Origin of the sequence: Brevibacillus sp. BC25 (genome assembly GCF_000282075.1) — a bacterium.
In the GTDB taxonomy this organism is placed as follows: domain Bacteria; phylum Bacillota; class Bacilli; order Brevibacillales; family Brevibacillaceae; genus Brevibacillus.
On sequence record NZ_AKIX01000124.1, the window covers coordinates 1 to 57,671 of the forward strand.

General features: G+C 45.4%; 32 protein-coding genes and 1 other RNA gene (1 of these 33 running past the window's edge). 21 read left to right on the top strand and 12 right to left on the bottom strand.

What is annotated here, in order from left to right; all coding sequences use genetic code 11:
- Positions 1–443: 443 nt before the first annotated feature.
- Positions 444–1,481: an iron ABC transporter permease gene (locus PMI05_RS26920; protein ID WP_007728779.1), complete on the bottom strand. Its 1,038-nt coding sequence runs from the start codon at positions 1,479–1,481 to the stop codon at positions 444–446.
- The gene (locus PMI05_RS26925) at positions 1,481–2,488 is read right to left on the bottom strand and encodes an iron ABC transporter permease (RefSeq protein ID WP_007728781.1); all 1,008 of its coding nucleotides are present in this window, start codon (positions 2,486–2,488) and stop codon (positions 1,481–1,483) included. The genes PMI05_RS26920 and PMI05_RS26925 overlap by 1 nt, the downstream gene beginning before the upstream one ends.
- A gap of 184 nt (positions 2,489–2,672) precedes the next feature.
- Between PMI05_RS26925 and PMI05_RS26930 the strand changes: the two genes are divergently transcribed.
- On the top strand, positions 2,673–3,683 hold the full coding sequence (locus PMI05_RS26930; RefSeq protein WP_007728783.1) for an ABC transporter substrate-binding protein: 1,011 nt from the start codon (positions 2,673–2,675) through the stop codon (positions 3,681–3,683).
- A 39-nt stretch (positions 3,684–3,722) separates the two neighbouring features.
- Here PMI05_RS26930 and PMI05_RS26935 read toward each other — a convergent pair whose 3' ends face one another.
- From PMI05_RS26935 to PMI05_RS26955, 5 genes are all read right to left on the bottom strand, one after another.
- Positions 3,723–4,961, bottom strand: a complete 1,239-nt coding sequence (locus PMI05_RS26935; RefSeq protein WP_007728784.1) for a YjgB family protein — start codon at positions 4,959–4,961, stop codon at positions 3,723–3,725.
- Entirely contained in the window at positions 4,951–5,475 is a 525-nt protein-coding gene (locus PMI05_RS26940) for an RNA polymerase sigma factor (RefSeq protein WP_007728785.1), read from the bottom strand. The genes PMI05_RS26935 and PMI05_RS26940 overlap by 11 nt, the downstream gene beginning before the upstream one ends.
- 106 nt (positions 5,476–5,581) lie before the next feature.
- Positions 5,582–6,346, bottom strand: a complete 765-nt coding sequence (gene fetB, locus PMI05_RS26945) for an iron export ABC transporter permease subunit FetB (protein WP_007728786.1) — start codon at positions 6,344–6,346, stop codon at positions 5,582–5,584.
- On the bottom strand, positions 6,343–7,095 hold the full coding sequence (locus tag PMI05_RS26950; protein WP_007728787.1) for an ATP-binding cassette domain-containing protein: 753 nt from the start codon (positions 7,093–7,095) through the stop codon (positions 6,343–6,345). The genes fetB and PMI05_RS26950 overlap by 4 nt, the downstream gene beginning before the upstream one ends.
- A gap of 82 nt (positions 7,096–7,177) precedes the next feature.
- Entirely contained in the window at positions 7,178–7,573 is a 396-nt protein-coding gene (locus PMI05_RS26955; protein WP_007728788.1) for a YqzM family protein, read from the bottom strand.
- 281 nt (positions 7,574–7,854) lie between these two features.
- On the opposite strand from PMI05_RS26955, the gene secG reads away from it, so the two are divergent.
- The 6 genes from secG to PMI05_RS26980 all read left to right on the top strand — a co-directional run bounded on the left by secG (position 7,855) and on the right by PMI05_RS26980 (position 12,960).
- Positions 7,855–8,097: a preprotein translocase subunit SecG gene (gene secG / locus PMI05_RS26960; protein ID WP_007728789.1), complete on the top strand. Its 243-nt coding sequence runs from the start codon at positions 7,855–7,857 to the stop codon at positions 8,095–8,097.
- A gap of 142 nt (positions 8,098–8,239) precedes the next feature.
- A complete protein-coding gene (gene rnr / locus PMI05_RS26965) occupies positions 8,240–10,762 on the top strand; it encodes a ribonuclease R (protein WP_007728790.1) in 2,523 nt (840 codons plus the stop codon).
- Between the two features lie 148 nt (positions 10,763–10,910).
- Positions 10,911–11,384 (top strand): SsrA-binding protein SmpB, encoded by a 474-nt coding sequence (gene smpB / locus PMI05_RS26970; protein ID WP_007728791.1) that lies wholly within the window; start codon positions 10,911–10,913, stop codon positions 11,382–11,384.
- Positions 11,385–11,538: 154 nt separating this feature from the next.
- Positions 11,539–11,894, top strand: a transfer-messenger RNA (tmRNA) gene (gene ssrA / locus PMI05_RS30425).
- Between the two features lie 318 nt (positions 11,895–12,212).
- Positions 12,213–12,773, top strand: coding sequence for an RNA polymerase sigma factor (locus PMI05_RS26975; RefSeq protein ID WP_007728792.1), 561 nt, complete (start codon positions 12,213–12,215; stop codon positions 12,771–12,773).
- A complete protein-coding gene (locus PMI05_RS26980; protein ID WP_007728793.1) occupies positions 12,730–12,960 on the top strand; it encodes a helix-turn-helix domain-containing protein in 231 nt (76 codons plus the stop codon). The genes PMI05_RS26975 and PMI05_RS26980 overlap by 44 nt, the downstream gene beginning before the upstream one ends.
- 52 nt (positions 12,961–13,012) lie before the next feature.
- On the opposite strand, the gene PMI05_RS26985 is transcribed toward PMI05_RS26980, so the two are convergent.
- Entirely contained in the window at positions 13,013–13,726 is a 714-nt protein-coding gene (locus PMI05_RS26985; protein ID WP_007728794.1) for a hypothetical protein, read from the bottom strand.
- Positions 13,727–13,803: 77 nt separating this feature from the next.
- Between PMI05_RS26985 and PMI05_RS26990 the strand changes: the two genes are divergently transcribed.
- A complete protein-coding gene (locus PMI05_RS26990) occupies positions 13,804–14,532 on the top strand; it encodes a hypothetical protein (protein WP_007728795.1) in 729 nt (242 codons plus the stop codon).
- Positions 14,533–14,797: 265 nt separating this feature from the next.
- Here PMI05_RS26990 and PMI05_RS26995 read toward each other — a convergent pair whose 3' ends face one another.
- From PMI05_RS26995 to PMI05_RS27005, 3 genes are all read right to left on the bottom strand, one after another.
- Positions 14,798–15,421, bottom strand: a complete 624-nt coding sequence (locus tag PMI05_RS26995; protein ID WP_007728797.1) for a DUF2306 domain-containing protein — start codon at positions 15,419–15,421, stop codon at positions 14,798–14,800.
- Positions 15,376–15,675 (bottom strand): DUF6220 domain-containing protein, encoded by a 300-nt coding sequence (locus PMI05_RS30910; RefSeq protein WP_238543365.1) that lies wholly within the window; start codon positions 15,673–15,675, stop codon positions 15,376–15,378. The genes PMI05_RS26995 and PMI05_RS30910 overlap by 46 nt, the downstream gene beginning before the upstream one ends.
- Positions 15,676–15,869: 194 nt before the next feature.
- Positions 15,870–17,348: a hypothetical protein gene (locus PMI05_RS27005; RefSeq protein ID WP_238543363.1), complete on the bottom strand. Its 1,479-nt coding sequence runs from the start codon at positions 17,346–17,348 to the stop codon at positions 15,870–15,872.
- An 814-nt stretch (positions 17,349–18,162) separates the two neighbouring features.
- Here PMI05_RS27005 and brnQ point away from each other — a divergent pair.
- The 4 genes from brnQ (at position 18,163) to PMI05_RS27025 (ending at position 24,610) form a co-directional block, all read left to right on the top strand.
- Positions 18,163–19,509: a branched-chain amino acid transport system II carrier protein gene (gene brnQ, locus PMI05_RS27010; RefSeq protein ID WP_007728803.1), complete on the top strand. Its 1,347-nt coding sequence runs from the start codon at positions 18,163–18,165 to the stop codon at positions 19,507–19,509.
- Between the two features lie 210 nt (positions 19,510–19,719).
- The gene (locus PMI05_RS27015; RefSeq protein WP_039961479.1) at positions 19,720–20,367 is read left to right on the top strand and encodes a 2OG-Fe(II) oxygenase; all 648 of its coding nucleotides are present in this window, start codon (positions 19,720–19,722) and stop codon (positions 20,365–20,367) included.
- A gap of 170 nt (positions 20,368–20,537) precedes the next feature.
- On the top strand, positions 20,538–22,127 hold the full coding sequence (locus PMI05_RS27020) for a sensor domain-containing diguanylate cyclase (protein ID WP_007728806.1): 1,590 nt from the start codon (positions 20,538–20,540) through the stop codon (positions 22,125–22,127).
- A 161-nt stretch (positions 22,128–22,288) separates the two neighbouring features.
- On the top strand, positions 22,289–24,610 hold the full coding sequence (locus PMI05_RS27025) for a DPP IV N-terminal domain-containing protein (RefSeq protein ID WP_007728808.1): 2,322 nt from the start codon (positions 22,289–22,291) through the stop codon (positions 24,608–24,610).
- A gap of 94 nt (positions 24,611–24,704) precedes the next feature.
- Here the strand turns inward: PMI05_RS27025 and PMI05_RS27030 are convergent, their stop codons facing one another.
- Positions 24,705–25,778, bottom strand: a complete 1,074-nt coding sequence (locus PMI05_RS27030) for an RDD family protein (protein WP_007728812.1) — start codon at positions 25,776–25,778, stop codon at positions 24,705–24,707.
- 136 nt (positions 25,779–25,914) lie between these two features.
- Between PMI05_RS27030 and PMI05_RS27035 the strand changes: the two genes are divergently transcribed.
- From PMI05_RS27035 to PMI05_RS27080, 9 genes are all read left to right on the top strand, one after another.
- Positions 25,915–27,033 (top strand): hypothetical protein, encoded by a 1,119-nt coding sequence (locus PMI05_RS27035; protein WP_007728814.1) that lies wholly within the window; start codon positions 25,915–25,917, stop codon positions 27,031–27,033.
- A 240-nt stretch (positions 27,034–27,273) separates the two neighbouring features.
- Positions 27,274–29,841, top strand: coding sequence for a LuxR C-terminal-related transcriptional regulator (locus PMI05_RS27040; RefSeq protein ID WP_007728816.1), 2,568 nt, complete (start codon positions 27,274–27,276; stop codon positions 29,839–29,841).
- A gap of 221 nt (positions 29,842–30,062) precedes the next feature.
- Entirely contained in the window at positions 30,063–30,743 is a 681-nt protein-coding gene (locus PMI05_RS27045; protein WP_007728818.1) for a response regulator transcription factor, read from the top strand.
- The gene (locus tag PMI05_RS27050) at positions 30,740–32,524 is read left to right on the top strand and encodes a HAMP domain-containing sensor histidine kinase (RefSeq protein ID WP_007728819.1); all 1,785 of its coding nucleotides are present in this window, start codon (positions 30,740–30,742) and stop codon (positions 32,522–32,524) included. Before PMI05_RS27045 ends, PMI05_RS27050 begins: the two co-directional genes overlap by 4 nt.
- Positions 32,505–33,029: a hypothetical protein gene (locus PMI05_RS27055; protein WP_007728821.1), complete on the top strand. Its 525-nt coding sequence runs from the start codon at positions 32,505–32,507 to the stop codon at positions 33,027–33,029. Before PMI05_RS27050 ends, PMI05_RS27055 begins: the two co-directional genes overlap by 20 nt.
- A 284-nt stretch (positions 33,030–33,313) precedes the next feature.
- Positions 33,314–38,272, top strand: coding sequence for an Ig-like domain-containing protein (locus PMI05_RS27060; RefSeq protein WP_007728822.1), 4,959 nt, complete (start codon positions 33,314–33,316; stop codon positions 38,270–38,272).
- A 935-nt stretch (positions 38,273–39,207) separates the two neighbouring features.
- Positions 39,208–46,323 carry an amino acid adenylation domain-containing protein gene (locus tag PMI05_RS27070; RefSeq protein WP_007728836.1) on the top strand — a complete coding sequence of 2,372 codons (7,116 nt, stop codon included), beginning with the start codon at positions 39,208–39,210 and terminating at the stop codon, positions 46,321–46,323.
- A 10-nt stretch (positions 46,324–46,333) separates the two neighbouring features.
- Positions 46,334–55,900 carry a non-ribosomal peptide synthetase gene (locus PMI05_RS27075; RefSeq protein WP_007728840.1) on the top strand — a complete coding sequence of 3,189 codons (9,567 nt, stop codon included), beginning with the start codon at positions 46,334–46,336 and terminating at the stop codon, positions 55,898–55,900.
- Between the two features lie 79 nt (positions 55,901–55,979).
- Positions 55,980–57,671 carry the 5' portion of a condensation domain-containing protein gene (locus tag PMI05_RS27080; protein ID WP_039961483.1) on the top strand. Its footprint extends 333 nt past the window's final position, so 1,692 of the gene's 2,025 nt are visible here — the first part of the coding sequence; the start codon lies at positions 55,980–55,982; its stop codon lies off the right edge, out of view.

Consider the following 57,671-nt stretch of genomic DNA (forward strand, 5'->3'; position numbering starts at 1 on the left):
TGTCCGCTCCGAAGGGATTCGCGGGGAAACGCAAAAGTGGTAGCCGCTACGTAGCTAGGGCACGGTTGCGTTTCTTTTGCCCGCGAATGCCTTCTCCGCTCGGTAGGACTCCACAAGTCGCTACGTCTGGAAATATTCTTCTCTGGCGTAACGGAATATGTTCCACATTCTTTTAAGGCTTTTAAAATCGGACTAACATGGAAAGCTCGTAGAGGAAACAGGAGAAAAAAGCGAAGATCTTTGGTACACCGACCGAGACGGAATGCAAAAAGCGAAACACGCTCTTAAGCGTCCACCTCTGAAAAACCTCCTGAAAGAACTACTTTGGACGCGGTTTCGCTTTTTGCATGGAGGCGGGCAGTGAATCCCTCAGCGGGTGGGACAAGAATCTGAGCGTTTTCTCCTGTTTCCTCCCCACCACTACAGCGGGACTAAGTTCTTTCCTAGCGATTTCGGTTTTTATACAGCAAGTAGATGAAAAACGGAGCGCCGATGGCAGAGGTGAATACTCCTACAGGCACTTCGATTGGTGAAAAAGCCATACGTGCAATTAAATCCGCAAGCAATACGATAATGGCACCCAAGAAAGCCGAGAGTGTCATGGCACCGCCAAAGGACGGACCAATTAGTTGCTTGGCAATGTGTGGGGCCAGCAAAGCCACAAAGCTGATATCTCCTCCAACAGAGACGGCTGTTCCCGTCAAAGCTGCGCAAATCATGAGCAGGAGGAAGCGATCCAATTGCAAGGAACTGCCGAGACTCGTCGCCAGATCATCGCCGAGCTGTTGAATGTTCACGCGTCTAGCAAGTAAGCAGGCTACGAGAATCAGTCCGACGACCCACGGCAAAATCATGAATACGTCGTTCCAGGCAACGCCGTAGATGCTTCCTGTCAGCCAGAGCAATGCCTTATTTTGCAGCAAAAACGGACTGAACATGATCAGCATGGTGACAATGGCACCCGCTGCGATCTTGATTCCAACACCGATCATGACGAGACGAAGCGGCGTGACGCCTTTTTTCCAAGAGAGGGCGTACAACAGGAATGTCGTCAATGTTGCTCCCAAAAAAGCGATGGGAGGAAGCCACTTGATACTAGCTGTTTCAAATAAGATCAAGAAGCCGACTGCAAAAACAGACGCTCCACCTGATACCCCAAGAATATCCGGGGATGCCAACGGATTGCGGACGAGGCCCTGCATGATGGCACCGGCGACGGCGAGTGCGGCACCTACCAGAATAGCAATGACGATGCGCGGCAGGCGAAATTGCTCCACAATCAAAGCATTCTCTTCTGAACCTATTCCCAATAGAACTTTTACCACATCGAGCGGGGCGATTTTCATTTCACCCATTCCGAGACTGACAACCGCCACTGAGATGACGATCAGCAAGGCGAGTAGCGAAAACCAGATTGTCTTTTTATGTAGCTGAAACGATGAAAAGCGCTTGCCGATGCGAAGAGACAGGTAGTCTTTCATTATTTATCCAGCCCCTTGCGTGCGACATAGATGAAGAACGGAATCCCGATCAGGGCTGTCATTACTCCAATAGGAACTTCAGCAGGCATTGCGATATAGCGAGCGCCGATGTCTGCTAACAGCAACAAAATGGAACCAAGCAGACCGCTGTACAAAAGCACCCAGCGAGTGTCGATTCCGACGAGATAGCCTGCCAGATGCGGAGTGACCAATCCGACAAAACCAATGGGTCCCGCAACCGCAACCGCGCAACCGGATAAGAGAACAATGACGATTCCAACACTGAATTTGACCAATAATGTGCGTTGTCCGAGACCTTTTGCTACGTCATCACCCATTAGTAACGTTTGAATCGGGCGTGCGAGGACAAAAGCAGCGATCCAGGCAATGATCATATAAGGAAAGACAGTGGCTAAATACTCTAGTTTTCTGCCTCCAACGGAACCCGCCAGCCAGAAAAGCACCTCATCAGTAGCCTTTTCATTCAGGACCATCATGCCGTGTCGGATCGAGGAAGCCAAAGCGGTGATAGCTGCACCCGCTAGAACCAGCTTCACAGGCGAAAGCCCATCTCTGCCGAATGAACCGAGCAAGTAGACGATCAAACCTGCTACAGCGGCTCCTAAAAAGGAAATCCACGTAAACTGGGTCAAGGAGCTGATCCCGACAAATGTAACGGCGAACACAACAAAAAGAGAAGCACCTGCATTAAGACCGAACAATTCAACGTCTGCAACAGGGTTTCTCGTCAAGGATTGGAGCAGAGTTCCTGCCAAGCCGAGGCAGAAACCGACTGTAAGTGCATTGAGCACACGCGGTACTCGCACTTCTTTAATGACGATGTGTTCATTGGAGCCGTTGAAATTCGTGTAGGCATCAATCGCAGTTTGCCAACTCGTGTCAATGACGCCAAAGATGAGGCTGGCATAACTGAGGTAAGTAAGTATGAGGAGGGCGAATACCACTCCCAGAATTTTACGAAAGTTGCTAGCTAAAAAAGAATTCATGATGGCTACATCCTTATTTCTTAGATGGTTTCATAGTTAAGTGTAGAGCTACATAAAGGAAGTGTCAATGACGTTGATAGTCATTATCATTTTATGATTGACTTTTGACAAGCAGGGGAGTAGGATAGACTCTGTCATTGATATGAATTCTCATCATAGAAAAGGGGAAAGGGGTCCTTTCATCATGTTTTCTCGTACATATCGGACCGCAGGCGGTAAAGCTTTCTTTGCTGTCTTAATGGCGCTCTTGCTGGTTGTTACAGGTTGTGGTACTCCGCAAGCTAGTGAACAAAAGCCGGCAGAACAAAAGCCTGCTGATCAAGCAACAGGCAATTCGGAGGGTTCCGGCCAAAGCTACACAGTGAAACACGCGATGGGCGAAACGACCATCAAAGGTACACCAGAACGCATCGTCATGTTGACCAACCAAGGTACTGAAACTCTGATGGCTCTTGGTGTGAAGCCAGTAGGGGCTGTAGGTTCTGCTCAAGATCCAACACAATTCTACGATTTCACCAAGTCTTTCCTTGAGGGTACAAAATCCGTTGGTACAGAAGGACAACCTAACCTGGAAGCAATCGCGGCTCTGAAACCTGACCTGATTCTAGGTATGAAATTCCGTCATGAAAAAATTTATCAACAATTAACTGCAATCGCTCCAACCGTATTCGTGGAAGAGCCACGCGGTGACTGGAAAGAAAACTTCTCCTTGTTCGCAGAAGCAGTAAACAAAAAGGCTGAGGGTGAAAAAGTCCTCGCTGATTGGAACAAGCGCGTAGAAGAGTTTAAAGCAAAAGCGGGCGACAAGCTGAACACAAAAGTTTCCGTTGTACGCTTCATGCCTGGTAAAGTTCGCATCTACTACAAAAACACCTTCACTGGCGCGATTTTCAAAGACCTTGGCCTGGCTCGTCCAGCTGCCCAAGACAAAGAAGAATTCGCAGCAGAAGTAACCAAAGAGCGCATTCCAGAAATGGACGGCGACATCATGTTCTACTTCACGTACGAAACAGGCAAAGGCGAGGCTTCCAAGCTGGAGCAAGAGTGGACGAACGATTCCCTTTGGAAAAACCTGAACGTCGTGAAAGCGGGCAAAGCATTCAAAGTGGATGACACCATCTGGAATACTTCCGGTGGCGTAATCGCAGCCAATAAAGTACTGGATGAGCTGGAAGGCTACATCATCGGTAAATAATGAGAAAAGACGGGACTGATGCTCCCGTCTTTTTTGTTGTTATCCGGCCATGTTATTGAATGTTCCTCGTGGGTAGTAAATGTTTACGTGATCGATGTAGATAGTCTTTGGATCATCGGTCATGATGCCTGAGAAAATGAATTTCAATTCGTAATCAGGGGTTACCTTGTAGGTGTAGATGGTTTGGCCGCCCGTTGTGGTTTTGTTTGTTGGCTCCCCAAGTGTTTCACGCACCTCGGCAAGTGTGATTGCTTGCAGACGTGGGTCATAGGAACGAATATCAACGATCTGCATTCCTTTGTTAAAGGCGAAGACTAGATTGAGATCCCGGTACGTATTGTACGTGATGCCATTAATGAAGGAGACGACATCCGGTTTGCCCAGCTGTTTTTCTGCGTCATCGAATACATCCTTTTCCAAACGATACTGACTGCCAAAGATTTGGCCTTTCCCGGCGAGATCACGTACGCTTTGCAACAACTCGGCATTGTCCCCATAAAGCATGAGATTTTTATTTCCTTGCGGGTAATACAGATGGTATTCAACAAGAATCAGGTCTTCCTTGCTCGTGCTTTTTGTTCCTTGGAAGATCAGCTTGACCTGATATTTGCTCGTCACATCATAGGTATAAATCGTATGATCGCCAAACTCGCTGATACGCCCTGGCTTTCCCCAGTTCTTTTCGACGGCAGACAGGCTAATTTGCTGCAAACGTGAATCTGTCCTGTGCATGTCTACGAGCTGCATGCCTTTGTTGTAACCAAACACGACTTCTTTTTTCGGGTAGGCGGAGTAGATCAGTCCATTTGCTGTGTAGGTTTTCTCAGGCTTTCCCCAGCCCTTTTCTACGTCATCTACCGTTTTTTCCAGAACGAAAGGAAGGGAGATGACTCTGCCTTCTTTAGCATTTGAGCGAATTTGTGCCAAGAGCTCCTCTGACTGCGGAATAGGCTGTGTTGTTACGCTGTTGTTTTGACCTGGTCCCGGAGAAGCGGTAGGAGAGCCAGGAGCAATAGGCGCACCAGTGTCTGGCATTGTACTCTGTTGTTGATTCGTAAGGAGTGAGGCTCCGAGCCAGACGGTCACAGCAAGTACGGAGCAGAGGGCCAATCCCTTGCCAAGTGCAGAGAAACCACGAATAGAAGCAGTCCCTCCAGATTTACTCACATTTGTTTGGCGAATAGCAGAAACGATCTCGTGATTTTTTTCTCCACTCATTTTCATATCCGGCATCCCTTTCAATTTAGCTAGTAAGTCATGGTCTGAATTAGATCGCATCGCCAATCATCTCCTTTTTCTCACGCTCAAGTATTTCCCTGACGGCTTTCATGGCGCGGTGCAGTGTCACGTTTACTTTGTTTTCGGACCACCCAAGTATTTCAGCCGTCTCCTTGGAGGACAGTCCCTTGACTCCACGCAAAATGAGCACCTCGCGAAAAGCGGGTTTTACTTCACGGATTGCATGGTAAAGTGCTTGTTGCTCCTCATGTACATGCAGAATTTCTTCCGGTGTTTTCTCTTCCGCCTCTACGTTCGCCAGCCATTTATCTGGCAGCCAATTACGAAGACGTTGCTTTCGTTTATGATCGATGGCGGTATTCCTCGCGATCGTCAACAGCCATGTTTTCGGTTGTGATCTGCCCTCGAATGCATCCAGAGACCGAAGCGCTTTTAAAAAGACATCCTGAACGAGGTCTTCTACATCGCGAGTTCCTGTGTAGTAAATAAGAAATTTGTAAATATCATCGCCATAGCGGAGGAACCATTGCTCCATTAAACCGTTTTTGTCCATAGCTGAACCACCTTTTGTACGTTCTACTTGTAATTTGACGACTCAGGGTGCATTTCATTACAAAAACAAAAAAACTGCCGGAAGCTGTATCCGACAGTGTGTGTATTTAAGAGTGGAGCATGGAGTCACGCGTAAACCAGAGCTGATAACTGAGCATGCTGATCAGAACCGCCGAAATGGCCGCAGAGGAGCTGAAGCTGAGCATAATGAGGATTTGATAGCGTACGGCCTCGATGGGACTGGCACCCGCGACGATCATTCCGGTCATCATCCCTGGCAATTGGACGAGTCCGATTGTTTTCATCGTGTCAAAGGTAGGAATCATGCTCGCTTTGACCGCGCGCTTCAACACTACATGCACGGCTTGGCGTGTAGTGGCTCCCAGACAAAGCAGTGTTTCGATTTCTCCACGAGAGGCTTCTACTTCTCTGTTCATATGCGTGAGAAAAAGGCTCGTGACGATCATGGAACTGCCAATAATCATGCCGCTCATCGGAATGAGGTACTGCGGCGTAGGAGAGACAAGCCCGAGTACAACCAACAGTCCCATGGTGATGATCTCTGTTATCGCAAGTGAAAGGGAGATCCGCCAAAAGATCCCCGATAAATGCTTCGCTCTGCTGGCAGCGTTCCACGAAGCGACCAAGATCATCATGAGAATGATCAATAAAATAAACCAGACACTATCGGCAGCAAAGACAAAATGTAGGACGTAGCCGATCGCGAGCAATTGAACGGTAGAGCGGATAGTGCCAATCAAAATGTCTTTTTCCAAACCGAGCTTCTGCCAAACGGAGAGCAGAAGGGCGATGAAAACAAAGGCATAGGCAAAGAGTAGCCACATGTATGAAAACGTAAACGTATGCGTCATCGCTGTACCTCACTTAGGGCAGCATAGACATTTCCATCTTGCAAAAATTCACGAGCTTCAACGGATTGGGGAGAGTGGAAAAACGCTTCACATTCAGCGTCTTCTGCGAGCTGGTGGTTAGCCATAAACCAAATGCGCTTGCAAGCGATTCGCGCTTCTTCTAAATCATGTGTGACCCAAAGTAAGGTCGTACCCGTTTGGCGGTGCAAATCGACGAGGAGCCGCTCAGCAGCCTTTTTGCTTTTCGTATCGAGTGAAGCGGTGACCTCATCCAGCAGCAGGACAGGTGGCTGAAGCATCAGGCTGCGAACGAGAGCGAGCCGTTGCTTTTCTCCGCCAGACAGTTGAGCGGCTGGTTTTGACCAATCGATCTCTTCCATATATAACTGCTCCATCAAGTCAGAAGCGAGCTTCTTATCAAAAGGACGCTGATGCAGGCTGCTCACTGTCCGTAGGTTGTCTTCCACGTTGCCGGGCAGCATAACGGCTTGCTGTGCCACATAACTGATTTTCATTCGCCAAGCTCTCGCGTCCCACAGTGACATTTCTTTATTCTCCAAGAAAACCGTACCGGCGTCAGGTTGTAGAAGACGGCCCAAAATACGAAGCAAGGTGCTTTTTCCCTGACCTGATTTTCCCAGAATTCCAATAATCGTAGGTTCATTAATACTAGCATTTACGTCACGGAACAACCATGTACTCGTGGGAGAGTGAATTTGTTTCCCTAAAGCTTCAATCTTGATGGTCATATGTAAAAGCCTCCCCATTAACGCGGAAAACACCGAAGAGGACGAGTCTTCGGTGTTTCTTTCTTACAGGCTATCTATGTACTTATTTTTTCTCCGACAGCCACTGTGAAACCGCTTGAATTTCTGGTTGTTTCTTCAGCATTCCAGGAGGCATGCCGCCCTTACCGTCTTTGATGATTTTAGCAATGTCGTCAGCGCTGAGCGTTGCTCCAATTTTCGTCAGGTTTGGACCTGCAATGCCTTCGAGATTTTGACCGTGACAGGAAGCGCAATTTTGTTTAAATACAGCAGCAGCGTCAATTTGTGCAGTTGGTGCGCCGCCACCATTTGCCTCTTCCCCATGTTTTGGTGGAAAAATAATTGATCCTACAAGTGCAATGAGAAAAACTAGAAACAAGATACCAAACGAAGTGAAAAAGGCCTTCGCGGAATCAATTACATCGTTTTGATTCATGTCTTTTTTGTTGGACCCAGCCATCTGACAAAGACCTCCCAAAGCAAATTATAAAGTTTCATGGTAATTTTACGGCAAAAGTTTGACAATATCAAGGCGACTACCAAACAAGACAAAGAAAGTACACAATTTGCCATTTTTTCGTAAAAACACGTTGCTCTTATTCTACCTTATAAGGGTCAATATTATTTGAAAGAATTTCTCTTATAATGGAAGGGATAGCGGGTTGCTGTTACCAGACAAGTGTGATAAAGTTGTTGTATTGGTTTTTTCCGCCTTGGAAATACGTTTTGAGGTGAATGAAAATGGCATTGGCTGCGAAAATTTTACTTGTGATCGCAAGTATTGGCTTAATTATCGTCGTGTTGCTGCAATCGGGAAAAAGTGCCGGCCTTTCCGGAGCGATTGGTGGCGGCGCAGAGCAACTGATGGGCAAACAAAAAGCCCGCGGGATTGACGCACTTTTAGGGAAACTGACCGTTGTATTTGCGGTTGGCTTCATGATTTTTGCGATTTTGCTCGGGTATTTCTTGAAATCAGGAGCGTAATAGACGAATGGCCGAAAGACAGCGAGTGCAACTTGCTGTCTTTTTCTCTATTCCGATTGCGATATGCAGGAACGGTGAATACTACATAATAGGATGGTCATGGAGAAACGCGGGAATGCCACGCGAAAAAGGAGGTTTGTAAATGGAAGACCAAGAAAAAATACTCGCGTTTATGCGAGAGCAAGCATACCACCCGATGACGGTGAGGGAACTGGAAGAAGCGTTTGAAATTAAGGATTCTGCCACGTTTAAGGAGCTTGTGAAAACCCTGAATGCACTGGAAGCGAGCGGAGAGGTAATCCGCACCAGAGCGAATCGGTATGGCGTGCCTGAGAAAATGAATCTGGTACGTGGACGCCTGCAAAGTCACCCGAAGGGCTTCGGATTTGTGATCCCGGAGACACCTGACACGGATGACGTATACGTACATGCGAATGATATGAATGGAGCCCTCCATGGCGATACGGTTTTTGTCCGCGTGGAAAAAGAAGCAGGCGGCAATCGTCTGGAAGGGCAGATCATTCGCATTGTCGAGCGTGGAATCAAGCAGGTCGTAGGGACATTCAAGGATGAGAGGCATTACGCGTTTGTCATCCCCGACGAAAAGCGAATCGGCAAAGATATTTTCATCCCGAAAGACTCCTTCAACGGAGCAGTAGATGGTCACAAGGTAGTCGTGAGCATCGTTCGCTATCCAGAGGGGCGTGTGAATCCAGAGGGTGAAGTCGTCGAGATTCTCGGACATAAGAACGATCCGGGCGTCGATATTCTGTCGATCATCCGCAAGTTTAACTTGCCTGAGGCTTTTCCTGAGGACGTATTAGCTGAGGCTGAGGCAGCACCAGATGAGATATCCGAGGAAGAGATCAAGGGTCGTCGTGACTTGCGTGATCGGATGATGGTCACCATTGATGGAGCAGATGCCAAAGACTTGGATGATGCTGTGTCTCTTGAAAAGCTGCCAAATGGAAACGTAAGACTCGGCGTGCATATCGCTGACGTGAGCTATTACGTTCGCGATAAATCCCAGCTGGATAATGAGGCGTATCGTCGCGGTACCAGTGTCTACTTGGTTGACCGCGTCATTCCGATGTTGCCACATCGCTTGTCCAACGGAATATGCAGTCTCAATCCGCAGGTGGATCGCTTGACGATTTCTTGTGATATGGAGATGGATGCAGGCGGGAACACCGTTAAGTACGATATATTTTTGAGTGTGATTCGTACAGATGAGCGCATGACGTATGCGGATGTACGAAGTATTTTGGACGAAAAGGACGAAGCGCTGATCGAGAAGTACAGCCAGCTCGTCCCGATGTTCGAGGAAATGAAAAACCTAGCCCTGACGCTACGTAAGAAACGGATGCAGCGTGGTGCCATTGACTTTGACTTCCGCGAAGCGAAAATTTATGTGGATGAAGAGGGAACCCCTACGGAAATCGGCTTCCGTACGAGATCGATTGCGGAGCAGATCATCGAGGAGTTCATGCTCGCAGCCAACGAGACGGTGGCAGAGCACTTCCACTGGATGAAGCAGCCGTTCATGTACCGGATTCACGAAGACCCGAACGCTGAAAAGCTCATGGCCTTTATGGAGTTCATCACGAATTTTGGCTACTCGATCCGCGGGAAGGGCAATTCTGTTCATCCTCGTGCGTTGCAGCAGTTGCTGGAAGAGGTAAAAGGAACGCCGGAAGAAATTATTATCAGCACCGTCATGCTGCGTTCGATGAAGCAAGCGCGCTACGACGCGGAAAGTCTGGGGCATTACGGCTTGTCTACGGAGTTTTATACCCATTTTACTTCGCCGATTCGCCGTTATCCCGACCTGATCGTACACCGCCGTATTCGCGAATGGATCGAGCTAGGGAATCAAATATCAGAAAAACGTCTAGGGTACTGGGCAGAGCAAATGCCAGTAATCGCAGAGCATGCGTCACAGCGCGAACGGTTGGCTGTCGATGCTGAGCGTGAAACAGACGATCTGAAAAAAGCGGAGTTCATGCTTGAGCGAGTGGGAGAAGAATTCGAAGGGGTCATCTCCAGCGTCACTTCGTTTGGGATTTTCGTCGAGCTCCCTAACACGATTGAAGGCTTGGTGCACGTCAGCTTTTTGACCGACGACTACTATCATTACCATGAGAAAATGTTTGCGCTGGTCGGTGAGCGTACAGGCAAGCAGTATCGGATCGGGGATGTCGTCGAGGTACGTGTAGCGAATGTCAACGTGGATGAACGCACCATCGACTTCGAAATCGTCGGGATGCCAAAGGCTGGCTTCCGTGGTAGCCGTGAGCGTACGCCTCGCGTAATAGATGGGCGCGGTGGGGATCGTAAGCCGACACGTGGCAAGCAACAAGATCGTTCACGTACAGGCCGTCCGGAGCGCCCAGAGCGTCCAGGCAGACCAGATCGTCAAAAGGATAAAAAGCATCCGGCGGAAGTCCGTCAGAAATACAAGGATCGCCGCAAAGCAGAGGGGAACAAACCTCCTCGTCGTGCTGGAGCGGGAAAAGCATCGAGCGGTGAAGAAGTGCTGCCAATTGGTACAGGAGAAGGGGATACCCCAACGAAACGCCAGAAGGGATTCTGGGAAGATCTCGTCAAGTCCAAGAAAAAGAATCGCAAAAATGTAGCCAGTCAGGTGAAACGGAAACGCCGTTAAACAGTTGTTTAAACCCCGAAAAGTACTCGGAACGATCCGGTTCCCTTTTCGGGGATCGCTATTTACCGGGTAAATGACTTGCCACAATGGGCAAAATTTGCTAGACTAACTGGTACGAAACGCAGTACGTACAAGTGAGGTGATCTCCATGTCAAAAGAGAAGGCCGGAACCAAGACAATCGCCCAAAACCGAAAAGCGCGCCACGATTACCACATCGAGCAAGTATACGAGGCAGGCATTGAGCTGACCGGTACGGAGATCAAGTCCGTGCGTGCGGCGCGTGTCCAGCTCAAGGACAGCTTCGCCCGTGTACACGATGGCGAATTGCTTCTGTACAATGTGCACATCAGTCCGTACGAGCAGGGAAATCGTTTTAACCATGAGCCAGAACGTACTCGCAAGCTGCTGATGCGCCGCTTGGAAATCCTCAAGCTCAATGGTCTGATTCGCGAAAGAGGGTACTCACTAGTCCCGCTCAGTATTTATTTGAAGGGCGGCTGGGCCAAGGTCGAGCTCGCACTTGTCAAAGGGAAAAAGAACTACGACAAGCGTGAAGACCTCAAGAAAAAAGAGTCTGCACGTGATATCGAGCGTGCTCTGCGCGAACGCCAGAAGGTTTGATTGGGTTGCACTGGCAGGCTTGGTAGCAATCAACGTTGAGTTTTGGTTGTCGCCTGTGCTATATTTAATAAGCAACAACAAGCCAATACACTGTTCAATATAGTCTAGGTGCGGATTTAATGGCTCTTCACCTAGACTTTTTCTCACCTACCTTGGGGGCGTTCTGGATTCGACGGGGATGGTAGAGCATGAGAAGCGAGCCGGGGGGCTGCGGACCTCGTCAACAACGCGGAACGCCATTAACTGGCAACAAACAACTTTCTCTCGCTGCTTAATAACCAGTGAGGCGCTACCATTCCATCGCCCATGTGGTATGACTAGCGCTCAACTTTAGTGGGATACGCCGGAGGCTTCCGCCTGGAGCCGAAGGAAGAAGATCAATCAGGCTAGGTAACGGGTCAGCGCGTCACTCCGCGAATCCGGTACCGAAATTTAAATGAGTGACTGCGCTCGGAGATGCTCATGTATCGCTGTTTTCGGACGGGGGTTCGAATCCCCCCGCCTCCACCAAATACATAAAGTGAAGCCACCTTGATGAAGGTGGCTTTTTTTATTTTCTTGGACAAAAGCAAAAACATAAAATTACAAAAGTTTACACTTTCGGAGTTTTAAGTAAACAAAGCGATATGTTAGTAAAATAAAAAATGACAAGAAAGAAGCTAATCAGTTGGATCCGCGTTAGCTGCATTCATTAGAATATATCACTAATGGCCTGTTCTAACTTAATATGGAACAAAAAGGGAATGTGTGTTCTTGTTTGTTTTATGGGAATAGATTAATACATCATGAAAAAGCCTCAATTTCCCTCTGAAAAGGAGGCTTTGAATTTTGGAAATAGACCTGTTAAGAGACGACGCTATTCGAAATAATAAAGTCATCAAGTCGTTTCTGGAAGTACCTGAAAACCAAAAATTGTATAAAGAGTTAATGGAATCAAAGCATAATAAGGATGTATTGAAAGAGCTCAATAAACAGTTTGTTAACTTTTTCTTGGAGATCAGACTTCTAAAATACATTTCGACTATCATTAATAATTCCATAATAGAGTTGGATTTACAAAGTAGAAAAAAAGAACAAGCACTTGTTCCGTATGATGAAGGCTTACACGAAAAACATTGTTCCCCTACAACCGTCGACATAAGTACAGTTTTCGATGAGGAAACAACTATTGAATGTCTCAAATCACTTACTGAGAAAGAAAAAAGCATCATCTATCTCATTTTTTATAAGGGGCTTAGAGAAGCAGAGATCGCACAACACTTAAATATCTCTCAACAAGCAGTTTCAAAGAGAAAACGTAGGGCACTACAAAAGATCAGGGATTCAATTGGAAGGGGGAATGGGGATGAAATTACTTCCTCTGGTAACTCGTGCACAAGGGAACGATGATAATGCGTTGATAGAAATTTTCAAGATGTTTGAGCCAAAAATTCAGAAGTCACTTAGAGTAATTAAAAGACATGATATGAAAGAGGATTATAAACAAGAAGTTTATTTGCGAATCATTAAAGCAGTCAGAAAGTACGATTTAGAAAATGTTCCAGATTTTATTCAATACATCACAAGTAAGAAATAGAAGAATAAAGAAAAAGGCTTAAGGCTTCCTAACTTAGGAAGCCTTTTTAAAGTCACCTAATACTTAATGTAACTTCTTTCGTTTTATTCTCTTTTTGCTGCCATTGCTTAAGTGTTTCAAACGAATAGTCGGTCAGATCTGGTATGGTTATCTTTAATGTTGTGTCATTCTCCCATTTGATCGAAAGTATTGGGATACTAAAATCTGTAGATGTTAACTTATTGACAATATCGCTAGCGTCATTAAGCTCGGCTAGCGTTAAGGATTCTGTGTTTATGACCATTACACTATTTCGGACAACATCTGTACCTTCATTTTTTCCAAGTAAGATAGCGAGATTCTTTTCATTTGGAGAAAAAGCATGGTCAGAGAAGATACTTCCAGAGTGCAAAGGGACAGATTTAATCTCATCGTTCTTAATCTGAACTAATGTATGGTTGCAAAGTTTTGTACCACAGCTGTATTGAAAATCACCGTATATAATCCCGGAATTTGAAGTGAAGGCTGTAGCCTGTATTCGTTTTATCTCAGTTTCTCGATCACTTTGATCGAATTGTTCAAGGTATTTATTAATGGAGTCAACCTTTTGAAGCGGGATTGAGTATTCTTTTGAATCTAATGAAAAAGTTAATCGTTCTGCTTCTTTCTGCGCGTTTTGTAGCTGAGTATCATTGGAGCTAGAAGAAGTTTTGAGTGACGAATCACCACAACCAACTGTAAGCACAGTCATGGATAACGCAAAAATTAAACCAAATATTTTTTTCATATTTTTCTCCTTTTAGGTTGTATTATTGATTGTTTTCTCCTCTTTTATATATGACAAATCAAAAGGAGGAATTAAACATGGCAATTTCAAAATCGCTTAAGAAAAAATTGTTAAAAAGCACAGGCTTCTTTGAAGGGAACGACGGGTTCTCTAACCTTGCAGGGAACTTTGATGGCATGGGTTTATCTTTTGGTATTATTCAGTACAACTTTGGTAAAGGGACTTTGCAGCCGGTCTTGAAAGACTATATCCGGGATAACGAATCAGAATTTAAAAGTATTTTTGGTACCAGTAAGGCAGCCACATTGAAGAAAGTTGTTTTTGACTACAGCAAGAATCAACAGGTAAGCTGGGGCGATAGCATTACTGAGTCTCGAAAATCTGGTAAGGTTAAAGCCGAATGGCGTGAACCATTTCAAGAAATGGGAACAAAATCCAATATGCAAGATATTCAAATCGAGCGTGCGCAAGATTACTTTGATCGGGCAGAATCGCTAGCAAACAAATTTGGAATCATAAGCACGCAAGGTCTCGCATTTCTTTTTGATCACGTAGTGCAATCTTGGAACTTTGAAGGCTCCCATTCTAAAATCGAGCGAGAGATTGATGATTTGGACCGTGAATATCAAAAGAACGAGAGCGGAGCAAGGTTGCCTGATGAAGACCGTCTAAGTGTACTTCTTGATTATGTAAGATCAGGTGATGAGACTGACCGCCGCCGTGCTATTAAAAACGGAAGAGGCAAAGTGCATGGTAAACAATATGACGTAGATGATTATGGCCTATCGTATAACGATGAGTTCTAGAAAAATCCAGGGTTAATCCCTGGATTTTTTGTCGTAATTGATTTACGTGACATTTTGTTCCTGCTCATCTGCTATTTTTTCTATGTCCTCTCAGACTGCGTATATCCATCCAGGTTTGAATTTGGCCCCCGAAGTCAGATAGGACCACTTGCAAATGTCTTCACCGACTTTATTTTTATGTTTTAAACCAAATTATACCAATTGTATTGCAAGATACAACAATGAAAGTAAGCAAAATAAAGTTTACAATTGCATGTTCCTAAGCCTATTTCCTCAATATAGCCCACTCCACAACAACAAAATTAAGAATAAGCCCAGCCCAAATGTTTACATTCAATACCTCTCCAATGACGGTTTCTATACCTTGCGGAAGCGAAAAACCGTGTAGAATAAAGTACAGAAGGAGTAACACTGACACCAATAGACGCGCGCTTACAGCAACTAATGTCATTCCAAAACTGCGAATCATCCATTTTCGATGTTCCTCATATTGCCTGTTGATTGCGGTACGATACCCTTTCCAGCAAGTGAACAGCCAAGCCAAAGATAAGATCAGGAAGCTTATTGCCTTCATGAAATTTTCTGCATAAAAGATACTCCCTAAAGAGAGAAGTCCGCAGATAAACACACTATACACATAAACTCTCCCAAGAAAACGATGTATCCTTGGTTTCTGTAGGCGAATTCGGTCGACAAACTGGAAAAAACCAGTGAGAAGAGCAATGAAAGCAGACACGATATGAGCAACTAATAAAGGATACTGAGCAGTGCCGGGAATAATCGTTATTCGACTGTTTGTAGGATCTAATGTTAAATAGGGATACATAAATGGAAGGATAACCACTAGAGATACAAGAAATAAACCCCACCAAATTTTAGGGAGTTCCATGCCTTCTTCCCCCCTAGATTATGAGCTTGTTTTACGGTGGAGAGAGATCCCCAGAAGAGAAATAAGGCAATGACCGGGTGAAGTGCAGAGAGGATGGTTCTATGCATTTCCCAATGTTCTCCGTTGACGAACAGCCCAAGACCTGCCAGTGATACTTGAACAATAATGAAAGCAAAAAACACCCATGCGAGGACAATAAACATGTACCTCAATATTTTCACACGAGGAGGGGGAAGTGAAATCTTCTTATTCATCTCAAGCACGCAAAAACCGCTCCCATCTGAATAATTTGTCTTACCCCCATCCTAAGCGCAATTTCAAAACAAAGCCTAAACGATTTCTAAAAAAAGGATAAAATCTGAATGTCATAGCGGCATATGTGTACGTTACATAAAAAAACAAAGACCAACATAGTAAATATCGCCGGTCTTTGACTCATAATCAGCTATTAATTGGGCTCTAACACAAAGTAATAGGGTTTGGAGAGAAGATTGTGCAAATGATCGCGTACTTCCACGTTAGGCAATCGGTTTAATGATTCGTTAATTTCTCGTTTCATGTCGGCGTGCTGGCTTTCATGCTGCTCTTCCGGGCCCACTTTTTGTTTCTCCTCATGAATTACTTTAGCTAAACGCTTTGCTATCTCAAATAGCTCTTGATTGGTCTCATCATAACCAGGTTCATTCGCGTTTGCCAAATATCCGCGCATTTCTGCCAACCGAGACAGGGTATCACGCCAGTTCCATACTTGAATATTTTTTTCTCTTATTTGAGAGCATACCTCAACAAACGGATTTTTCGATAACAAATCCTCTAATGTACTCCATGAATCTGGTCGCATAGATTCTTCGAGTTTTTGCAAACAGTACGCATCAGGAGAGAGTAACTCTACCACTTCACGAAACGCTGGAATCGAATTTCGTTGATAGCTTTTGATTCCCCACAAGCTATGTACTTGCAATGCCGTAGCAAATGACTTGCAGTATGTATCGAGCTCTTCTAATCGTTCTTCATCTAGCTTATGACTAGCAAGAATCCTCGCTTTTACCTCATTATCAGGGATGTTTTCATTCGCTTCGCCTAATTGCATGTTTCTTTTGATGTAAGTGCGAACCGTGTCTTTTGGTATCGATCTATCCTCTTGAGCACCAAGAATTCCAAATCGATAAGAGATAAAATCCTCGAATCCTTTACTACTTCCGAATCCATCATCGATGGCATGCAAGTCTGGTTGTACTTCCATCATTTCAGCTAGCACTTGCTCCTCAAGACCATAAATGCATGCTTCGATATGTGTCCAGTAGCTTCTGCATTCGTCTTCGCTCCCCAGTAAACGTTGATAGACGTCATGGAAGAAGAGGATATGAGCAATTTCGTGGAAGTAATTTTGAAAAGGGAACTTGATGTGATTTCCCTCCAAATACGATCCTGCATTTTGATAGATCCGACCATGCTCTGGTCGGAATAACGTGGGTAGCGTCGAGTGTAAATCTAAGTATAATCCAATCCCTTCATTGTAACTATGTGCCCAAACAGCTAAATAGGTTGGGCTTAACAACAAAGCGATGGAGTGATTGGTAATTTGAACAGGCAAGTTGAAATAGCCGCCGTTTATTTGAGGCTGTAAGCTTAACCAGGTCATCCCAACTGCTAGAGCCTGATATAAAGGAAATTCACCATCCGCAGATGCTTCCCTACAATAACGTTGAAATTGACGTATATCGCTTACAATTCCATGATTCTTAAAACCGTAGTTACCCTCGAATCTCTCAAGTCCCTCAATAAAATCCTCTGGTGATACCGTTAAAAATACGTTAATTCCATCCACCCAAAGATCGGAACCGATCTCTGATTCCAGCCATGCGTCTGCGTCCTCGGCAAGCTCTCTCAACTGATGATATTTTTCCAACAAATGTGCTTGATTCATAAACAGCACCATCCCGTCATGTTTGCTTACTGCCTGGAAAGCGAGAACTCTATGCAAAAAATTCAAGAGCACACGAGGTGCTCTTGAACGATCGATTACTTTTTACATGCAAGTGTCATAATTGGATGAAAAAGCAATTTCATTTCTTGAACGTTTTGATTGTTAGAAAGTTGTGCTTTCACTACCTTTTTCATGGGCAATCCCGTCCTTTCCAAGTTTTATATACGGAGATAACGCATGCTTTTTTGATTCTCTTACAAGCACACATCAACAACTACACGCCATTTCAGTGCTTTCATTTCTTGCACTTGTTTGTTCTTGTTTACTGCTACCTTTACGACTTTTTTCATGAGGTTGCACCTCCTTCCCAAAGAAATAGAATTACATGTGCCTTCTCTCAACAAAAGGCTTAATTGTAATTATAAGGAAAATTGACAATTGATTTCAAGTTAAGAAAAATAAATATTTTCTGAAATATATAAATTTGACTGATGGCGGGTTGAATCTCCCTCTTCCAAGAAATACATAAATGATAGGTGGTTTCCAGGGAAGGTACTTCCTGCTGCGACACTGGGGGTGCTTGTAGTAAACTGTATCAGGGATGTAAGCTTGATTTTCGGAAACTTGGAGTATCTGAGCTCATAGTGATTGGAGTGTCGAGCTCCTTCATATTTGGAAGAGAAAGAAGATTCATGTGTTTGAAAAGAATGTTTATTTGGAGTATAGTATCAGAATGTATAAATGAGGGTTGGGTAAGCAACCATCTGAATGAACATTTATGAATGAGAGATAGAGAACAATTAGGAGGATTGTTGTGTCACAGAAAGCGCCAGTTTCTTTTGTAGTTACGATAGGATTCATGTTATTTGCTTTGTTTTTTGGAGCGGGTAATTTAATTTTTCCGCCAATGCTTGGCCAATTAGCAGGAACAAATGTATGGATAGCCAATGCAGGCTTTTTGGTTACAGGGGTTGGGTTACCTTTGCTAGCGATCACAGCCTTTGTTTATTCGGGAAAAGACGACTTGCGCTCCTTAGCCAGTCGGGTGCATCCTGTATTCGGAATGTTATTCACGATTGTTCTTTATTTAGCAATCGGTCCGTTTTTTGCGATACCTAGATCCGGCAATGTATCGTTTGATATTGGGGTAAAGCCTTTCCTATCAGAACAAGCAGGTTCGGCACCGCTGATTCTATTTACCATCCTGTTTTTCGCAATTGCCTGCTTCTTATCGCTCAATCCTATGAAAATTATCCATGTAGTCGGAAAAATCTTAACTCCAATTAAATTAACGTTTATCGGAATTATTGTAGTAACGGCTATTATTTATCCAATTGGATCCCTTCAAGCCCCGCAAGCAGATTACACATCCCATGTATTTTTCAAGGGTTTTCAAGAAGGGTATTTAACATTGGATGCGCTTGTAGCTTTTGTTTTTGGAATGATCATCGTGAATGCGATTAAGGAAAAAGGAGTTACTGCCAAAAAACAAGTTTTGGCTGCGTGCGCAAAAGCAACAATGATAGCCGGTTTACTTCTCGCTCTTTTTTATACCGCACTTTCCTTTATGGGTGCATCTAGTGTAGAAAAGTTGGGCCACTTAGAAAATGGAGCGGAAGTTTTGGCGAAAGTTTCGAATTACTACTTTGGTTCTTATGGTGGCATTTTATTGGGATTAATGATTACAGTGGCATGTTTGACTACAAGTGTAGGGCTTATTACAGCCTGCTCTTCTTTTTTTCATTCATTGTTTCCGAAGATCTCTTACAAAAAATTCGCGGTTATTTTGTCTGTTTTCAGTACTCTCGTTGCTAATATTGGATTAACGCAACTCATTAAGGTTTCCGTTCCGATCTTAATGACCATGTACCCGATTGCCATCTCGCTACTCTTCTTGACGTTTCTGCACAAAGCATTCAATGGAAGGCCAGAAGTGTATCAAGGAAGTTTACTTTTCACTTTTCTGATTAGTCTGTTTGATGGCTTAAAGGCTGCTGGAGTCGAAAACAGTGTTGTCCAACATTATTTTACTCAGTACCTTCCGCTGTATGATGTAGGTTTGGGCTGGCTGCTGCCTTCTCTTATAGGGGGGATATGCGGATACATGATTAGTGTATTCCGGAAGAATACGTACCACGTTCAAAAACAAAAAGAGGCATGAAAATAACTTTTCACATAGACACATGTCACTTAGAAGATGCTTTACAAACCCGTCTCTTACCATATAGGAGACGGGTTTATTTCATAAGCCAATTAGCATCAAGTAACAGTTAAAAATATTTTTATTTTTCTAAAATTTATTGATTGAAATTACACATTTTATGGTATTCTATTTTTTGCGATGGAAGTCATATATATGGGGTGCATAATAATGATAGAGCACACGACAGAGAAAGAACGGACAATATTTGATCATACTGGGAATAGGATCAAGACAGCAGATCGAGAGATTCGAATTCTTGCTAAGTATGAGGAACCACTGGTTGTCGTGTTAGGAAATGTGCTTAGCGATAGTGAATGCGATGAGCTAATCGAACATTCCAGAGAAAGATTGCAACGCTCAAAAATAGGCGAAGATGGTTCAGTCAATTCTATTCGGACGAGCAGCGGGGTGTTCTGCGAGCAGACGGAGACGATTACAAGAATCGAGAAGCGAATCTCTCAAATCATGAACATTCCTATTGAGCACGGTGATGGCTTGCAAGTTCTACGATATACCCCTGGCCAAGAATATAAACCCCATTATGATTTCTTTGCAGAAACGAGTCGAGCAAGTACGAACAATCGTATTAGTACGCTCGTGATGTATTTGAATGATGTGGAGCAAGGCGGAGAAACGGTGTTCCCTTTGCTTCATTTATCTGTTTTCCCTACGAAAGGCATGGCTGTCTACTTTGAATATTTTTATAGCAATCAAGAATTAAACGATTTCACTTTGCATGCAGGGACACAAGTGATCCATGGGGAAAAGTGGGTTGCAACGATGTGGATGAGAAGACAAAGCTTTCGGGTCTCCTAGATAATGATGTACTACGCGAAACTACCACCTGACAAAGGTGGCTTTTTTATGTCCACAAGCCAAAAGTCGGCTACTTGAACTTCCTTATATACTTGAAATGAATATTATCAAGTGTTAGACTATTTTTTATTTATTGATTATCTCTCATGCTAAATACAAGGGGGCATTCGATGCCTGTCTTACAAAAAAAAGCAAACCACTCGAAAAAGATTAGCCTGGTGGCACTATTAACAGGACTAGTCTCTTTATCCGTTGTTCTGACTGTTACGATTCTTCTTATCTCATTCTATCAATCCAAAAAACAGGCACTGATTCACACGACGTTGACCTTAAATCACACAAGTGCACTCAAAATGAGTCACACCATAGACGCTTTGATAAAATCCATGCGGAGTAGCTTACAGTATTCGGCGAGCATCTTTTCCAATAGGAACGAGATGTATGCAGATGAGGTATATTCAAAGCTTGAATTGATCCGCCGTACAAACAACTATTTTAATTCGGTTACCGTGATAGATGAAACCGGGCTGGTTCGAAGTGTGTCTCCCGGATATATTGGTACCGTAGGAAGCTATATTAAAACGGAAACAGCGAAATCGGCATTGGCTTTAAAAAAGCCATACATTTCTAAGCCTTACGTAACTGCAAACACCAAGCGACTCATCGTACTGATGAGCGAGCCCATATTTGATAAGGACGGGCTCTACCGGGGGTTTATCGGGGGAACGATTTATCTTCATGAAGATAACATATTGAATGCGATCTTAGGGAGTAATCCAACAGACGAACTAGGTTCATCTTTCTACATCGTAGGATCTGATGGTCATTTGTTGTTCCATCGTGATACAAGTCGGATCGGAGAGGATATCAGTGCGAATCCAGCTGTGCGAAAGCTGATTCAAGGGAAAAGTGGCTATGAACAAATCGTCAACTTGAGAGGGCAGACGGTATTAGCCGCTTACGTGAAGGTTCCTGAAAATGACTGGGGTGTCGTTGTCGTTTCGCCTATCAGTGTTGTTTATGAACAAGTAAATCGTGATATTCAATGCGTTTTGTTGTATACGTTGCCTCCCTTTTTATTATTAATGCTAGTTGTGATTGGGCTCGCGCGCAAAGTAGCAAGGCCTTTCGTATCCCTGGCCGATCTTGTGAGCAAGGCGGGTAGAGAAGAGGTTGAGTTCTCGGAAGGTAAACAGCATTGGAATCGAGAGGCTGAGCTGTTAACGCGAGCCATTCGCTTTACATTAAACGATATCAAAAAACAGACAGATCAGTTGGCTCATGATGCTCGAACAGACCCTTTGACAGGGCTAACGAACCGAAGAACGCTCGAGGAAACCATGGAAAAATGGATGATGGAGCAAATCCCCTTTTCTCTTATTATGATGGACCTTGATCGATTTAAGTCCATTAATGACACGTATGGTCATCAGTCTGGAGATGAGGTGTTGAAACATTTTGCGAAAATGATTTCTTCATCACTTCGGCCAGAAGATGTGAGCAGTCGCTTTGGCGGTGAGGAATTTGTTGTCCTTGTTTCCCATGCTGGCTTGGAGGAGGCCTATCAGGTGGCCGAACGAATACGCCATACCTTAGAAACAAGTACAAATCCAATCGGGCAGCCGCTGACCGTGTCACAAGGCATTGCGCACTATCCTTCCCACGCTGTTTCGGCTGAAGATCTGATGCATGTAGCTGACGAGGCCATGTACAAGGCGAAGAGATCGGGTAGGAACCAAACAATGATAGCGGAGAAGTGAAGAAAAAAGATTTACTCCTCGGGTGCTAAAAAAGTAAATTCGGAGATATATTATCGCGGAATTTACATATGCATCTAACAAATGGATAATTAAGGAAATTTCATGTTTGAAAATGTGAAGCACATGATTCTTGCATCTCACTTTGAAAGAGGGGGATTCAGATGGAGAATGTTGTCACATGGGAACAGTATGAGAGGGCACAACGCTTGCATCCCGCCAATTATTACGACGCAGTATTCAATGCTTTTGTCAGGCCAAATTGGATCAGCGGGAATCAGTTCTGGTACATCCGTGAACTCCGTTTGGAAAAGGGTACTGGCAGGCAATATGTGATCGTGGATGCTGAGCAGAATACGAGTCAGCCAGCATTCGATCACGCGCGATTAGCCGTCTGTTTGTCAAGAAGGGCAGGAGAAACGTATAGCGCAGAAACATTGCCACTTGGGGAACTTTTGTTTACCGAGAATGGATCGTCATTCCAGTTTGAGGTGGGCGGTACTGTTTGGAACTGTGATTTACAGGAATACAGCTGCAAGCCAATAGATAAAGTTGAGAAGCCGTCGATGGATGAACTGCCGTCTCCAGATGGAAAATGGGTGGCGTTCGTATATGATCACAACTTGTATGTTCGGTCACTCGAAACCGGAAAGCGTATCAGGCTGACCCGCGACGGCAAGGCTTACTATGATTACGGAACCCAACCCGAATGTCGACTCTCGACGGTGGCGGAGCGATTGGCAAACATGAAGCTCCCTCCAGTGGCCATTTGGTCCCCTGATTCCAAGATGCTGTTGACCCATCGGCTTGACCAAAGAAAGGTGCGCAATTTGCATCTGATTCAATCAGTTCCGAAAGGCGAAGAAGTAAGACCGGTACTGCACTCGTACCGTTATCCACTGGTTGGCGATCCACACGTACCGTTGGCAGAGCTGGTCGTCTGTGATTTGGAAAGGCGAACCACAGTCCAGATTGAAAGCGAGCCTTTACTGGCCTGTCCAGTCTCACCCCTCACTCCGGGGATGCAAATGGCCGGATGGTCAGCCGACAGTAAACAGGTTTATTTCGCCCGGATGTCCCGGGATGCCCGCTCTGTCGATTTTTCCGTAGCTGATCCTTGCTCTGGTGAGGTTTGCACGCTACTGCGGGAAGAAAGCGATACGTTTTTGAACCAAGACCTGCATAATCTCGGAGCAGCTAATCCGAATATTCGGTTATTGGGCGATGGTTCGTTCATTTGGCACTCAGAGCGCGATGGGTGGAGCCACCTCTACCATTGCGATGGCAATACGGGGGAAATTCGCAATGCGATCACATCGGGTTCCTGGACGGTACGAAGATTGATGGCAGTGGACGAGCAGCAGGGATGGGTGTATATCACTGGAGGGGGGCTAGAAGAGGGGCGCGATCCTTATTATCAACACCTGTATCGTGTTCGCCTGGATGGAACGGATCTGTCGTTGCTGACGCCAGAAGATGCAGAGCATGATGTTGTGTTTTCTCCCACTATGAAGTATTTCGTCGATACGTTTTCACGAGTTGATTTGCCGGCTGTTTCTGTTTTGCGCTCGGTAGATGGCACCCTGATTCGCGAATTGGAGCACGCTGATGTGGAAATGCTGCTCGAGATGGGGTACCAATTTCCAGAAAGGATTACCGTCAAAGCACGAGACGGTGTGACCGATCTTTATGGGGTGATGCTGCGTCCATTCCCGTTTGATCCTTCACGCAAGTATCCGGTCGTAGATTACATTTACGGGGGACCTCAGATCATCAATACGCCGAAAGCTTTCGCGCTCGATCCCGGTCGAAGCCATGACCCGCTGGGTGGTGGACAATCATTGGCGCAGTTGGGTTTTATCGTATTGATCCTAGATGGAATGGGGACACCTTATCGTTCCAAAGGGTTCCATGATATCTCAAACGGAAAATTGGAGGAAGCAGGAGGTTTGCTTGACCATGTGACAGCGGTAAGGCAATTGGCTGAACGCTACCCATATGTGGATGTTGATCGAGTAGGCATTTGGGGTTCGTCAGGGGGAGGCTACGCTTCGACAAGGGCCATGCTCTCATTTCCTGAGTTTTACAAGGCTGCGGTTTCCGCGTGTGGGAATCATGATCAACGACTGTATATAGCAGCATGGGCAGAACGCTATCAAGGTCTGTATGATCCGGACTTGTACAGGGAACAAGACAATGCACGTCTGGCAGCCAATCTGACAGGAAAGCTCTTACTGGTGAGCGGAGATATGGATGAAAATGTGCATCCTTCCCAAACGATTCGAATGGCGGATGCGCTGATTAAAGCGGACAAAGATTTTGACATGCTACTTTTGCCCAACCGACATCACGGCTTTTCTTTGGAACCGTACTTTATCCGCAGAAAATGGGATTATTTTGTACGACACTTGATGAGAACAGAACCTCCGTGGGGAAATCAAATAGCCAACAAAAAGGCCAGTGATAAAGAGCCGATAGAGAAATAGCGTTTGAGTGGAAAGAAAACGGAGAAGTGCGAAGAGGAGCCCTAAGAAGAGCTCCTCTTTTCATTTTTTATTGAAACCACGGAGAAGGCAGTCGCTATTTTACCTCGCGAAAACTTGCACTGACCTTTTGCAGCTCTTGCTTGAGGGACTCAAATCTTTTTTCTTCTGTCCAAGCCATGATTTGATGAAAATGTGTAGGCGTTTCGACCAATGTCACAATATAAGCGACCTTAATGCCGTCTACTTCGCCTTTGGCATTGAATTGGATAGCCACCTGGTTGTCGACTACAGTACGAATCTGTTTATCAACGGATACATTTTCTACACCCTCTTGAAGATTTGCTTCAATGACTTGGGCATAATCTTGAAGCGTGAATGAACTGTCTAGATCCTGTTTCGATTCTGACAGTACCAATACATACTTTTCGCTAAAACGATTGGAGATTTGTAAATCAGCTTCATCGTGGAGGGCTGAATCCTTGCCCCAATCCGAAGGCGCTGTAATTTGAAACTTTTTATCCCTGCTATAGAAAATTTCTTCGGTAGGCGTTCTTGATGCGAGATCGACTATCCCAAAAATCATACCAATGATGGATAAAACAGCTACGATGGAGAAGACAACAGCGAGTACGGTTGTTTGCTTTTTGCTGACGTTGTTCAGATCCTTCACTTTAACGACGTATGTATTCGCTGCTAGATCGCCTAACCGTTGTCTTTTGTCAGAAGCCAACACACTGATACCGGCTGGCAACCCGCCTAGTAGAAATACATTTGCTTCGAATAGACGAATGAGGGAGCGAATAAATGATTTCCATAACCCTGGTGGTCGTCCTTCCGCATTGACAGCAATGATGCGGAACGTAAATTTTCCGATCGTATATCCGGTAAGTCCTTCTAACAGTACATAATAAGAACATAGGATAATTGCGGCTAGGATGAAGAAGTAGAGACCGTTGGCGTCTTTATCAATGGAAACCCCGAGTGAGAGCAATCCGATTAGAAAACAAGCGAGAAGAATATGATCAAGAACATGGGCTCCCCATCTCGTGAAAAAAATCGTTGCCCTGTCGTACGATTTCGATAAATCTCCTATGTTTTTTGGTGGCTCTTGCTGGGCAAGAGGAGAAAAGTCTGTCGGTTCCAATGGTGATGGCGGTTGTTGCTCCAATATTGTACACCTCCTGAAAAATGTAAACATATTACATTTAACCACTTTGAAAATTGTATTGTCAATTGTAGACGATTAGAATGGAAAAAGATGAGTAAGGCGCTGCCGTCCCATTCCGGGGAGAGGAGAATCGCATATGGAAATCCACCAAATACCCGAGCAATTGCCACTGATCAAACATTCCAAAGACCGCTGGGGCTCTTTTGCTTATAGCAAGTGTAAGGATGCATACAGTTATGACGAGAACGGGCTGAAAAGATACGCGCTGATCGTTCAGCTTCAATACGATCAGACTGTGACAGAAGCAGACAAGGAGTTCCTGCACTATTTGATGAGCCAAGAGATTGAGATGCATAAGTCCCATCCGTATCAGGGATTACATGAATCCATGGATATCGTGGCTTATTTGTTGGCGAAGTTTAAGGATGTTAACCATATCCCACTGTTTGAGCAGGCAAAATTAAGCAATTTCGATACATACTATGGCTTTGACACCGAGTATATCATTTCGGCGGGGATTGAAGAGGCGATCACGTATATCGAAGAGAACGATCTGTACCGGTTCAGCTCTTTCTTTCAGGATAAGAAAGAGGAGCTGGAAACGATGTATACGGCTGAACATATGGAGCGATGGTTTCAATCCAAGGCTAGGAATTACCCTGCCAATCGCGAGGATGAGTCCTTGATTACGTTAATGGACAGAGCAAGCGATTTCGGTAACATGGCAGAAGCCAGGAAATTACTGGGGAAGCTAGAAGAGCAACTGGGCTCTGACAAAAAGAATTATTCTCTGCTGTATCATCAGGCAAAACAATTGGAAGAGTACGACAAGGCACTTCACTATCTCACACAGGATCTCCCGGAACAGGAAGATTCGTTTGACAAAGTATTCCTTTGGCTAAAAATGGCCGAAATTCATTTGCTCAAGCAGGACTGGGTTCAGGCTTTTGCCAGCGTTAAACAGTGCGAGCCAGAGCTCAAACTCTTTTCCTCCTGGAGGAGTGCCGGTTTGGGCAGAAGCTTGAGCGAGACTTTGTTGGATATCAGCTTGAAGGCAAAGGACAGCGACGAGTCTTTGGCTAGAGAAGCGTACCGCTGGGCCGACCAGATGTTAAAATCGACAAACAACTACAGCAGTAATGTTTTGAGAAAGGCTCACCAGTGTGCCAAGGTGCTGCAACTCAAACAGGATAAAAGGCTGTACAGTAAAAAAGTCGCAATAGAAGCCAGACGAATCAACAGAATGCTTAGATGACTCAAAGTAAACCCGACATCTGTAATGGTCGGGTTTTTCTCTGTTTGGAAGCAACGTTCATAAAAAAAATATCCACTCAGGGATCACTTTGCTGTATCTTTAATCTGAGCAATATTTCCTATCTTTATATAGACTCTTTTTCCTCGTTAGCCAACCTCATTGCGCTTCAGGTCATCGATAGCAAGGCTACTTTCCATGTTTCCTTCATGAATGTCATTTAACTCTAGGCAGGAGATGCGTATGGATTTATTAACGTACAGTCCACTTATCGCAACCAAGCTTCATGTTCCGAAGTATGGTTCGGACTTGTTACTTCGACATCAGATATTGAAAGAAATCGATGACGCGGGCGCTGCAAGATTGATTCTCGTGTGCGCGCCAGCCGGTTTCGGTAAAACAACAGCAGTCAGTCAATGGACACAAAATTCTGGCAAACCGACCGGTTGGATCTCTCTGGATGAATCAGATAACGATCCCGTGCGCTTTTGGCGATATTTTGCTAGGGCAATTGATATGGCTCAGGAAGACTTGGGCAAAGAATCTTCCTCGGTGCTCCACCCACAGTACACGGCCTCTGCTGAGCAGTTGATGTCCGTGTTACTCGAAGAAATTGCGGGGTTTGAACGTGATTTTTATCTGGTATTGGACGATTACCATCTCATTAAGGAACCTTCCATTCATGAAGGACTGCAGACACTGATCCAGCATGCTTCCTTCTATATGCATGTCGTCCTGATTACGCGGGAGGAACCTCCTTTTGCCCTTCACCGTCTACGCGTTCGGAAACAGTTGAAGCAACTGGGCTCAGACACTCTTCGGTTCAATGAGGAGGAGTGTCGACGCTTATTCCATGAGCAACTTGGTCTGAGTCTGTCAGAACAAGATATTGGCTCGCTAAGTAAACGAACGGAGGGATGGGTTGCTGGTTTGCAGTTAGCGGCCTTATCCATGCATGGAAAGCCTGAAGCGTCTAAGGTCATTCATCAATTTTCCGGTAACGATAAGTATGTCGGAGAATATTTGACGGAAGAAGTATTGAAACGACTTCCAGAAAAGGTGCAGATGTTTTTGTTGAAAACGTCCATACTGCCGCGTCTGACAGGAGATCTATGCGCAGCGGTTACCGGAGAGCCAGACGCTCACGACATCCTTCGCATGCTCGAGAGAACGAATTCATTTGTCATCGCGCTGGATGGCATAAATGAGTGGTATCGTTATCACCATTTGTTCGCAGAACTTCTGCTTTCCCATGTAAGGAAAACATATAACGAATTGCTTCCTGCCCTACATATCTCTGCAAGCTGTTGGTTTGAAAGTCACGGGTGGATAATGGAGGCGACTGAGCATGCGTTTCTCGGAAAAGATTGGACCCGGGCGAGCCGTTTGATCGTCGCACATGCGCCGTGGATGTTGAAACAGTACGAAAATATAACACTGCGCAGATGGATGAAATACTTTGAGAAGTCCTGGTTAGAATGCAACCCCGAGCTGTGCATTGCTTTTGCTTGGCTGCATGCTGTGTCCAACGAAATTGATCAGGCGGAAATCCTCCTTCAATTGGCTGACGAAGCAACACGGATCAATCATGGGAGCTTTGACGACTGTCGAGTAGAAATGTGTGTGCTCCGGGGATATATAGAAGTAATGCGGGGAAATGTAGACCTTTCCCTCAAATATATGGAAGAATCAGTTCAAATGAAGCCAAAATTCAGCCGCTACTTCATCGTCGGCATAGAGCTGAATTCGGATGAGCCGTACGTGCTGCGTAGTCGTGTGGCCTTGAGCGGGTATTTGTCCAACGTGAATGAATATTATCCAAAACTAAGGGCGATCTGGAAGCACAGTGGTCTTGGTATATTAGCCTACGGTTCCATCGTGATGGCTGAGCTCTATTATGAGAAAAATGATTTTGAGCAGTTAAAATATTTCGTACCACGAGCTATCCAGTTAGGTACCATCTCCTTGAATTTTGGCGTATTGGTCCCCGTGTATTTGACTTTGGCCCGATGGAGAAAAGCAGAGGACCGTAACGACGAGATGTGGCTGGCCATGGAGGAAATCACATCGCTATGCCGCCAGCATGATGCGCCTCCCCATTGGATGTCTTTTGTAGAAACATTCCGCGTCCGATTATGGATCGAAGAAAATCGACGGGAAGAAATAGAAAATTGGGCCGAGCCCTATACGAAAATGAATGTCGATATTGTCGCTTCCCGACATGAATTTGAGCGCATGACGTTGGCCCGGGCATACATCTATTTAAAAAACGACAGTGCAGCCATCATGCTACTAACCAGCTTAAAGCACGAGGCGGAAATAAAGGATCGGCTCGGGAGTCGGATTGAAGCCTTTCTTCTGCTCAGCCGAGCTTACATGATCCAAAAACAGCAGCATGAAGCGATGGAGTGTATGCGCATGGCGGTGACGTTAGCCGCGCCAGAAGGCTATGTACGCACTTTTTTGGATGAAGGCCCTGGCGTTGCCAAAATGCTCTATTCGCTCTATAAAAGCAAAAACGTATCCAAGCAAGAGATGGCTTATCTTTCGATGCTGCTCAAAAGTGTGGAGAAGGAATTTCCTACACTTGATATTCAAATCCGGGTATCCCCTGCATTGGAAAAATTGACGGAAAGAGAGTCGGAAGTGCTAGCGCTGATCGGTGAAGGGTTATCCAACTCAGATATTGCGGACAAGCTGCATCTCACACTGGGGACGGTAAAAGGGCATGTGCACCAAATTTTTAGCAAGCTCCAGGTAAAAAATCGGGCACAAGCAATCGTCAGATTAAGAGAAAGTGAGATTGACTAACGAAAGCAAAACGAGCCTCTAGAATCGATTCTAAGGCTCGTTTTGCATGTTTTCAGTTTTCGGGTGTTTGTTTTCTTTGCAAATCCATCTCATGTACACACAACGGTCACATCAGCCATTTATACTCATCTTGTAAAAACAAGGTTGGCGGTCATAGGAATGGTCTCGATAAACTGGTAATCTATGCAGTAAATGCACAACCACGAGTAAGGAGTGCGGAAATGAAACGGAAAGTGTTACTCGTAGAGGACGACGAGCTCATACGCGAATTTGTATCGGATTATTTTAAAAAAGAAGCTTGGGAAGTGTACGAAGCGCATCACGGTAAAATGGCGATGGAGCTTTTCGCTCTGCACCCTGTCGATTTAGTTGTGCTAGATATTATGATGCCCGAGATGGATGGCTGGTCCGTGTGCAGAAAAATCCGCCAACAATCCGACATTCCTATCATGATCATTACAGCAAGAGTAGACGATGATGACCAGTTGATGGGTTTCGAGCTTGGCGCGGACGAATATGTCACCAAACCGTTTAGCCCAAAAGTATTAGTGGCCCGTGCCAAAGCTCTGATGAAAAGGGCAGAGGGGAGCATCGGGAGGGGAGATGATATCGCTCAGTTTGGAGCATTGACGGTAAACAAACGAGCTCACACCGTTACGATTGCAGGCGTCCCGATTTCATTGACACCAAAAGAGTATGAGCTGCTTCTGTTCTTCATCAAGCATGAAGGGACGGTCTTGTCCCGGGATAGCATATTGAATGGGGTTTGGGGAATGGACTACTTTGGCGACCATCGCACCGTTGATACCCACGTGAAAAAACTACGCGCCAAGCTGGATACAGAGCAGCATCTGATCCAGACGATGATCCGTTTTGGATATAAGTTTGAGGCAAAACGATGAAACGCCTTCGACTGAACGTTGTGACAAAATTATTTGCTGCCACTTTTATTTTTGTCTTTTTGCTCTACGCTTTGATATTGATAGGGGAAAAGTTTTTCTTTGAACGCTTTTATTTAAATGCGAAAGTAAGCGAGCTCTCGCAAGCAATGGCATCTTTCCCAGATGAGTACGCCAAACTCCCTCCCGACAAGCACAAGCTGGATAAGCTGGTGGGTACATTGATGAATCGCACAGATGCTAGCATCGCGATCGTAGATGAGCAGCTCAGGCAATTGAATCTCGACCCCTATTTTCTAGAAATTAAAGTAGCAAATAAAAATCAAGTGATTACCTTGCCGCTAAAAGAAATGAAAAGCACCGATCTCCCTGAAGGACTCCATGTTGGAGACACGATTACCATCGACGGAATCTATATGGATGAGAACGATACGATCATGAAGCCGATACGGATTGCAAGGCAAAGTCCATCCACAAATGTGTCCGAAAATGGACTAACCCGGATTACGGCTGTTATTTCTGAACTCATGCTGCCTAGTCAGCAGCGGGCACATAACCCTTTTTATCAGGATTCTCTCGTAGCGGATCAAATCGGACCATGGCTGACGCAGCAATACGACGAGATTACACAGATGAAAAGCGGATCATTCATCCAGCGGAAGTGGACTGATCCGTGGAGTGGTGTAAACTATGCCATCGTGATTCATCGGTTCTCCGATCAGGGTGGGGCGAATTACATGCTGGCGGTGACTACGTTGCAACCAGTGAGCGATGCGGTAAGTATGCTGACCAGCTATTCCCTATACGCGACGCCAGTCATCCTCGTCATCTTACTGCTGCTGTCCTTTGTCTTTTCGAAGATCATCACGAAACCATTAGTTACGCTGAGTCATTCCGCTTCACGCATGGCTAATCTGGACTTCACAGAACTTGCTTCGATTCATTCTCAGGATGAATTCGGTGAGCTCTCTCGCCATCTGAATACGTTAGCTGGCAAGCTGGATCAGACATTAAAAGACCTGACGAGTGCCAACGTCACTCTTCGCGAGGATCTAGAGCATAAGGGAAAAATGGAGCAGCTTCGCAAAGAATTGATTGCAAACATCTCTCATGAACTCAAGACCCCGCTTGGCATTGTGAAGGGCTTTGCGGAAGGGTTAAAAGATGATGTCGCACATGAAAAGCGTGAGCGATACATGGACGTCATTTTAAGCGAAGTCGACAAGATGAACGAGCTCATTATGGATATGCTGGAGTTGTCCAAATTCGAAGCCAAAGCCATTTTGCTTCGTAGACAATCGTTTCCCGTATCGGAAATCATAGATCGTGTAGCCGCTTCCTTTCAACTACAGCTGGCAAACAAGCAGGTACGACTATGGCTCGCCTTACCTGAAGAAATCAACGTATGGGCAGATCCAAGACGTATCGAGCAAGTGATCGTGAATTTGCTCGGCAATGCAGTCCGGCACGCCAATCCATCAAGTGAGATTCGGATTACGGGGGCCCGTGAGCGGGAGTGCATCCGGTTTCGAATCGAAAATGAAGGAGCGCACATCCCAGACGATCAACTAACGCGGATATGGGAGCAATTTTATCGAGTAGATAGCTCTCGCTGGCGGAAATCTGGCGGCACGGGTCTCGGATTGGCGATCTGTAAACATATCCTCGATCTGCATGGCAGTGATTATGGTGCGGAAAATACCGTGAATGGAGTCGCTTTTTCCTTCACATTGGTTGAAAATGAAAACAAAGGTGGAAATGACAATGAATCTGAAAAAGAATAATATGAAAAGCTTACTGGCTGTATTGGTCCTCTCACTCGTTACTAGTGCTTGTGGCACACCGCTTCCTTCAGAATCGACTGGTCAAGTGTCGCCGCAAGTTCCTCAGGAAAACAAAGAAAACAAGGAGAAACCAGAGAACGTTGCAAAAGACGTGGCCGCAGAACAGCAGGAAAAAGAAATTCTCGTCGTGGTCGACCAGGAACCGAAACCCATCGAGGGGAATAGCTTCGATTTCTTTATCGAACAGCGACCTGCCGGCTATTCGTTAGCTAGCATGCAGTGGAAGTCAGAGAAAACTGACATTGTAAACACGATAGAGCAAGCGATCAAAAACGACACAGAAGGTATCCCTGGTGGGAATGGCTTTTACATCAGTGGCAATGGACAGTTCACTGGTTTCTTTTATAAGGATGAGTTGAAGGGGGAAAAGGGGAAATTGATCTTGGTCTTTAAAAATGAGCAAGGCAATGAAAAGACATGGGAGAAGGAGCTAACCCTTAAATAACGCACGATCAATTGGAACCTCATTTTTGGGGTTCTTTTTATTTTGTTTGGCACATGTTGAGATTTTTTGCTTCGCCGCGCAGCATCCCCATATATCAAGCTTCTCCCTTTACGGTGGGGCTTTTTATTGGGAAGAAAAACAATTACGAAAAGACATAACTTTAGTTAGTATTTTTTGCAAAAGACTGTTGTTACCATATTTTTGTTTCACTAGATGTTTTGTTGGGAGAGTGTGTCGATAGTAGGGGGAGTTCAAATGAAGAAGGAAGGAGGACAGTGTTATTGATGAAAAGAATGATTGCTCGTTTGTTGGTATTTACTTTGTTGTTTGCAATTGTCCAACCTGTGTTTATTCAAGAAAAAGCGAACGCAGCTGATCTTACAGATGTGATTAGAGTAGAGGCGGACAAGTTCGTGGATGCGTCTGGTGCCTATCCAGATGGATTGCAGTATGAATTGATTCCGAACGCGTTGATTGTCGGCTATGCGCGAGACTCTGGTGGGGATTATGGGGCTGCGAATGCTGCTCTACGTTTTGACCTGAGCGGCGTGAAAAGTGAGAAGAAAATTGAGTCCGCCAAACTGAGAATTTATGTGCATAAGGTAGAATCAACAGGCGGAGATATGCCCTTTATTGATTTATGGGGCTCGCTTGATGACAGCTGGAACGATGATGCTACGGTGACGCTACCTATGCATCATGAAAGAATCATAGCAAATGAGATGCTTCCTAGTAATTTCACAGGGTGGAAATCGTTTGATGTAACCAGCTTTGTCAAGAGCAATATTCCAGACAAAAAAGCTACCTTTGTTTTAAGAGGACGACAAATAGCGCCACCTGCTCCCGTTTTGTATCAGCCTCAAATCATTTTTTACGACAAAAGAAATCTTAGCTATGCTTCTCAGCTAGAAATCACTTATGCTGCTAACACTCCACCAACTGATATCCTCTTATCGTCCAATTCAATTCCTGAAAACAATCAAATAGGAGCGGTAGTTGGTACGCTTTCGGCGGTAGATCCTGATCAAGGAGAAACCGTTACGTTCAGCATTCTAAACAATCCGGTGCCATTTACTGTTGAGGGAAATCAACTGAAGGCAACGGAAAAATTTGATTTTGAAACGAAGTCGACTTACTCTGTACCGATCACCGCAACAGACTCGGCTGGCAATTTCTTTACCAAGACGATGACCATCCAGGTGACGGATGTAAATGAACCACCTACGACAGCGACGGTTACCATCAATGGCGGTGCTGCGATTACGAATTCAACAGATGTGACGCTCACTATGACCCATGATGACCCTGACGCGGCCAAGCCCGAGTACCGTTTGACGAATGTGGAAGGTGGTCCTTGGAGCGAATGGAAGTCGTTGGTGACACCTGCTACCTGGACCCTTACGACAAGCGAAGGGACCAAAACGGTCTTCATGGAGCTGCGTGACGGAACAGGAACTGTCCTGCAAGCACAGGATAGCATTGTGCTGGATACGACACCTCCGGCAGGGACCATCGAGATCAATAATGGGAACGTAGCCACTTCATCAGAAAAGGTAGAGCTTACCATTCAGGGTAGTGATGCGAACGGCCCGGTAGAACTGATGGTGTCGAATGATAACAACTTTACAGGCAGTTGGATACCTGTCCCAGCCAACAACAAGCTGGAATGGAACCTGGCTAGTGGAGACGGACAAAAAACAGTCTACGCGAGGTACCGTGATGGTGCAGGGAATCTGTTTACGACATCGGATACCATCGTGTTAGACAAAACGCCACCTGTTGTGACGGGGGTTGCGAATGGCAGCTTCTACACAACAGATGTCACACCTGTCTTCGACGATGGCACAGCAACATTGAATGGTGCTCCTTTTGTCAGCGGCACAAAGGTGAGTGTTGAGGGCAAGTATACGCTGGTAGTGACGGATACAGCGGGGAATACGACTACGGTAACCTTTACCCTGGATAAAACCGCGCCTACTGGTACTCTTGCGATCAATAACGGAGCCACCCATACGAATAACCAAGATGTCACTTTGCAAATCGATGCCACTGACGTTTCCAGCAAGGTGAAAATGAAGCTGTCCAACGATAACATCAGCTGGAGTGCACCAGAAGATGTGGCGACCACCAAGGTTTGGAAGCTAACAAATGGGGATGGACAGAAAACGGTCTATGTACAATTGATCGACGAAGCTGGCAACCCCCATGATTTACAGGCATCGATTACACTCGATACGGTTGCACCTGCTGTCACAGGGGTAGAGAACAACAAGCTGTACAATCAGAGTGTCACGATCAGCTTCAACGAAGGAAAGGCGACCTTGAACGGAAAGACGATAGCTGACGGAGAAATCGTCAATGAGGATGGCGCTTATACGTTGATGGTCACGGATGAAGCGGGCAATACAGCAATGCTTGCATTTTCGATTGATCAAACAAAGCCGTCAGGCAGTCTCAAGATCAATGGTGACGCCAATTATACCAATTCACTTGCAACCACATTACAAATTGCCGTTACCGATTTCAGCAATGATCTAGAGATGCGCTTTTCCCATGATACGAGTGATCCAGCCAATTGGACTTCTTGGGAAGCGCTGACTCCAACAAAGGCGTGGACCTTGCCGACTGGGGACGGAGCCAAGTCGGTTTACATGGAGGTAAAAGACAAAGCAGGGAATATTGCCAGCTTTACCGATGAGATCACACTCGATATGACCAACCCTACGGGTGCTTTTGAGATCAATCAAGGTCAATCGCATACCAACACGAGCAAAGTTACCTTGAGTGTGGACTCGGATGATGCTCATGGTGTGGAAATGCGCTTGTCCAATGACAACTTGACGTGGAGCGAGTGGAAATCGGCACCGACAAAAGGCGACATTCCATGGGATCTGAATAGTGCGAATGGAATCAAAACAGTCTATCTAGAGCTGAGAGATCCGGCTGGAAACCAAATTGCCCTTCAAAAGCTAATCACACTTGATTCTGCTGGACCAGTCGTCTCAGGAGTCGCCCAGGATGGTGTCTATGCGAGCGACGTAACGATTACCTTCAACGAGGGAACAGCCTTGCTGAACGGCAATCCGTTTACGAGCGGTTCTGTCGTCAGTGCGGAAGGATCGTATGAACTAGTCGTAACAGACGAGGCGCAAAATCGCACGACGATTCGTTTCACGCTGGATAAAACACCACCGACTGGAACGCTCAGCATCGATAACGGAGCCGAATTTGCAAAAACAGAAGATGTTACGCTGCAACTCACTGCGTCAGGAAATCCAGACGACATCGAGATGGCAATCTCGAACGCGGATGACAATTCGGGTACGTGGGAGCGATTCACAGCGACAAAAGCATGGAAGCTGGCTGATGGCAGTACAAACGGCACCAAAACGGTCTATGTCAAGCTGCGGGACAAAGCGGGGAACGTCATAAAGCTAAGTGATACGATTGAACTCGATGTGGTGGTGCCAACTGGATCCATCACGATCAATAACGGAGACAATTACACTAAGTCCCGTGATGTTACGCTCGCCATCACAGCGAACGACAGTACGAGCGTTGTACAGATCCGCTTCGCCAATGGTGACAACGACTGGAGTGATTGGGAGGCAGTAACTGCAACCAAAGCATGGCAGTTGAAGTCCGGTGATGGAACCAAGACTGTCGAGATGCAGATCACAGACAGGGCAGGGCACATCACAACCGTTTCCGATACGATCGAGCTGGATGCAGATGCACCAGTTGTTACAGGAGTCGAGGACAAAGGTATTTACAAAGATGACGTGACAATCACATTCAACGAAGGAACCGCGACGTTGAATAGTGCTCCGTTCACAAGTGGCGACCGGGTAACAAGTGAAGGCATGCATGAACTGCTGGTCGTAGATGCTTCCGGAAACGAAACCAAGATCACGTTTACTTTGGATAAGACAGCACCAACGGGAACGTTCGTCATCAACAATGATGATCGTCTAACCAACTCTACCAGCGTGAGACTGCATGTTACTGCCACGGACAATTTGGGAGATGTAGAGATGCGTATCTCCAATGACCAAGGCAAGTGGGGCAGCTGGGAAAAAGTGACGGGAACGGTACCGTGGAACTTGACGTATGGCAATGGCACGAAAAAAGTTCTGATCCAGCTTCGCGACCAGGCAGGAAACACGGTCGAACTGGATGATTCCATTGAGCTATATGTGCCGAATCCGCCAACGGGAGAGCCGGTCACCGGAGTTGAGTTGGAGGAAGAGGAGTTAACGCTGCGTGTTGGCGATACAGAAAGCCTTCGAGCTACTGTAAAACCAGCGAATGCTACCAACAAACGAGTCAAGTGGGAAAGCAGCGACTCTGAGATCGTCGAGGTAGATGAGGAAGGCAAGATCACGGCTGTAGCTCCTGGAACTGCGACGATTACAGTGACGACCGTGGACGGGAACAAAACCGATTCGGTGGAGGTTTCCGTTAAGGAAAGAGCTGCCTTCCAGTTGGAAACAAACGAACCGTCCTTCTGGATTAAGCCAAGAGTAACGACAACCTTACGACTTTATAAGGTAGAGGGCAAAAAACGCAAAGACATCACGAGAGACAAAAATGTTGAATACGACACGGAAAATGGACTAGTTAACGTCAAGCAGGGCCGCATTACGGCAGGCAAAGAAGAGGGAGAAGACATCGTTACCGTTCGCTATATGGGCGAGGAACTGGAGATTCCGGTGACGGTTTCTAAGAAAACTATTCGTTCGTTGACGAGTTCCTTCAAGGATTTGGTGCTGGAGATCGATGAGGAGAAGCAGCTAACGCTGACAGCCGTCTTCAGTGACAAGAACACCGAAGAGGTAACAGAAAAAGCAACTTGGTCCTCTAGCGACGAAGAGGTCATCGAAGTAACAAAAGAGGGTAAAGTGACAGCGTTGGCTGAAGGGAAGGCTGTCATTACTGCGAAATATGGCGGTAAAAAGGTAACCAATCGTGTGCTCGTCGTAGAGGAAAAGAAAGTGAAAGATTTGCGAGTATCGCGCTCTTCCCTGCGCTTGAAGGCAGACAATACTGAAGAGATCGTCCTGTATGCGGTCTATGAAAATAGATACGAGGAGATCGTCACCAAGGATGCTGAATGGACAGTGGAAGATCCTGAGATTGCGACCATAGAAAATGGTGTCGTGACCGCACTGGAATCTGGTAAAACAACCATTACTGTGGAATACGGCGGCGAGACCATTACGATTAACATTACGGTCAGGTAAATGAAAAGAGGCTGTTCGATCTACTGTGGATGGCAGCCTCTTTTCCATTCTGTTTAAAAGGTGAAGAAATATGGAAAATGCACTCATTGCTTTTGCAACTAGCATCATGGTTGGCGCTATTTTTTTGGGGATCTTATGGTGGGAAGGCTCGTGGTTCAGTCTTCGATTTACGAAGTGGTACTTCGGTATTTTATTTGTAGTCTCGATAGGAGTAGGCGGGTATACCCTTTTTCAAAGCTAATGATTTTACGTATCGAGTAAGCAAATTTCTACAAAGAAAATAGACATGTTCAACCTTCTCAGGTATCGATCAATTTCTACACCAGCCAACCCGAGAAGGTAAACATGTCTATTTTTGTTTTATGATAAACCAATGTCTATGCTAATATTTGACATAAAATTCAGATATGATATAATGCCATTAAATGGCAAACTATTACATTTTATGCTTTTAATAGGTAATTGTTCTAAAAATTCCCCTCTACCTAATAGAATCTGAAGCTGCCTTTCCACGATTCGAAAGAACAATTTACCTTCAATTGCAAGGTTGTCCTTCATAGGTGTTTCATACTCAACTGTATTCAAAACACTACTCCACTTTTGACGCGAATTCATAGCAATTCGATTCATTTACCTTCCCTTTCACATCTCGTTTGTAGCCGCTTTGAACATGCACTATGAAATTTGGAAAAAACATGTTTGTTTGGTCAACTATTCTGGCCTTTTTTGACGCTGCTTAATTGCTTCACCTTAACCAATCGGGTGTCCAGTCTTTATCGTGGACGATTCGATGAGTCAACGCCTACTTTGTAAAGGAGGGGAAGGCTTACCGACCAATATCCATTTTAAAAGTCTGATCAAGCAGAGCGGGAGAGGAACTTCATAATTTTAGAGGGTTCCCCCTTCATTATCAAGCTCAAAAAGGGAGGATAACCATGACCATGGAAGATCAAGTGAATCATTGGCTTTCAGAATTGGCAGGAGAGGCTCCATTACTGCAGCTTCCGTTTGATGTCCCCAGACATAAGAATGCTCACTATGCGGAAGAGACGCAATCGATTGATCTGTCAAAAAAGGTAGGGGAGAAAGCGAGTTTACTTTGCATACAAGAAGAGACCAACATGTTTACGCTATTCTTGGCTGCATACCATAGCTATCTTTACAGATATACGGGGCAAAACGACATTCGGATTGGTGCGATAGCGGGTGATAGTTCTGCCTTTTTTGCAAGTCGAGTGATTGTAGCTGGAACGACAAATTTTAAGCAGCTGTTGAACGATGTCAAAGAGAATGGGATTGAGGAGAAGCTTGCCAATAGCTCCGAAACTATGAAATTATTTCATACCTTTTTAAGAGTGGGAAAAGCCGGGGATGAGAATAACAGACTTTTTGTCGATTCCCAAATAGAAAATGTAGAGCTGCGTGTTGATGTCGAAGAGGCTGAGGGAATGCGCATAACATTTACATATAATTCCTTCCTGTTTACACAACAAACGATACGACGAATGATCGAGAATTTTTGTAACTGGATCGAACAAGTAGTCACTGATGTCGAGACTCCTATCGATTTATTGAGACTGATAACCAAAAACCAAGAGAGAGAACTGGTAGACGAGTGGTGCAGGAAGGATGAACCCACGAATGTTCCTGACACAATCTTGACTGCCTTTGATTCCCAAGCCAATCGGAATCCCGATGCCATTGCGCTCGTTTTTAAACAAGAGAAGATGACCTATAGGGAATTGGATCTCCGCTCAAATCAATTAGCGAATTACCTCCGAAAGATTGGGGTAAAGAGTGAAGTGCTGGTGGGAATATGCCAAGAGCGTTCCATTGAAATGATCGTGAGCATATTGGGTGTGTTGAAAGCAGGAGGCGCTTATGTACCGATCGATCCTGCTTATCCCGTTCAAAGACTCCACTATATTTTGGAAGATGCAGCTTTACAAGTAGTGATTGCGGATGAAGTATCCGCGACGAAAGTGCCTGACGGAATAAAAATGGTAAAATTGTCGGATTATTGCGAAATTTTGTCGAATGAAAGCACGGAGCCCCCTGCAATGGAAGTAAACGGCCACAATCTTGCTTATGTCATCTATACCTCCGGTTCGACAGGAAATCCGAAGGGCGTAATGATTGAGCATCATTCCGTTATGAATTTTCTTCAAACGCTGGAGAGTCGCAGTCCGCTATTACAGATGGACAGGCTTTTGCAAAAAACGTCTGTTTCCTTTGATGCTTCTGTTTGGGAACTCTTTTGGTGGATGTTGAAAGGTGCTAGCTTGTACATCCTCCCGAACAGCGATGAGAAAGACCCCGCCTTACTTGTGAAAGCAGTCGAGACGCATCAAATTACCCATCTTGAGTTTGTGCCGTCTATGCTGAAAGCCGTATTGGATTATATGGAAAATCATGGTTCTCCTGCTGCATTATCCTCCTTGAAATACATCACGGTTGGGGGGGAAGTGCTTCCGCCTCCTGTTGTTACGAAAAGTATCGATCTTTTGACCATTCCTCATGGTACAACCTTATACAACACTTATGGGCCGACAGAGACGACAGTCGAGGTTGCCAGCTTCAAATGCCACCCAGGTGAAACACACACGCAAATACCCATTGGGAAACCGAATGCCAATACACAGTTATACGTGTTGAACGAGCATTTGCAAATTCAACCTGTCGGAGTTGCTGGAGAACTCTATGTCGGCGGATCAGGCGTAGCAAGAGGTTACTTGAACCGTCCTGAATTGACAAAGGAACGCTTTATTTCCAACCCGTATTGTGCGGGATCAGACTCGCATTTGTATCGAACGGGAGATTTGGTTCGGTACTTGGCCGACGGAAACTTGGAGTATATCGGGCGGAATGACAACCAGGTAAAAGTGAGAGGGTACAGAATTGAGCTGGAGGAAATTGAAGTCACTTTAGGCAATCATTCGACTGTTGAGCAAGCAATCATTGTCGCGAAAAAAGACGCCTATGAAAATAACAAGCTGATCGCTTATGTGATAGGGTCTGGAACGGTAACAGAATGGCGTGATTATCTAAAGGCTCAGCTTCCAGAGTTCATGGTTCCGGCCTATTTTGTGAAAATGGATGTTTTCCCGCTTACGCCCAGCGGAAAAATTGATCGTAAGTCACTGCCAGAGGTAGGCAATAGTCGCCCGCATGTTTCGACGGAATATGTAAAACCGGAAACAGAATGGGAAACGAAGCTCTTGGACATTTGGAAGGATTTGTTCGGATACGATGAGATTGGAGTCGAGGATAATTTCTTTGAATTAGGCGGACATTCGCTGTTGGGGACTCAGGTTATTGCCAGAATCCGTGCTCTTTTCAAGAAAGAGATTCCGTTATCTGCTCTGTTTACACATCCGACGATTCGGAGCATCGTGCCGATCGTAACTGCCGCAGATGAGGTAAATGCAGTGGATACATTACCTGCCATAAAGAGGGTATCACGAGATCGAGAATTGCCGCTTTCTTATTCGCAAGAAAGAGTGTGGTTTTTAGAACAGTTAAGCGCTAATAATTTGGCTTATATTTTTCAAGCCACAATGAAAGTGCGTGGGATGCTGGAGCTCCCCATTCTCAATAAATGTTTTACGGAGATTGTGCGCAGACATGAAATATTCCGAACCGTATTTCATGAGAAAAATGGACAACCGTATCAGGTGATCTATGAACCTTTCGATGTGGAATTGCCTGTTATGGATGTTTCGCACTTACCTGAGAGGGATCGTGCTGCTGAAGTCCATAGATTGATCCAAATGGAGATCAAAAAGCCGATTGATATCGCGCAGCTGCCATTGGCGCGCTGGATTGTTTACAAGATTTCTGAGTTGGATTCCGTCATTTTGTTTGTGGAGCATCATCTGATTCATGATGGATGGTCGTTCCGCAAATTTTTAAAAGAGCTGTTTACGCTGTACAGTGCCTATCTTGAAAATAAACCATCTCCATTGGCTGAGTTGCCGATTCAATTCGCAGACTATTGCGTGTGGCAAAATGAGTTGTTTAAGCGCGGCAAGGAAAACAAGCAGTTAACGTACTGGAGGAATCTACTGCAAGGGGCCAATGGGGTTCTGGAACTGCCCACTGACAGGCCACGACCAGTAAATCAAACCTTTAACGGGAATATGTTCACCCAATTAATACCGGAAGAACTGTATCTTCAACTGCGTGATTACTGCATGAAAACAAACACGACCTTATTCATGGTCATGATGGCTGCGTTTCAAACCTTGCTCCATCGTTATTCCAATCAAGAAGACATTATAGTAGGTTCGGGTATCGCGAATCGGCGCTGGAAAGACACGGAAGAATTGATCGGGATGTTTGTTAACAATATTGTGATCCGTCAGCAATTTACCGACAATATGACGTTCCGGGATGTATTGCAAGACGTGAAGATGTCAGCTTTGGAAGCATACGAGAATCAAGAGATTCCTTTTGATCAAGTAGTCGATGCCTTAAAGCTGAAGCGTGATCAAAGCCGCAACCCTCTATTCCAAGTCATGTTTAGTTTCCAGGATGCAAAAGTCACTCATCTACCTGTATCCAATCTGAATATTCAACTCACCGAAGGCATTAGCAACGGATCGGCCAAATTTGATATCAACGTCGTAGTGACGAATCACGAGGAGCTCGCTTCTTCCCTTTTAACAAAGGATGAATACGGAAGTATAAGCCTTGACTGGGAATACAATACGGATTTGTATGACGAATCTACTATGCGCCGCATGTTTGCGCATTATATTAAATTGCTGAAAAGCGTTCTTGCGCACAGTGACCGGACGTTGCATTCCATGCCTATGCTGACCGCTTCTGAGCAGAACCAAATCCTCCAAGAGTGGAATGACACGGCTGCTGCGTTTGAGGATCAGAAAACGCTCCATCAAATATTCGAGGAGCAAGCTGCCCGGACACCAGAGCGAATGGCGGTTGTATTCGGCAACGAACAATGGACTTACAGGCAAATAAACAACAGGGCAAACTTCCTGGCAAGCAAATTGCGAAATCTGGGAGTGAAGCCGGATACATTAGTAGGGTTAATGAGTGAGCGTTCTTCCGACATGATGATTGGTATTCTTGCCATTCTAAAAGCGGGTGGAGCGTACATGCCGATGGACACAGTAGCTCCGAAAGAAAGACTGTCCTATATTCTCCGGGATAGCGATACGAAGGTCGTCGTTATGCAAGAGAAATTCAAGACAGCGATCGATTTCAATGGACCCGTTCTGTTATTGGAAGAGAATAGGCCAGATCAGGATGTGGAATGCGATAATCTCAAGTCCATTGCCCATTCGAAAAATTTGGCGTACGTCATCTATACCTCAGGTTCGACGGGAGCACCAAAAGGAGTCATGATCGAACATGGCTCGGTTGTCAATCGGATGAACTGGATGGTCCATCGCTATCCCATGAACGAGCATGACACCATTATGCAAAAAACTCCCTATTGTTTTGATGTTTCCGTAACGGAGTTAGTCCTATGGTTTTTCACTGGCAGCAAACTATGTTTCCTCGCACCCCATGCAGAAAAAGACCCGGAGCTTATTATCAAAACGGTTGCCCAGCACCAAGTAACTTATATTCATTTTGTTCCATCTATGCTCAGTATCTTTTTGGACCATTTGGAAAACGTGGATTGCGCAGAGGAAATCAAAACTTTACAGCGAGTTTATACGACCGGGGAAGCTTTGAGTACGGAACAGGTTCAACGTTTTCATCAATTAATCGGGCAACGGAATCATACGACTCTCATCAATCTGTATGGTCCTACGGAAACGACAATCGAAGTGACCTACTATGATTGCCAGGCCGATAGCAAGGTAATCCCTATTGGTAAGCCTATGGATAATATTCAAGCTTACATCCTCAATAGGGAAGGGGACCTGCAACCAGTAGGCGTGACGGGAGAATTGGTTATTGGGGGTATAGGTCTTGCACGAGGGTATATTGGAAAGCCAGAGTTAACAGCTGAACGTTTTGTCCCGAATCCTTTTGGCAATCGATCTGAAAGGCTATACAAGACAGGTGACTACGCGCGGTGGATGCCAGACGGCAATATTGAGTACATCGGGCGTATGGATAATCAAGTGAAAATTCGCGGTTATCGGATTGAATTAGGTGAAATCGAAGCGGTTATGAGGAAGCAGCAAGGGGCAGGAGAAGTTGCAATCATTGCCCATGAATATGAGCCGGGGGATAAACGATTAATTGCTTATTACAGTGGGGCATCAGAGGTCGAGACACTAAAAAGTCATTTGCAGAAACAGTTACCGCCTTATATGATTCCTTCTTATTTTGTACGGGTGGGGGAAATGCCGCTCACATCGAGTGGGAAATTAGATCGTAAAGCATTGCCACTGCCTGAGATCCACATTGTAAGCCATCACTACACAGCGCCGCGAAACTCAACGGAAGAATTGCTCGCACTCATATGGAGTGAAATTTTAAGAGTAAACCAAATTGGGGTATTTGATTCGTTCTTTGAATTGGGCGGACATTCCCTGTTGGCAACACAGGTTGTATCGCGCATACGAGAAGTGTTTGGTCAACATCTACCTCTCCGAGCGATCTTTGATTGCCCGACCATTGAGGGCTTGGCTAAGCGGCTAACCGAATTGCGACAAGGAGAGAAAATGGTTCACTTGCCTGCGCTCCTGCAAGTGGATAGAACGGAACCGATCCCGTTATCTTTTGCGCAGCACCGGTTGTGGTTTTTTGACCAACTGGAGCCCGGAAGCAACGTCTATAACATCCCTTATGTATGGCGCTTAAGCGGTTCGTGGGATCTTGCAGGATTAGAAACAGGATTTAACCAATTGGTTGAACGTCACGAAATGCTTCGTACCGTATTCGCAAAACAAAATGGCGTCCCTGTACAGCTCGTTAAGCCGCATCAACCAAGAGCATTGCCTGTCATGGATGTAAGCAGTCTCTCCGCGGATGAAAGAGAAAAGCAGGTCCAGCATTCTATTCAACGGAGTGCTGATCGCGTATTCGACTTGAGTCAAGGACCGTTGATTGAAGCCGAGCTGATTAAGCAGGATGAATCGGAGTATGTTCTTCTTTGTACCGTACATCATATTGTTTTCGATGGCTGGTCAGAGGATATCTTGTTGGACGAGTGGATGGCGTTTTATGAAGAAGCAGTCAGCGGAACGCCTGCCGATCTGCCACCGTTATCCATTCAATATGGGGACTTTGCTGTATGGCAAAGACAATGGCTATCGGATGAGACGATGAAAGAGCAAGTGGCGTATTGGGAAAATGAACTTGCGGACGATCTTACGGTGCTTCAGTTGCCATTCGATCGTCCACGACCAGCCATTCAAACGTATGTAGGGGACATGCAGCATATCGATTTGGCACCTGCATTATTAGAAAAGCTAAAAGCTTTCAGCAAGCAAGAGGGTGCTTCCCTGTTCATGACATTACTGGCTGCCTATCAGGGCTTTCTCTCTCGCTATACCGGACAAACAGACATTTTAGTAGGAAGCCCGGTTGCGAATCGCACTCGAAAAGAAATGGAAGGGTTAATCGGGTGCTTTGTAAACACGCTGGTTTACAGAGTGAACGTCGATGACAATCCAAGCTTCAGGCAATTGGTGGCCCAAGTCAAAGAAAAAACGTTGCGCGGGCAAGAAAATCAGGATGTGCCCTTTGAAAAAATAGTAGAGGCTCTTCAGCCAGAGCGAAATGCCAGTTACTCCCCTGTCTTCCAAACGATTTTTACGATGCAGAACCACCTGAGAAACGTAAAGCAATGGCCAAATCGAAAAATTAAACCAGTGAAAAGTACCATCAAGGTTGCCAAATTTGATTTGTCAATTTCAATAGAAGTCAATTCAGAGCACTCGTTGACGATTTCATTTGGCTACAATACAGACCTATTTAATCCGTCCAGCATAGAACGAATGATCGGACATTTTGTGAATTGGCTCGAGCAAGTGATGGCATATCCTGAGGAGTCAATAGAAGGCTTGCGATTGATTTCAGAAGAGGAAGAAAAACAACTGCTGGAAATGTGGAGTAATCATTAGGAGGTGCTGTATGCAAGATTCCATTACCGCATTATTTGAAGAACAAGTGGAACTTCATCCTGATGCCATTGCATTGGTATACAAAGATGCAAGCCTTACCTACAAGGAGCTTAACAGCAGAGCGAATCGATTGGCACATTATTTAAAATCGTGCGGGGTTGGAGCAGAGAGCCGAGTTGGCTTGTACATGGATCGATCGTTTGAAATGATCATCAGTATGGTCGCTATTTTAAAGGCAGGCGGGGCTTATGTCCCGCTTGACCCTGCCTACCCTGAGCAACGGTTGCTTTATATGCTGCAAGATGCAAGCATTTCGATTGTGCTGACACAAGAAAGCTTGGTGCCCAGACTGCCAGATGGATTGAAAATCGTTTGTCCCGATCTGGACGCTAGCAAGATCAACAAAGAATCAGATGCGAATGTAGGCGAGAGTACGACTTCGGAAAGCCTTGCCTATTTGATGTATACGTCCGGTTCGACAGGAAATCCCAAAGGGGTACTCATCCCTCAACGAGGGGTGATTCGACTTACGAAGCATGCCTCTTATGTATCGCTCACACCGGAAGAAACCATGCTGCAACTAGCGTCGATCTCATTTGATGCGGCGACCTTCGAAATATGGGGGAGCTTGCTAAATGGCGCGAAATTGGTGATTTATCCATTTCACGGTCTGTCTCTTGAAGAGTTGGGACAGGTGTTGCGTGACGAAAAAATCAGCACGTTATGGCTAACCGCAGGCGTCTTTCATCAAATGATCGATTACCGGATCGAAGATTTAAGAGGAGTGCGTCAATTGTTGACGGGCGGCGACATCGTGTCCGCCAAGCATGCCCAACGAGCCTTAGACATGTTACCAGATACACTGGTGATTAATGGGTATGGCCCGACAGAAAATACGACATTTACTTGCTTTTATCACATAAAGCAGAAGAGCGAGATTCAACATTCCGTTCCGATCGGTCGACCCATCAATGATACCGAGGTCTTTATCCTAAATGATAAGCAAAAGCTCGTTCCTGTTGGTCTTGTGGGTGAATTATATGTGGGGGGAAAGGGACTCGCTTTCGGATACTGGAATCGACCGGAGTTGAATCAAGAGAAATTTATTCCGCATCCCTTTCTGACAGACCCTGAAGCGAGATTGTACAGAACAGGCGATTTGGTGAAATTTGTGCCGGGGCGAGGAATCGAATTTATCGGTCGAAAAGATAATCAAGTGAAAATAAGAGGGAACCGGATCGAGCTCGGTGAGATCGTAGCTGTTCTCAATCAGTATGAGAATGTTAGGGAAGCCGTCGTTCTTGTACATGAATATGGATCCGATGATAAACGTCTGATTGCTTATATCGCGGGAGATGGGGATATCGATGAATGGAAACGGTATGCGAGTGAACAATTGCCACCTTTCATGATCCCTTCCTATTTTGTGAAAATGGACGCTTTCCCGCTCACAGCTAATGGGAAGGTAGACCGTCAAGCATTGCCGTTGCCAGAAATGAGCACGATGAAGGATGAATTTGTCGCACCACGTACGGATACAGAGAATAGGATCGCAGAGATTTGGCATGAAATTTTAAAGGTGGAGCGTCTTAGTATCCATGACTCTTTCTTCGATTTGGGCGGACACTCGCTGCTTGCGACGCAGGTCATATCCCGCTTGCAGGATGCCTTTCATCTGTCTATCCCGTTGCGCATCCTGTTTGAATGCCCGACGATCGCAAGCCTAGATGCCAAAATTATGGAGCTTGGCCGGGATGGCAAAAGAGAACGGACACCAGCTATTACGAGAGTTTCTCATCGAGACAAGCTGCCGTTATCGCATGCCCAGCAGCGTCTATGGTTTTTACATCAACTGGAACCGGAGAGTACGGCCTATAACGTTCCTCACATGTGGCGTTTAACAGGGCAGTGGAATGTGCGTGCACTGGAAACGGGCTGGAATGCAATCCTTCAACGCCATGACATCTTGCGCACTGTGTTTTCGAATGAAGGGGGTCAACCTTTCCAGGTCATTGAACCCTATGCGTATCAAACGTTACCAGTGATCGATCTACGTGATCGACCTGCTACTGAAAAAGAAGAGCAAATCCACGACTATATCGAACAGGAAGCAGACAAAAGGTTTGATCTACAGCAAGGACCTTTGATTCAAGTCAAATTAATCGTCGTTGAAGATGACCAGTTTCTTTTGCTGTGCACGATGCATCATGTCATTACGGATGGCTGGTCTGAAGATATCTTATTGGAAGAATGGCTGTCCTTTTATGAGGAAGTAGAAAGCGGAACTCGTGCGGAGCTGCCAGAATTGCCTATTCAATACGCTGATTTCTCGGTATGGCAGCGCGAATGGCTGACGGATGAGGTGATGGGCCAACAACTCGATTATTGGAAAGCGGAGTTGTCCGGAGAGCTTCCTGTCTTGCAATTGCCGATCGATCGACCAAGACCAAGCATTCAAACCTATGCCGGAAGTATGCATAAGATTGTACTGGCAACTGAACTGCTTGAGAAGCTGAAAGCGTTCAGCCGGCAAGAGAATACCACCTTATTTATGACTCTGATGGCTGCTTACCAAGGCTTTTTATCCAGATATACCGGACAAAACGATATTTTAGTGGGTAGCCCCATAGCGAACCGTAATGTAAAGGAAATCGAGGGGTTGATTGGCTTTTTCGTCAATACGCTTGTCTACCGGGCGAACCTCCAAGACAATCCTACGTTCAAGCAATTACTTGCCCAAGTAAAAGAAAAAGCTCTACAGGCACAGGAGTACCAAGATGTTCCGTTTGAAAAAATCGTCGAGATGCTGCAAGTGGAACGCAATACAAGCTACTCCCCGGTATTTCAGACGGTGTTCACATGGGCTGAAATGGAAGCGGATGTCTATCGCACGTCCAGTGGACAATTAGAGAAAATGCCAGTTCAGATCAATGTGGCAAAATTTGATCTTCAGTTATCCATGGGTGAGTCCGAAGACGGCCTGGTGATGAACATGATCTACAACACGGATTTATTTGATCCATCCACGATTGAAAAAATGACAGACCGCTTCGCGCATTGGTTACAAGAACTTGTAAACGCACCGGATATGCCGATTGCCTTGTTGGAATTGTTAACCGAGGAAGACCGTCACAAACTCTTACTCGAATGGAATCACACTAGCAGTGGCTTTGGAAAAAATGATGGGGCTACAGTCTCCATGCAAGATTCCATCTCCTCATTATTTGAAGAACAAGTGGAGCTTCATCCTGACGCCACTGCATTAGTATACAAAGGCACTAGCCTGTCCTATAGAGAGCTTAATAGCAGAGCAAATCAATTGGCGCATTATTTAAGAAAGTGCGGAGTAGGAGCAGAGAGCCGAGTTGGCTTGTGCATGGATCGCTCGTTTGAAATGATCATCAGTATGGTCGCTATTTTAAAGGCAGGCGGTGCCTATGTTCCGCTTGACCCTGCCTACCCAGAGCAACGATTGTTTTATATGCTGCAAGATGCAAGCATTTCGATTGTACTAACACAAGAAAGCTTGGTGTCCAGACTGCCGGACGGATTGAAAATCGTTTGTCCCGATCTGGACGCTAGCGAGATCAACCAGGAATCAGATGCGAATGTAGGCGAGAATACGAATTCGGAGAGCCTTGCCTATTTGATGTATACATCCGGTTCCACAGGAAATCCCAAAGGGGTACTCATCCCTCATCGAGGGGTGATCCGACTTACGAAGCAAGTCTCTTATGTATCACTCACACCGGATGAAACCATGCTGCAACTCGCGTCGATCTCATTTGATGCGGCGACCTTCGAAATATGGGGGAGCTTGCTAAATGGCGCGAAATTGGTGATTTATCCATTTCACGGTCTGTCACTTGAAGAGTTGGGACAGGTGTTGCGTGACGAAAAAATCAGCACGCTATGGCTAACCGCAGGTGTTTTTCATCAAATGATCGATTACCGGATCGAAGATTTAAAAGGGGTGCGTCAATTACTGGCTGGCGGCGACATCGTGTCCGCCAAGCATGCGCAACGTGCCTTGGATATATTACCAGATACATTGGTGATTAACGGGTATGGCCCGACTGAAAACACGACATTTACTTGCTATTATCCTATAAAAAATAAGAGCGCTATCCAGCACTCCGTTCCAATCGGTCGACCGATCGATGATACAGAGGTGTATATCTTAAGCGAAATGTTAAAGGTAGTTCCTGACGGTCTCGTTGGGGAATTGTATGTGGGAGGCAAGGGACTAGCTTTCGGATACTGGAATCGACCGGAGATGAACCAAGAGAAATTTATTCCGCATCCATTTCATTCAGACCCTGAAGTGAGATTATACAGGACGGGCGATCTGGTGAAATATGTACCGGGGCGAGGAATCGAATTTATCGGGCGAAAAGATAATCAGGTAAAAATAAGAGGGAACCGGATCGAGATTGGTGAGATTGTAGCTGTCCTCAACCAGTATGAGAGCGTAAGAGATGCCGTCGTCCTTGTACATGAATATGGAGCGGATGATAAACGTCTGATTGCTTATATCGCGGGAGACGGGGATGTCGATGAATGGAGACGGTATGCGAGTGAACAATTGCCGTCTTTCATGGTCCCTTCCTATTTTGTGAAAATGGACGTTTTCCCACTGACAGCTAACGGGAAGGTGGACCGTCAAGCATTGCCGCTACCAGAAATGCGCACGATGAAGGATGAATTTGTCGCGCCACGTACGGATACAGAGAATCGGATCGCATCGATTTGGCGTGAAGTTTTAAAAACAGAAACGGAACGATTGAGTATCCACGATTCCTTTTTCGATTTGGGTGGTCACTCGTTGCTTGCGACGCAGGTCATTTCCCGCTTGCAGGAAGCTTTCCATCTGTCTATCCCATTGCGCATCCTGTTTGAATGCCCGACGATCGCAAGCCTAGACGCCAAGATCATGGAGCTGGGCCGGGATGGAAAAAGAGAACAGACACCAGCTATTACGAAAGCCTCGCATCTAGAAAAGCTGCCGTTATCGCATGCCCAGCAGCGTCTATGGTTTTTACATCAATTAGAACCGGAGAGTACGGCGTACAACGTTCCACACATGTGGCGCTTAACAGGGCAGTGGAATGTGCAGGCGCTGGAAACTGGATGGAATGCGCTTCTGCAACGCCATGACATCTTGCGCACCATGTTTTCGAATGAAGGGGGTCAGCCTTACCAGGTCATTGAACCCCATGTGTATCGAATGTTGCCGGTGATTGATCTACGTGATCGATCTACCGCCGAAAAAGAAGAGCAAATCCACGATACTATCATGCAGGAAGCAGACAGAAGATTTGATCTACAGCGGGGACCTTTGATTCAAGCCAAGCTAATCGTCGCGGAAGAGGATGAGTTCCTTTTGCTGTGCACGATGCATCACGTCATTACGGATGGCTGGTCAGAGGATATCTTATTGGAAGAATGGCTGGCCTTGTACGAGGAAGCAGAGAGTGGGGTACGTGCGGAGCTGGCAGAATTGCCAATTCAATACGCTGATTTCGCCGTATGGCAGCGCGAATGGCTGACGGATGAAGTGATGGGCCAACAACTCGACTATTGGAAAGCGGAGTTGTCCGGAGAGCTTCCTGTCTTGCAATTACCAATCGATCGACCAAGACCAAGCATTCAAACCTATGCCGGAAGTATGCATAAGATGGTGCTGGCAACTGAACTGCTTGAGAAGCTGAAAGCACTCAGTCGGCAGGAGAATACGACCTTATTCATGACTCTGATGGCCGCTTATCAAGGCTTTTTATCCAGATATACCGGACAGACTGATATTTTGGTGGGCAGCCCCATAGCGAACCGAAATGTAAAGGAAATCGAAGGATTGATTGGCTTTTTCGTCAATACGCTCGTCTACCGGGCGAACCTCCAAGACAATCCAACGTTCAAGCAATTGCTTGCCCAAGTAAAAGAAAAAGCTCTACAGGCACAGGAGTACCAGGATGTCCCGTTTGAAAAAATCGTAGAAATGCTGCAACTGGAACGCAATACTAGCTACTCCCCGGTATTTCAGACGGTATTCACATGGGCAGAAATGAAAGCGGATGTCTATCGCACGTCCAGTGGGCAATTAGAAAAAATGCCGGTCCAGATCAATGTGGCGAAATTTGATCTTCAGTTATCCATGGGTGAGTCTGAGGACGGTCTCGAGATGAACATGATCTATAACACGGATCTATTTGATCCATCCACCATTGAAAAAATGACAGACCACTTCGCGAATTGGTTGCAAGAGCTGGTGAACGCACCGGACGTGCCGATAGCCTTGCTAGAATTGTTGAGCGAGAAAGAACGTCACAAAATCCTCGTGGAGTGGAATGATACAGCAGTCGCCATTCCGGAGAATACATGCCTGCATGATTTGTTTATCGAACAAGCAAAAAAGACACCGGAACTCATAGCAGCTGAATATGGCAGTGAAAAAATGACCTATGAAGAACTGGATAGACGTTCTAACCAGTTGGCGCACTATCTGATTATGCTGGGGGTTGGACCCAATACGCCTGTCGGGATATGTATGAATCGCTCCATTGAGCTTGTCATCTCGATTCTCGGCATCGTAAAGGCTGGCGGAGCATTTCTCCCCTTGGATACTGAAATGCCGCAAGCGAGGATGACGAAACTGTTGGAAAGCTCCAAAACCAATATTTGTATATCTGAGCTGGAGTTCATGAACCTGTTTGGACAAGCCACTCATGTTAGATGTATAGATTCCCAAGCGGAAAAAGAAAAAATAGCAAGCATGCCGGAGAGATTGCCGGAGCAAACCGTAAAACCGACAGATTTGGTTTCGATTTATTACACGTCAGGATCGACGGGAAATCCGAAAGGCGTTGAAAACCACCATTATGGTTGGGTAAATCGCATGTTATGGATGCAGCGACAACATGGCTTGGAGCAGGGTGAGTCTGTTCTGCAAAAAACCACATTAACATTTGATGATGCAGCTGTTGAGTTTTTTTGGCCATTGTCTGTAGGGGGACGGATATCACTCTTGGAACCATGGCTGCATCGGGACCCTGAGGCGATTATCCAGGCTGCTATTCACTATCAGGTAGCGTGCATTCAATTTGTACCGAGCATGCTCAATATGTTTGTGGACGCCCTTACTCCAGAGGATGCATCCAACTTGCACAAATTAAAAAATGTCATCTCCAGTGGTGAGGCGCTATTACCCGAAACAGTAGGCAAGTTCTTTAAAAAGCTAAATGCCAAACTCCATAATACGTGGGGGGCCACAGAAGTATCGATCGACTCCACCCTTTACACATGCTCGCCAATGGACGTGTTGGAAAAGGATTGTGTGAGTGTAGGCAAGCCGATTGATAACAACAGGGTCTATGTTCTTGACCAAAATATGAAGGCTGTCCCAATTGGCGTCATTGGCGACCTTTATATTGGTGGCCGTGGATTGGCCAGAGGCTATCTGCATAATAGCGAGAAAACCCAAGAAGTATTTATGGAGAATCCGTTTGTACCAGGAGAAAGAATATATCGAACTGGAGACAAGGGGTGCTTCCTACCTTCGGGCAACATTAAATTCGTAGGCAGACAAGATAATCAAATCAAGATTAGGGGCATGCGGGTGGAGTTGGGTGAAATTGAATCCACATTAAGTAGGCATCCGTCTGTTCGTGAAGTCGCCGTTATTTCTGTTAAAAACGACAGGTCAGCTACCGAATTGGCTGCTTATATCGTAGGGGACGGGGATGTAAACGAATGGCGGGGATTCCTGAAGGAGCATTTGCCTGCTTATATGATTCCAACTTATTTCATGAAGTTGGACAGCATTCCTAAAACTACGAGTGGAAAAATTGACCGAAATAAACTGGAATTACCAGATGTGAGACCAAGCGATTTCTCGATCATTGAGCCGCGCACGATACCTGAGGAACTTATACACTCCATCTGGTGCGATATATTGCAGGTGGATCAGATTTCGATCAAGGACTCATTCTTTGATAGAGGTGGACATTCCTTATTGGCTACGCAAGTCATCTCCCGCATGCGAACCGTTTTTGGGATGGACATACCATTGCGCACAATATTTGAGTTTCCAACCATTGAAGCGATTGCCGCTCGTATATCCGAGATCAAGCGAGGCAGTGAAACGAATACCCGCATCCATGAAGTATCGCGCGTGGAAACTCAGACAGATGTCTCCTTGTTCGAAGTATCGCACGGGCAAAGAAGACAATGGTTCCATGCAAAATTCAGTGACCAAGAAGCAGTAGGAGGGGTTTACCTCTTTGAAGTAGCTGGTCCCGTTGACAGTCATTCTATGCACAGGTCTATGGGCCTCATGTTTGAACGTCACAGAATCATGCGCACGACGATTATAGAAACCGAAGGGCAATTGTATCAAAAAGTGCATAACGACCTTGAGGTTGAGAATGCGTTTGTAGATTTGTCTTCCTTATCTGTGACGGAAGGCGAGCAGCGCATCAAAATGGATTTGCAATCTGCTCTGTACAAGCCATTTGATTTTTCGCGAGAGTCTTTCTTCCGGATGACTTTGTATCGTGTTACATCAACGAAGCATTTCCTCATCTTGAGCGCTCATCATATTGGATTTGATGGCTGGTCGTTAGATGTGTTTATCAATGATCTCGCGTACATTTATCAACAAGTAAAAAGTGGTGTGCAAAAGGAGTTTTCCAAACCATTGGATTATATGGATTACACCTTGTGGCAGCAAACACGATTGCAAAATGGAGAATTGAACCGACAACGGGATTATTGGTTAAAACAGCTGCAACAAAATGTAGAGGCACCTTTCATTCCGCGAGAGACACATTCGTTCACTCATGGCAATCGAATTTCAAATGTAGCATCGCTTCCCATTGAGCAAGTGACGGGACAATCACTTTTAGAATTGACTCGAATGGCTGGTGGTACCGTCTATACGAGCTTGCTTGCGGCTATCAACATTTGGCTGTCACTCCTCACGGATCAAACCATCATTACTGTCGGATCTACATTATCTGGTCGTACGCAGACTGACCTTGAAGGAATTATTGGTCCGCTAATCAATCCGGTCGCTTTGCGTACAGACTTGTCTGGCAACCCGACTGTATTGGAAATGATGAACAGAACAAGAGAAACCGCATATGGTGCGTACGAGAATCAAGAGTATCCGTACAATTTGGTCGTAGAGGATCAACTAGCCGTCACAGGAGATAAGAAGAGTTTGTATTCCATTGTTTTTATTGGACAACACGTATCGAACAATCAGCCGGAATCAGCTGAAATTACCTTTACGGAATGTCCGTTACGTCGTTTTCTGGATGAAACGATTATCAAAACATATGAAGGCAGTCACTTCGTTCAAGATGATCAATTGGATATGATGTTATTTTTGTCTACGCGTCATGACCAACTGACGTTAACGGCACATTACAACACGGAAGCATTCAGCGAGAATGCTATGGATACGTTACTAGATCAGCTAAAGCATGTCATCTGCCAAATGATTGACAATCCAATGCAGCGCTTGTCTCAAATAAACTTGGTTGAAGAATATGATTTCAATGAACTGTTCAGCTAACTAGTTTATGGCTGTTGGGGCATGCTGGTGAGAGCCGCATGCCCAACCATTACGCAGTTGCGTATCGGGGAGACTACGAATGATGGATAAAACTTTTGTCAAAACCATCCCTCTGTCTGAGGCTCAAAAAGATTACTATCTACACTATTTGGTTTATCCAATGAGTCCATATTATCAGGAGCAGTATTTGTTCCAATTCGAAAGTAGATTGGATGTATCGGTTACGATCCGTGCTCTTTACGAGATTGTGAAACGCCACGAAATCTATCGATCCATATTTGTTTTGGAAGACGAGCCCATCCAAAAAGTATATAGCGAGCCCGTAGTGGATTTTGAACATGTGTCTTCCGCTACCTGGGACGACACGATGATTAGAGAATATTTCAATCAAGAGTTCAGCAAGCCTTTTACGCTGGAAGAGGGGCCGTTATTCAGTTGCAGATTGCTGGATTATAAAGATAGTGGCAGTATTTTAAGTTTCAAGTATCACCATATCTGCTTTGATGGGTGGAGTGTCTCGCTCACGCTCGATGAATTTACGATGATCTACCAGCTACTGATAACCGGCAATGATCACGAGTTGCAACCTCAAATACACCAGTACGCAGACTTTGTGGAGTGGGAACAGAATTACATAGCCAGCCAAGAAGGCGAAGCTGCGAGAGCTTTTTGGAAAAAGAAATTGGGCGGAACTCTTGAGAGGTTAGAAGTACCGGTAGATAAAAAACGTCCGAGTACCCCTTCGTTTAAAGGGGGGATATCATTCTTTACGTTTACCCGCGAACTCCGGGATGAGTTGATTGCGTATCATAAACAAAACAAATATCCTACGGATGTCATTTATTTATCCCTTTTTAGTGCTTTTCTTTATCGGATAGCTGGGCAAGACGACATCATTGTTGGCGTACCGAGATACGGCAGGCCAAAAAGAGAGTTTCATACGATCATGGGACCGTGTATGGTGATGCTTCCCCTGCGAATCAAAATTCCAAAAAACAGCTCGCTACGTGAGTTAGCAAAGCAGATTCATGAAGAATTGTCTTTATGTTCACAGTATCAAAACTATCCAATCTCTTTGATTGCAGCTGAATTGCAATATGACCGCGATAAAAAATATGCTTCCTTTTTTTCAACGGCTTTCGTCCATCAAAAAGCGATTAAGCAAGATGCAGCCATTATGCTAGGCAATGCGCAAAATACTTTTGATAGCAATGGTCTTACCGTAAGCACCTATCCGATTGGCAAAGATGTATCCCAGTATGATTTATGTTTGGTCGTTGAAAAGGACAGCCATCATGACATATTGGCAGGCTTCGAATACAATTCGGATATTTTGGATGAAGAAACCATTGCGAAATGGGTTGCCGACTTTGAACGCACCAGTCTTTATCTTTTGAAAAATGATTGTGAAAGCATCCCTGCACATGCAGACAAGCCCAACGATTGGATGAAAAGCCTTGCCAATTTGCCTTCCCTCAAGATATTGCCGGAGGACGACATCCCGCCCTCTACCGACTCAATAAAGTTCGAGCAAGAGACGTTTGAATGGGCATGCTTGCAGGAGAATGGGATATCTCAACTAGTTGAAGTATGGGATACCTCTTCCTATGTGATATTCATGACCGCATTTCTCGTACTTTTGTATGCAGAAACCGAGAAGGAGGATTTGGCTTTGGCATTTCGTGCGGGGTGGGACGAGAGCGAGGATGTCCCAAGCGCCTTGCTTTTACGAGCTGATCTGTCAGGCAATCCGCTACTTGGCGATTTGGTT

Coding starts and splice junctions, on each gene's coding strand:
- PMI05_RS26980 (WP_007728793.1), top strand. CDS start 12,730: ATGAAATTACTTCCTCTGGTAACTCGTGCACAAGGGAACGATGATAAT.
- PMI05_RS26995 (WP_007728797.1), bottom strand. CDS start 15,421: ATGGAACTCCCTAAAATTTGGTGGGGTTTATTTCTTGTATCTCTAGTG.
- fetB (WP_007728786.1), bottom strand. CDS start 6,346: ATGACGCATACGTTTACGTTTTCATACATGTGGCTACTCTTTGCCTAT.
- PMI05_RS30910 (WP_238543365.1), bottom strand. CDS start 15,675: ATGAATAAGAAGATTTCACTTCCCCCTCCTCGTGTGAAAATATTGAGG.
- PMI05_RS27025 (WP_007728808.1), top strand. CDS start 22,289: ATGGAGAATGTTGTCACATGGGAACAGTATGAGAGGGCACAACGCTTG.
- PMI05_RS27045 (WP_007728818.1), top strand. CDS start 30,063: ATGAAACGGAAAGTGTTACTCGTAGAGGACGACGAGCTCATACGCGAA.
- PMI05_RS26985 (WP_007728794.1), bottom strand. CDS start 13,726: ATGAAAAAAATATTTGGTTTAATTTTTGCGTTATCCATGACTGTGCTT.
- PMI05_RS26925 (WP_007728781.1), bottom strand. CDS start 2,488: ATGAATTCTTTTTTAGCTAGCAACTTTCGTAAAATTCTGGGAGTGGTA.
- PMI05_RS27060 (WP_007728822.1), top strand. CDS start 33,314: ATGAAAAGAATGATTGCTCGTTTGTTGGTATTTACTTTGTTGTTTGCA.
- PMI05_RS27055 (WP_007728821.1), top strand. CDS start 32,505: ATGAATCTGAAAAAGAATAATATGAAAAGCTTACTGGCTGTATTGGTC.
- PMI05_RS26990 (WP_007728795.1), top strand. CDS start 13,804: ATGGCAATTTCAAAATCGCTTAAGAAAAAATTGTTAAAAAGCACAGGC.
- PMI05_RS26930 (WP_007728783.1), top strand. CDS start 2,673: ATGTTTTCTCGTACATATCGGACCGCAGGCGGTAAAGCTTTCTTTGCT.
- PMI05_RS26940 (WP_007728785.1), bottom strand. CDS start 5,475: ATGGACAAAAACGGTTTAATGGAGCAATGGTTCCTCCGCTATGGCGAT.
- PMI05_RS26935 (WP_007728784.1), bottom strand. CDS start 4,961: ATGCGATCTAATTCAGACCATGACTTACTAGCTAAATTGAAAGGGATG.
- PMI05_RS26950 (WP_007728787.1), bottom strand. CDS start 7,095: ATGACCATCAAGATTGAAGCTTTAGGGAAACAAATTCACTCTCCCACG.
- PMI05_RS26920 (WP_007728779.1), bottom strand. CDS start 1,481: ATGAAAGACTACCTGTCTCTTCGCATCGGCAAGCGCTTTTCATCGTTT.
- smpB (WP_007728791.1), top strand. CDS start 10,911: ATGTCAAAAGAGAAGGCCGGAACCAAGACAATCGCCCAAAACCGAAAA.
- PMI05_RS27070 (WP_007728836.1), top strand. CDS start 39,208: ATGACCATGGAAGATCAAGTGAATCATTGGCTTTCAGAATTGGCAGGA.
- PMI05_RS27040 (WP_007728816.1), top strand. CDS start 27,274: ATGGATTTATTAACGTACAGTCCACTTATCGCAACCAAGCTTCATGTT.
- PMI05_RS27035 (WP_007728814.1), top strand. CDS start 25,915: ATGGAAATCCACCAAATACCCGAGCAATTGCCACTGATCAAACATTCC.
- PMI05_RS27005 (WP_238543363.1), bottom strand. CDS start 17,348: ATGAATCAAGCACATTTGTTGGAAAAATATCATCAGTTGAGAGAGCTT.
- rnr (WP_007728790.1), top strand. CDS start 8,240: ATGGAAGACCAAGAAAAAATACTCGCGTTTATGCGAGAGCAAGCATAC.
- PMI05_RS27050 (WP_007728819.1), top strand. CDS start 30,740: ATGAAACGCCTTCGACTGAACGTTGTGACAAAATTATTTGCTGCCACT.
- PMI05_RS26955 (WP_007728788.1), bottom strand. CDS start 7,573: ATGGCTGGGTCCAACAAAAAAGACATGAATCAAAACGATGTAATTGAT.
- PMI05_RS27015 (WP_039961479.1), top strand. CDS start 19,720: ATGATAGAGCACACGACAGAGAAAGAACGGACAATATTTGATCATACT.
- secG (WP_007728789.1), top strand. CDS start 7,855: ATGGCATTGGCTGCGAAAATTTTACTTGTGATCGCAAGTATTGGCTTA.
- PMI05_RS27020 (WP_007728806.1), top strand. CDS start 20,538: ATGCCTGTCTTACAAAAAAAAGCAAACCACTCGAAAAAGATTAGCCTG.
- PMI05_RS27075 (WP_007728840.1), top strand. CDS start 46,334: ATGCAAGATTCCATTACCGCATTATTTGAAGAACAAGTGGAACTTCAT.